General features: G+C 56.9%; 40 protein-coding genes and 2 pseudogenes. 33 read left to right on the forward strand and 9 right to left on the reverse strand.

All coding sequences use genetic code 11. The features are described from left to right. The 14 genes from CIC12_RS12795 to CIC12_RS12860 all read left to right on the forward strand — a co-directional run. Positions 1-591, forward strand: a 591-nt coding sequence (locus CIC12_RS12795) for an ABC transporter substrate-binding protein (protein ID WP_168664473.1), incomplete at its 5' end; no start/stop codon positions are given. 654 nt (positions 592-1245) lie between these two features. Continuing rightward, on the forward strand, positions 1246-1797 hold the full coding sequence (locus tag CIC12_RS12800) for a hypothetical protein (protein WP_168664474.1): 552 nt from the start codon (positions 1246-1248) through the stop codon (positions 1795-1797). Positions 1798-1821: 24 nt separating this feature from the next. Then, positions 1822-2775, forward strand: coding sequence for a patatin-like phospholipase family protein (locus CIC12_RS12805; protein WP_121318843.1), 954 nt, complete (start codon positions 1822-1824; stop codon positions 2773-2775). A gap of 280 nt (positions 2776-3055) precedes the next feature. After that, entirely contained in the window at positions 3056-3745 is a 690-nt protein-coding gene (locus CIC12_RS12810; protein WP_168664475.1) for a histidine ABC transporter permease HisQ, read from the forward strand. Positions 3746-3750: 5 nt separating this feature from the next. Beyond that, on the forward strand, positions 3751-4464 hold the full coding sequence (locus CIC12_RS12815) for an ABC transporter permease (RefSeq protein WP_121318839.1): 714 nt from the start codon (positions 3751-3753) through the stop codon (positions 4462-4464). A 75-nt stretch (positions 4465-4539) separates the two neighbouring features. After that, positions 4540-5331, forward strand: coding sequence for an ABC transporter ATP-binding protein (locus tag CIC12_RS12820; protein ID WP_168664476.1), 792 nt, complete (start codon positions 4540-4542; stop codon positions 5329-5331). A gap of 34 nt (positions 5332-5365) precedes the next feature. Next, on the forward strand, positions 5366-6415 hold the full coding sequence (locus tag CIC12_RS12825) for a GlxA family transcriptional regulator (protein ID WP_168664477.1): 1050 nt from the start codon (positions 5366-5368) through the stop codon (positions 6413-6415). Between the two features lie 98 nt (positions 6416-6513). Beyond that, positions 6514-7749 (forward strand): aspartate aminotransferase family protein, encoded by a 1236-nt coding sequence (locus CIC12_RS12830; RefSeq protein ID WP_168664478.1) that lies wholly within the window; start codon positions 6514-6516, stop codon positions 7747-7749. 67 nt (positions 7750-7816) lie between these two features. Further along, positions 7817-8878, forward strand: a complete 1062-nt coding sequence (gene aruF, locus CIC12_RS12835) for an arginine/ornithine succinyltransferase subunit alpha (RefSeq protein WP_168664479.1) — start codon at positions 7817-7819, stop codon at positions 8876-8878. Further along, positions 8875-9912: an arginine N-succinyltransferase gene (astA, locus tag CIC12_RS12840; protein ID WP_168664480.1), complete on the forward strand. Its 1038-nt coding sequence runs from the start codon at positions 8875-8877 to the stop codon at positions 9910-9912. The genes aruF and astA overlap by 4 nt, the downstream gene beginning before the upstream one ends. 2 nt (positions 9913-9914) lie before the next feature. Further along, a complete protein-coding gene (astD, locus tag CIC12_RS12845) occupies positions 9915-11378 on the forward strand; it encodes a succinylglutamate-semialdehyde dehydrogenase (protein ID WP_168664481.1) in 1464 nt (487 codons plus the stop codon). A gap of 9 nt (positions 11379-11387) precedes the next feature. Continuing rightward, on the forward strand, positions 11388-12728 hold the full coding sequence (astB, locus tag CIC12_RS12850) for an N-succinylarginine dihydrolase (protein ID WP_168664482.1): 1341 nt from the start codon (positions 11388-11390) through the stop codon (positions 12726-12728). Then, on the forward strand, positions 12712-13767 hold the full coding sequence (gene astE / locus CIC12_RS12855) for a succinylglutamate desuccinylase (RefSeq protein ID WP_174772036.1): 1056 nt from the start codon (positions 12712-12714) through the stop codon (positions 13765-13767). Before astB ends, astE begins: the two co-directional genes overlap by 17 nt. A 161-nt stretch (positions 13768-13928) precedes the next feature. Then, entirely contained in the window at positions 13929-14723 is a 795-nt protein-coding gene (locus CIC12_RS12860) for an ABC transporter substrate-binding protein (RefSeq protein WP_168664483.1), read from the forward strand. 106 nt (positions 14724-14829) lie between these two features. Here CIC12_RS12860 and CIC12_RS12865 read toward each other — a convergent pair. Beyond that, positions 14830-15261 (reverse strand): annotated as a pseudogene (locus tag CIC12_RS12865) (acetoacetate decarboxylase); the annotation flags it as partial. Between the two features lie 376 nt (positions 15262-15637). Between CIC12_RS12865 and CIC12_RS12870 the strand changes: the two are divergent. Genes CIC12_RS12870 through CIC12_RS12885 form a run of 4 tightly spaced genes read left to right on the forward strand, consistent with a single transcriptional unit; the run spans position 15638 to position 21982 of the window. After that, positions 15638-17665, forward strand: a complete 2028-nt coding sequence (locus tag CIC12_RS12870; RefSeq protein WP_168664484.1) for a hypothetical protein — start codon at positions 15638-15640, stop codon at positions 17663-17665. Positions 17666-17686: 21 nt separating this feature from the next. Continuing rightward, complete coding sequence (locus CIC12_RS12875) at positions 17687-19849, forward strand: hypothetical protein (RefSeq protein ID WP_238812563.1); 2163 nt, start codon at positions 17687-17689, stop codon at positions 19847-19849. Continuing rightward, the gene (locus CIC12_RS12880; protein WP_168664486.1) at positions 19833-20459 is read left to right on the forward strand and encodes a hypothetical protein; all 627 of its coding nucleotides are present in this window, start codon (positions 19833-19835) and stop codon (positions 20457-20459) included. The genes CIC12_RS12875 and CIC12_RS12880 overlap by 17 nt, the downstream gene beginning before the upstream one ends. After that, positions 20456-21982 (forward strand): phage integrase family protein, encoded by a 1527-nt coding sequence (locus CIC12_RS12885; RefSeq protein WP_168664487.1) that lies wholly within the window; start codon positions 20456-20458, stop codon positions 21980-21982. The genes CIC12_RS12880 and CIC12_RS12885 overlap by 4 nt, the downstream gene beginning before the upstream one ends. 191 nt (positions 21983-22173) lie before the next feature. Here CIC12_RS12885 and CIC12_RS12890 read toward each other — a convergent pair whose 3' ends face one another. Beyond that, entirely contained in the window at positions 22174-22653 is a 480-nt protein-coding gene (locus CIC12_RS12890) for a helix-turn-helix domain-containing protein (protein ID WP_168664488.1), read from the reverse strand. Between the two features lie 634 nt (positions 22654-23287). Here CIC12_RS12890 and CIC12_RS12895 point away from each other — a divergent pair. The 4 genes from CIC12_RS12895 (at position 23288) to CIC12_RS12910 (ending at position 25499) form a co-directional block, all read left to right on the forward strand. Next, positions 23288-23887 (forward strand): hypothetical protein, encoded by a 600-nt coding sequence (locus tag CIC12_RS12895; protein WP_168664489.1) that lies wholly within the window; start codon positions 23288-23290, stop codon positions 23885-23887. A gap of 88 nt (positions 23888-23975) precedes the next feature. Continuing rightward, on the forward strand, positions 23976-24446 hold the full coding sequence (locus CIC12_RS12900; protein ID WP_168664490.1) for a hypothetical protein: 471 nt from the start codon (positions 23976-23978) through the stop codon (positions 24444-24446). Between the two features lie 14 nt (positions 24447-24460). After that, positions 24461-24982 carry an HAD domain-containing protein gene (locus tag CIC12_RS12905; RefSeq protein WP_168664491.1) on the forward strand — a complete coding sequence of 174 codons (522 nt, stop codon included), beginning with the start codon at positions 24461-24463 and terminating at the stop codon, positions 24980-24982. A gap of 22 nt (positions 24983-25004) precedes the next feature. Then, positions 25005-25499 (forward strand): HAD domain-containing protein, encoded by a 495-nt coding sequence (locus CIC12_RS12910; protein ID WP_168664572.1) that lies wholly within the window; start codon positions 25005-25007, stop codon positions 25497-25499. Between the two features lie 1483 nt (positions 25500-26982). Here the strand turns inward: CIC12_RS12910 and CIC12_RS12915 are convergent. From CIC12_RS12915 to CIC12_RS33080, 3 genes are all read right to left on the reverse strand, one after another. Then, entirely contained in the window at positions 26983-31119 is a 4137-nt protein-coding gene (locus tag CIC12_RS12915; RefSeq protein ID WP_168664492.1) for a hypothetical protein, read from the reverse strand. A 191-nt stretch (positions 31120-31310) separates the two neighbouring features. Then, positions 31311-32270 (reverse strand): SOS response-associated peptidase family protein, encoded by a 960-nt coding sequence (locus CIC12_RS12920; protein WP_168664493.1) that lies wholly within the window; start codon positions 32268-32270, stop codon positions 31311-31313. Between the two features lie 37 nt (positions 32271-32307). Next, entirely contained in the window at positions 32308-32589 is a 282-nt protein-coding gene (locus CIC12_RS33080; protein WP_168664494.1) for a hypothetical protein, read from the reverse strand. 88 nt (positions 32590-32677) lie between these two features. On the opposite strand from CIC12_RS33080, the gene imuA reads away from it, so the two are divergent. Genes imuA through CIC12_RS12940 form a run of 3 tightly spaced genes read left to right on the forward strand, consistent with a single transcriptional unit; the run spans position 32678 to position 37940 of the window. Continuing rightward, positions 32678-33391, forward strand: a complete 714-nt coding sequence (gene imuA / locus CIC12_RS12930; RefSeq protein ID WP_168664495.1) for a translesion DNA synthesis-associated protein ImuA — start codon at positions 32678-32680, stop codon at positions 33389-33391. Further along, a complete protein-coding gene (locus CIC12_RS12935) occupies positions 33315-34778 on the forward strand; it encodes a Y-family DNA polymerase (RefSeq protein WP_168664496.1) in 1464 nt (487 codons plus the stop codon). Before imuA ends, CIC12_RS12935 begins: the two co-directional genes overlap by 77 nt. Before the next feature lie 12 nt (positions 34779-34790). Further along, positions 34791-37940: an error-prone DNA polymerase gene (locus CIC12_RS12940; RefSeq protein ID WP_168664573.1), complete on the forward strand. Its 3150-nt coding sequence runs from the start codon at positions 34791-34793 to the stop codon at positions 37938-37940. A gap of 473 nt (positions 37941-38413) precedes the next feature. Here CIC12_RS12940 and CIC12_RS12945 read toward each other — a convergent pair whose 3' ends face one another. Both CIC12_RS12945 and CIC12_RS12950 read right to left on the reverse strand, forming a co-directional pair. Next, positions 38414-39862 carry a hypothetical protein gene (locus tag CIC12_RS12945; RefSeq protein ID WP_168664497.1) on the reverse strand — a complete coding sequence of 483 codons (1449 nt, stop codon included), beginning with the start codon at positions 39860-39862 and terminating at the stop codon, positions 38414-38416. Between the two features lie 27 nt (positions 39863-39889). Next, positions 39890-40597: a hypothetical protein gene (locus tag CIC12_RS12950; protein ID WP_238812565.1), complete on the reverse strand. Its 708-nt coding sequence runs from the start codon at positions 40595-40597 to the stop codon at positions 39890-39892. Positions 40598-41622: 1025 nt separating this feature from the next. Here CIC12_RS12950 and CIC12_RS12955 point away from each other — a divergent pair. The 7 genes from CIC12_RS12955 (at position 41623) to CIC12_RS12985 (ending at position 54934) form a co-directional block, all read left to right on the forward strand. Continuing rightward, positions 41623-45825, forward strand: coding sequence for an NACHT domain-containing protein (locus CIC12_RS12955; RefSeq protein ID WP_168664499.1), 4203 nt, complete (start codon positions 41623-41625; stop codon positions 45823-45825). 475 nt (positions 45826-46300) lie between these two features. Next, positions 46301-47941 (forward strand): SIR2 family protein, encoded by a 1641-nt coding sequence (locus tag CIC12_RS12960; protein WP_168664500.1) that lies wholly within the window; start codon positions 46301-46303, stop codon positions 47939-47941. After that, positions 47938-48654, forward strand: a complete 717-nt coding sequence (locus CIC12_RS12965) for a hypothetical protein (protein ID WP_168664501.1) — start codon at positions 47938-47940, stop codon at positions 48652-48654. The genes CIC12_RS12960 and CIC12_RS12965 overlap by 4 nt, the downstream gene beginning before the upstream one ends. Before the next feature lie 2 nt (positions 48655-48656). Next, on the forward strand, positions 48657-50780 hold the full coding sequence (locus tag CIC12_RS12970; RefSeq protein WP_168664502.1) for an AAA family ATPase: 2124 nt from the start codon (positions 48657-48659) through the stop codon (positions 50778-50780). Positions 50781-50832: 52 nt separating this feature from the next. After that, on the forward strand, positions 50833-51084 hold the full coding sequence (locus CIC12_RS12975) for a hypothetical protein (RefSeq protein WP_168664503.1): 252 nt from the start codon (positions 50833-50835) through the stop codon (positions 51082-51084). Positions 51085-51408: 324 nt separating this feature from the next. Continuing rightward, positions 51409-52380 carry a HamA C-terminal domain-containing protein gene (locus CIC12_RS12980; protein WP_168664504.1) on the forward strand — a complete coding sequence of 324 codons (972 nt, stop codon included), beginning with the start codon at positions 51409-51411 and terminating at the stop codon, positions 52378-52380. Then, entirely contained in the window at positions 52373-54934 is a 2562-nt protein-coding gene (locus tag CIC12_RS12985) for a DEAD/DEAH box helicase (RefSeq protein WP_168664505.1), read from the forward strand. Before CIC12_RS12980 ends, CIC12_RS12985 begins: the two co-directional genes overlap by 8 nt. A gap of 218 nt (positions 54935-55152) precedes the next feature. Here CIC12_RS12985 and CIC12_RS12990 read toward each other — a convergent pair whose 3' ends face one another. Together CIC12_RS12990 and CIC12_RS12995 are read right to left on the reverse strand one after the other, a co-directional pair. Next, positions 55153-55428 carry a cryptic plasmid protein A gene (locus CIC12_RS12990; protein WP_238812567.1) on the reverse strand — a complete coding sequence of 92 codons (276 nt, stop codon included), beginning with the start codon at positions 55426-55428 and terminating at the stop codon, positions 55153-55155. Between the two features lie 182 nt (positions 55429-55610). Next, a pseudogene (locus CIC12_RS12995) lies at positions 55611-55952 on the reverse strand (acetoacetate decarboxylase); the annotation flags it as partial. 266 nt (positions 55953-56218) lie between these two features. On the opposite strand from CIC12_RS12995, the gene CIC12_RS13000 reads away from it, so the two are divergent. Beyond that, positions 56219-57583, forward strand: a complete 1365-nt coding sequence (locus CIC12_RS13000) for an EAL and HDOD domain-containing protein (protein WP_168664507.1) — start codon at positions 56219-56221, stop codon at positions 57581-57583. Positions 57584-57671: the final 88 nt, after the last annotated feature.

A 57671-nucleotide genomic window follows, 5' to 3' on the forward strand; every position in this document is an offset into this window, starting at 1 on the left:
TCGCCGCTCGACGATGCGGCAAGTTTGAAGGGCAAGCGCATCGCGACGACACGCGGCTCGATTGGCCACTATCTCGCGCTTGCCGCCTTGAAGAAGGCCAACGTGCCCGTGAGCGAGGTCACCTTCGTGTTCCTCGCGCCCGCCGATGCCAAGGCGGCGCTCGCGTCGGGCAGCGTCGACGCGTGGTCGGTGTGGGACCCGTACACGGCACTGGGCGAAGCGCGCGATCACGACCGCATCATCGCGAACGGCGTCGGTCTGTCCGAAGGGCTTAGCTACCAGGTCGCGACGGATCGCGCGATCGCCGACAAACGCGCGCAACTCGCCGATTTCCTGCGGCGCGTGGCGCTCGGCCAACGTTGGGCGCTGTCGCATCCCGGCGAAGTCGCGGCGATGCAGTCGCGCGTGACCGGCCTGCCGGTCGACGTGCTGAAGACGGTTTATCAGCGCGGCCAGGTGCATCCCGTGACGATCGACGACAGCGTCGTCAGCGCGCAGCAGCGCACCGCCGATACCTACGAAGCCGCCAACGTGATCCGCGCGCATCTGGACGTGCGCACGAGTTTCGATCGCAGCTTCCCGCTGCCTTGAGTGCGGCGGGCGGGCGCGTGAGCATGAAGGACACACGCTGGCGCCGCGCCAATCATCTGCCAATTCGGTGTAAACGTGCTCTCGTCTAAACCGTCCAATGCGATTAGATTATCTGCACTTGGAAGGCTTATCGAGGGACCAGGGCGGCCAAACAAGCAGCGGTTTGCCATTCCGGCGACGGCGCAAGGTGTGCAGCCAAGGTTGCTCACCGCTTCGACGGAACCGGACCGCTGCGCGTCGTCCACGGTGCTTCGTATCGGGCGGCCAGTGGCCGCTTTCACTTCCGGTTGACTGTATCGACCGACCTGGCGACGCTTCTTTTAGCGTCGCCTTTTTGCTTGTGGCGGCACTGTGTCGTGCTTCTCTGCGAGGAGACGGGCACGGCGGCCTTCAGTTCGCCACAGCGCCCACCACTCTCACGCCACGCCTGTGCCGAGCTTTCGTCGCGCTTTAGCGATGTGCCGCGCAGACTCACGCGAATTCCCGGATTTCAATCGACTTGCATACACGAGGGCCACGTGCCGTCGTGTCAACCTCGCTCGCGGTTTGCGCCGGGTGCGGTTATCCTGTAGCTCGCTCCGAAGGAAGCCCCCTTGGGAGGCACTACATACCGGAATGCGTGTTTTAACAGCGCATCCGCACAGGGAATTCGCCGTGAGCCTGAAACTGCTTACCGTCGCGATGTTGGTCACGTGCGTCGCACTCACCGGCTGCGACGACCGACAGAGCGACTACGCCGTGCAAAAACTCAAAGACTTTTTCAACGCCGTCAAACCCGATGCGTTGCTGCTCAGAAACCTGACGCCGGGCGTCACGACCGAGGCGCAAATTCGCGAGCAGATGGGCAAGCCGGAAACCGAGCGCACCTTCACCGATGGCTCGAAGCGCTTCGAATATCCGCGCGGCCCGCAAGGGCTGAACACGTACATGGTCGACATCGACCGTGACGGCAAGCTGCAAGCCATTACGCAGGTGCTGACGGCGGCCAGCTTCGCGAAGATCCGCATGGGCATGAGCGAGGACGAAGTGCGCCGATTGCTCGGCAAGCCCGGCGAGGTCGCGGTGTATCCGCTGAAGCCGGAGACCGTGTGGAGCTGGAAGTGGCGCGAGGGCGGCGTGACCGAGGAAGGGATTTTCAACGTGCACTTCGACCGGAATCTGAAGGTGTACACGACCTCGCGCTCGGACGTGATACGAGGGCGATAGAAAATAAGCAGCGGGGTGATGACAATGATTCGTCGACGTCGATACAGCCGGATCGGGCTGGTGTTGGGGGGCGGTGCCGCGCGCGGCTGGGCGCATATCGGGGCCATTCGCGCATTGCATGACGCGGGCATCAAGCCCGACGTGGTGTGCGGCACGTCGATCGGCGCGCTGGTGGGCGCGGTGTACGCGAACGGCGACCTCGACTGGCTCGAGGAATGGGTCGCACGGCTCACGTGGCAGACCGTGGTGCGCCTGCTCGATCTGCGCATCTCGGGCGGTCTGCTCGGCGGGCGCAAGGTGATCCAGCTATTCGCGGACAAATTCAACGGCCGTTCCATCGGGCAGTTGAACCTGCCGTTCGCCGCAGTCGCCACCGAACTCGATACAGGCCGCGAAATCTGGTTGCAGGAGGGCAGCACCATCGATTCGGTACGCGCGTCGATTGCGATTCCCGGCATCTTCACGCCGGTGTGGCACAACGGCGTGTGGCTCGTGGACGGCGGTCTGAGCAATCCGGTGCCGGTCTCGGTGGCGCGCGGCATGCGCGCGGACTGTGTGATCGCGATCGACCTGAACAACGACATTCTCAACGGCCGCGACTTCGGCGGCGGGGTGGTCGAAACGCCCTCGCTCGATCCCGGCGCGCCGCCGCCCGTCGCGCTGCGCCGCAACGGCAAGCCCTGGCCGCGTTGGCTCGCGCCCGCCGACGCCAGCGTCACCGACGACGTGCGCGTCGCGCCCGCGCCGAGCGCCCGCGTGCCGTCGATGCTGAGTTCGATCGCGCAGAGCATCGACATCATGCAGGTGCGAATTTCGCGCAGCCGCCTTGCCGGCGAACCGGCGGATATCCTGATTCAGCCGCGGCTGGGCGGAATGGGCATTTTCGATTTTCACCGCGCGGCGCCCGCGATCGAGGAAGGGCGCGCGGCGGTCGAATACATGCTGCCGGCGATTCGGGCGCGGCTGGGGATGGAATAAGCGGGCGCGGTCTATCGAAAAAGCGACCCGAAACTTGCTAAATCGCGGCGGCGCCGGCCGCCCGCGCCGCACCTTACAAACGCATATCTCCTGCAAAACCAAGCGCTACCGGCATGTCGCCACGCCCGAGCGCATTTTGTTGCGTCGCAACAAAACCCGTGCCCTCCATTTGAGAAATTGATTTTCGCTTGCGAGACTCCGCGCCATGCCGGACGAGTCGGGGAGGCTGCGAGCCCGACGCCGTCCGCGACATTTTCAATAAACCTGGATGGAGACACGCGTGTTCCTATACGGCTTTGGTCCGGTCTTGCTGGCCGGCACGATCCAGACGATCGAGCTGTCCGTCCTGTCGCTGGCGGCCGCCGTGCTGCTCGGCCTCGCGGGTGCGGCGGCGAAACTCTCGTTCAACCGCCCGCTGCGGGCGATCGCGACCGGCTACACGACGCTGATCCGCTCGGTGCCCGATCTCGTGCTGATGCTGCTGCTGTTCTACAGCATCCAGATCGCGGTCAACGATCTCACCGATGCGCTCAATCTGCAGCAGTTCGACATCGATCCGTTCGTGGCCGGCGTGTTGACGCTCGGCTTCATCTACGGCGCGTACTTCACCGAGACCTTTCGCGGCGCGTTTCTCGCGGTGCCGCGCGGCCAGCTCGAAGCGGGCAGCGCGTACGGCATGAGCGGCGTACGCGTGTTCACGCGCATCCTGTTCCCGCAGATGATGCGCTTCGCGCTGCCTGGCATCGGCAACAACTGGCAGGTGCTGGTCAAGGCGACGGCGCTGGTGTCGATCATCGGTCTCGCCGACGTGGTCAAGGCCGCGCAGGACGCGGGCAAAAGCACCTTCAACATGTTCTTCTTCATCCTGGTCGCCGCGCTCATCTATCTGGCGATCACCACGGTATCGAATCTCGTGCTGATCTGGCTGGGCCGGCGCTATTCGATCGGCGTGCGCCACGCGGAGCTCTGAGCGACATGATCGACATCATCAATCAATTCTGGCGCGCGTTCCTGTTCTGGGACGGCCAGCGCATCTCGGGTCTCGCGGTCACGCTGTGGCTGCTGGTGGCGTCGATCGGCATCGGCTTCGTCGTGTCGATTCCGCTCGCGGTCGCGCGGGTGTCGAAAAAGCGCTGGCTGTCGACGCCGGTGCGCATCTACACCTACGTGTTTCGCGGCACGCCGCTCTACGTGCAGCTGCTGCTGATCTACACCGGCATCTACAGCCTCGCGTTCGTGCGCTCGCACAGCCTGCTGGACGCGTTCTTCCGCAGCGGTTTTCACTGCGCGATTCTCGCGTTTGCGCTGAACACCTGCGCGTACACCACCGAGATTTTCGCCGGCGCGATCCGTTCGACCTCGCACGGCGAAGTGGAGGCGGCGCGCGCGTACGGCATGAGCTGGTTCACGATGTACCGGCGCATTGTGATACCGTCCGCGCTGCGCCGGGCGCTGCCGTTGTACAGTAACGAAGTGATCCTGATGCTGCACGCCACGACGGTCGCGTTCACCGCCACCGTGCCGGACATTCTGAAGGTGGCGCGCGATGCGAACTCGGCCACGTACCAGTCGTTCAACGCATTCGGCCTCGCGGCGCTGCTGTATCTGATCGTGTCGTTCGCGCTGGTGGCGCTGTTTCGCCGCGCCGAGCGGCACTGGCTGGCTTACCTGGCGGTGCGCACGCACTGAGCGCGCGCTGTTGGCACCGGCGGTGCCGCCTATGCGCCGTCACAGATCGATCCGTATTCTCACAGGGAGAGCATCTTGCTCCACACTACTCAGACCGAAGCTTGCAAGCTCGCCGTACAGGACATCCACAAGCGCTACGGCGATAACGAAGTGCTCAAGGGCGTGTCGCTCAACGCGAACAAGGGCGACGTGATCAGCATCATCGGCGCGAGCGGGTCGGGCAAGAGCACCTTTCTGCGTTGCATCAATTTTCTCGAGCGGCCGAATGCAGGGCAGATCGTCGTCGACGGCGAAGCGGTCAAGACCAAAACCGACCGTGCCGGCAATCTCGAAGTCGCCGATCACAAGCAGCTGCAACGCATCCGCACGAAGCTCGCGATGGTGTTCCAGCACTTCAACCTGTGGGCGCACATGAACGTGATCGAGAACATCGTCGAAGCGCCGATTCACGTGCTTGGCATGTCGCGTCGCGAAGCGGAGGAGCGGGCGCGCGAATATCTCGAGAAGGTCGGTCTCGCGCCGCGTCTGGAAAAACAGTATCCATCGCATCTGTCGGGCGGCCAGCAGCAGCGCGTGGCGATTGCGCGCGCGCTCGCGATGAACCCCGACGTGATGCTGTTCGACGAGCCCACTTCGGCACTCGACCCCGAACTGGTCGGCGAAGTGCTGAAGGTCATGCAGAAGCTCGCCGAGGAAGGCCGCACGATGATCGTCGTCACGCATGAGATGGGTTTCGCACGCAACGTGTCGAATCACGTGATGTTCCTGCATCAGGGCCGCACCGAAGAAGAGGGGCTGCCCGCCGAGGTGCTCACCGCGCCACGCAGCGAACGACTCAAGCAGTTCCTGTCCGGCAGCCTGAAATAACGCGCGGCCCGCGCTCGCGTTTTACTGATTAGCGATGGCCCGACCGTCCAGCCCGGCTCGCACCACGCAGGTCGCGATCGTCGCCTTGCCGCCCGTGTCCATGTCGGGAGTCGGGCCGATCATCGACGCGCTCAATCTTGCCAACGAAATCGACGGCCGCGCGCTTTACCGCGTGCAGGTGTGTTCGTGGGACGGCCGCGCGGTGCCGCTCGCGGGGGGCGCGCAATGGCCGGCCGATGCCGCGTTCGGCGACGCGATCGCGTGCGACTGGCTGATCATTGTCAGCGAACGGTTTCAGCAATTCGCCGACTATCGGCTCTTTCTCGCGAGCCTCTCGCGCGTCGGCCAGCGCACGCCGCTCGTCACCGGCATTCACCACGGCGTGTGGTGGCTCGCGATGGCCGGGCAGTTGTCCGGCTATCGCGTGAGCGTGAACTGGGAAACCTATCAGCAGTTCTCCGAGCAGTTCGAACGCTCGATCGTCACGCAGCAGATCTTCGAAATCGATCGCGATCGCGCCACCTGCGCGGGCGGTCAGGCGACCGTCGATTTCATGCTGGCGATGATCGGCCGCGAGCACGGCCCCGAACTCGCCGACCGGATCGCCGACGCGCTCGGCGTGGGCGTGTTGCGCGCGGGCGAAGAACGTCAGCGCATTCCGTTCGTGACCGCGCCGGGTGAGCGTCATCCGCGTCTGAACGACGCGCTGCTGCTGATGGAAGCGAATATCGAAGACCCCCTCACCACCGATGAAATCGCCACGCTCGTGGGCGTCTCGCGGCGGCAGCTGGAGCGGCTGTTTCGCCAGTATCTCGGCTCGATGCCGTCCAAATACTATCTGGGCCTGCGCCTGTCCAAAGCGCGCACGCAATTGCAGCGCACCAGCAAGTCGGTGGTGCAGATCAGCCTCGCGTGCGGGTTTTCGTCGGCGGCGCATTTTTCCAATGCCTATCGCGAACGCTTTGGTGTCACACCGCGAGAGGATCGTCGCAACTGGATCGACAAGCAGACCGGCGCGAGCGGCGCCGCGGCCAGCGAACCGCGCCCGGCCGCGCTGATCGAGCGGCCGGATCTGGCGGATTGAAGCGGAACCTCATAGAAAACGTCGCGTATGCGCAAGACGTATCGCGCGCGGTTTCCTACACTACCTGTATTACCTCTCACCTGTAACGAGGATTTGCCATGAACGACCTGACAGTGACACGCAAGACCTTCGACGAAGTCATGGTGCCGGTGTTTTCGCCCGCCGCCTTCGTACCGGATCGTGGTCTCGGCTCACGCGTTTGGGATACGCAAGGCCGCGACTATATCGACTTCGCCGGCGGGATCGCCGTCACCGCGCTCGGTCATGCGCATCCGGAGTTGCTCAAGGTATTGCACGAGCAGGGCGGCAAACTGTGGCACATCGGCAATGGCTATACCAACGAGCCGGTGCTGCGTCTGGCCAAACGTCTCGAAGACCTGACCTTCGCGGACCGCGCGTTCTTCGCCAACTCGGGCGCGGAAGCGAACGAGGCGGCGCTGAAGCTTGCGCGGCGCGTCGCGTTCGACCGTCATGGCGCAAAGAAGGCCGAGATCATCTCGTTCACACAGTCGTTTCATGGCCGCACGTTCTTCACGGTGAGCGTGGGCGGGCAGCCGAAGTATTCGGAAGGCTTCGGCCCGGTGCCGGCCGGCATCACCCATTTGCCGTACAACGACACCGAAGCGGCGAAGAAAGCGATCGGCGCGCAGACCTGCGCGGTGATCGTCGAGCCGATCCAGGGCGAGGGCGGCGTGATTCCCGCCGATCCGGGCTTCCTGAAGGCGCTGCGCGAAGCCTGCGATCAGCACGGCGCGCTGCTGATTTTCGACGAGGTGCAAACGGGCGTGGGCCGCAGCGGCTACTTCTACGCGTATCAGGACACGGGCGTCACGCCGGACATCCTGACCACGGCGAAGGCGCTCGGTAACGGTTTCCCGATCGGCGCGATGCTGACCACCACCGAACTGGCCGCGTATTTCAAGGTCGGCGTGCACGGCACGACCTATGGCGGCAATCCGCTCGGCTCGGCGATCGCGGAGAAAGTGGTCGAGCTCGTCAGTGACCCGAAGCTGCTCGAAGGCGTGCGTACACGCGGCGAAGCGCTAAAGGGTCACCTCGCAAAAATGCACGAGCGCTTTGGCCTCTTCACGCAAGTGCGCGGCAAGGGCCTGCTGATCGGCGCGGAACTGACCGACGCGTTCAAGGGCCGCGCGAAAGACTTTGTGACCGCGGCGGGCCAGCACGGCGTGATCATGCTGATGGCCGGTCCCGACGTGCTGCGTTTCGTGCCGTCGCTGATCATGCCGCTCGAAGACATGAACGAAGGCTTCGAACGCCTCACGAAGGCCTTCGGGGAAATCGTCGGTGCGAACGCGCAAGCGGCGACGCGTTGATTCACACCAACGCGCTCGTGATCCGGCTCCAGCACCGAACCATGCGCCACATTCAACAGGATCGATGATGCTCTTCGTACGTCCGGGCCGCCTGGCCGATCTCGATGCGCTCGAACATATGGCGCGCACCGCGCAACCGGTGCTGCATTCGTTGCCGCACGACCGGCGCGCGCTCGAAGCGCGTGTCGCCTTGTCGGAAGACTCGTTTCGCGCCGAGGTCGATTTTCCGGGCGAGGAATTCTATCTGTTCGTACTCGAAGACAGCGACAGCGGCAAGCTGATGGGCACCGCGAGCATCGTCGCCGCGGCCGGTTATTCGGACCCGTTCTACGCGTTTCGCAACGATGCGCTGATTCATGCGTCGCGCGAGTTGCACGTGAACCGCAAGATTCACGCGCTGACCATGTCGCATGAACTGACCGGCAAGAGCCGGCTCGCGGGCTACTACATCGACCCGTCGCTGCGCGGCGAGCCCGCCGCGCATCTGATGTCGCGCGCGCGGATGATGTACATCGCGGCCAATCGCCGGCGTTTTACGCCCGAGGTGTTCTCGCTGCTGCTCGGCGTCACCGACGAGAACGGCGTGTCGCCGTTCTGGGAAGCGGTGGGGCGCAAGTTCTTCGGCCGCGATTTCGCCGACATCGAAATCGAATCGGGCGGGCGCAGCCGCACTTTTATCGCCGAAGTAATGCCCACCTATCCCGTGTATGTGCCGCTGCTGCCGGCAGCAGCGCAGCGCGTGCTCGGCGAGCCGGATTCGAAGGCCCTGCTCGCCTATGAGATTCACCAGGAAGAAGGCTTCGAGACGGACCGCTTCATCGACATTTTCGACGCGGGGCCGGTCGTGACCGCGCAGGTGGATCGCAGCGTCTGCGTGACACGCAATGAAACGCGGGTGGTCCACGAGTCGGCTGCCGCCGCGGCGAACGCCGCGACGTATCTGATCGCGCATAACGGCGCCGACGGCGAATTCCGCTGCGTGCTCGGCGAACTGGCCGCGGGCAAGGACGTGGGCGCGCCGTTGCCGCACGCGGCGCGCGCGGCGCTCGGCGTGCAGGAGGGCGATGCGGTGCGTTGCGTGCCATTGCATCCGCCGCGTCAGGATGAACATTCGGGAGAGGCGCAATGATCGTCGTTCGCGTGGTGCAACGAGGCGATGTGGACGCGCTAATGCGGCTCGCGCAGGAAACCGGGCCTGGCCTCACCACGTTCAAGCCCGACCGTGATGCGCTGGCAGCGCGGGTCGAACGTGCGCGCCGCACGATGGAGGACAAGGCCGAACCGCACGAGGCCGGCTACTTCTTCGTGATGGAAGATACGGACACCGGCGACGTGGCGGGTGTTTGCGGCATCGAAACAGCGGTCGGCCTGCAGCAGCCGTTCTACAACTATCGCGTGAGCACGGTGGTGCACGCGAGCCAGGACCTCGGCATCTGGACGCGCATGAGCGCGCTGAACATCTCGCACGACCTGACCGGTTATGCCGAAGTGTGTTCGCTGTTCCTGAGCCCGCGCTATCGCACGAGCGGCGTAGGCGGCCTGTTGTCGCGCTCGCGCTTCATGTTTCTCGCGCAGTTTCGCGAGCGTTTTCCGCAGCGTCTGTGCGCGGAACTGCGCGGCCACTTCGACGCGGAAGGCACCTCGCCGTTCTGGCGCGCGGTCGGCTCGCATTTCTATCAGATCGATTTCAACGCGGCGGATTATCTGAGCTCGCATGGCCGCAAGGCATTTCTCGCCGAACTGATGCCACGCTATCCGGTGTATGTCGAGCTATTGCCGGAGGAAGCGCAGCAATGCGTCGGTCTCACACATAGCGACACGATACCCGCGCGCCGCATGCTCGAAGCGGAAGGCCTGCGTTACGAGAATCACGTCGATATCTTCGACGCGGGTCCAGTGCTCGAATGCCATATCGCCGACTTGCGCACGGTGCGCGAGAGCGTGCTGGTGCCGGCCGAGATCGCCGATGCGCCCGCCCACGCGCCGCAGGATGGGCCGAAATCGATGGTGTCGAATACCTCGCTGGGCGATTTTCGCGTCGGCGTGGTGGCGGGCGTGCCGCAGGAAGGCGTGTTCCGACTGAGCGCGACAGAGGCTGCCGCGCTCGACGTCAAGGCCGGCGACCTGGTGCGGGTGCTACCGCAGAAACACAAACAAGGATGATCATGAGCGAGCTTTTCATCGACGGCGAATGGGCCGCCGGCACAGGACCCGCATTCGCGTCGCGCAACCCGGGTACGGGTGCGACGGTGTGGGAAGGCAACAGCGCATCGGCGGACGACGTCGATCGGGCCGTGCGCAGCGCGCGCCGTGGCTTCGCGGCGTGGTCGGCGTTGAGCCTCGACGAACGGTGCGGCGTGGTGCGCCGCTTCGCCGCGCTCGTGACCGAACGCAAGGAAGCGCTTGCCGAAGCGATCGGCCGCGAAACCGGCAAGCCGCTGTGGGAAGCGCGCACCGAAGCGGCGTCGATGGCCGCGAAGGTCGAGATCTCGATTCAGTCGTACAGCGAGCGCACCGGCGAGAAGCGCTCGCCGATGGCCGACGGCACGGCCGTGTTGCGGCATCGTCCGCATGGCGTGGTGGCCGTGTTCGGACCGTATAACTTTCCGGGCCACTTGCCGAACGGGCATATCGTGCCGGCGCTGATCGCGGGTAACGCGGTCGTGTTCAAGCCGTCCGAACTCGCGCCCGGCGTGGCCGCGCTCACCGTGCAGACCTGGCGCGACGCGGGCTTGCCCGCCGGCGTGCTGAATCTCGTGCAGGGTGAGAAGGACACCGGCATTGCGCTCGCGAATCACCGGCAGATCGACGGGCTCTTCTTCACCGGTAGTTCGGATACCGGAACATTGCTGCACAAACAGTTCGGCGGGCGGCCGGAGATCGTGCTGGCGCTGGAGATGGGCGGCAACAATCCGCTCGTGATCGGACCGGTGGCCGATCTCGACGCCGCCGTGCATCACACCATTCAATCGGCGTTTCTGTCGGCGGGGCAGCGCTGCACGTGCGCGCGCCGTCTCTTCGTGCCGAACGACGCGTTCGGTGAGCGCTTCGTCGAACGCCTCGTGGAGGTCAGCTCGCGCATCAGCGTCGGCGAATATAACGCCGATCCGCAGCCGTTCATGGGCGCGGTGATTTCTGCGCGCGCCGCGTCGCGTCTGGTGGCGGCGCAAGAACGATTGCTCGCCGATGGCGCTCACGCGCTGCTGAAAATGGAGCAGCGCGATCCGCGACTCGGCTTCGTCACGCCGGCGATTCTCGATGTGACGAACGTGAAAGATTTGCCCGACGAGGAGCACTTCGGCCCGCTCGCGCAGATCGTCCGCTACGACGGGTTCGACGAAGCGCTGGACAAAGCCAACGACACCGAGTTCGGGCTCTCCGCGGGCCTCCTCGCCGACGACGAAGCGCTGTGGACGCACTTTCAGCGCACCATCCGCGCGGGCATCGTCAACTGGAACCGGCCGACCAATGGCGCGTCGTCGGGCGCGCCGTTCGGCGGGCCGGGCCGCTCGGGTAATCACCGGCCGAGCGCGTTCTATGCCGCCGACTACTGCGCGTACCCGATGGCGTCTGTCGAAAGCGCGCAACTGCAAATGCCCGCGAGCGTTTCGCCGGGCCTTCAATTCTAAGGATCGACGATGCAAGCCACTGAAGCCAATTTCGACGGCCTGGTCGGCCCGACCCACAACTACGCGGGGCTCTCGTTCGGCAACGTCGCGTCGCAGAACAACGAGAAGTCGATCGCGAATCCGAAGGCGGCCGCGCGCCAGGGTCTGCGCAAGATGAAGCAGCTGGCCGACCTCGGTTTTCACCAGGGCGTGCTGCCGCCGCAGGAGCGTCCGTCGATGCGCCTGTTGCGCGAACTCGGCTTCTCCGGCGACGAAGCGACGGTGATCACGCGCGTCGCGAAAGACGCGCCGGAGTTGCTCGCCGCCGCGAGTTCGGCCTCGGCGATGTGGACCGCGAACGCGGCGACCGTGAGCCCGTCCGCCGATACGCACGACGGCCGCGTGCATTTCACGCCGGCCAATCTGTGCAGCAAGCTGCATCGCGCGATCGAGCATGCCTCGACGCGCCGCACGTTGAGCGCAATATTCGCCGATAACGATCGCTTCGTGGTGCACGAGGCGTTGCCCGGCACGCCCGCGCTCGGCGACGAAGGCGCGGCGAATCACACGCGCTTTTGCGCGGACTATGCGGCACGCGGCGTCGAATTCTTCGTGTATGGCCGCAGCGAATATCGCCGCGGGCCGGAGCCGAAACGCTTTCCCGCGCGTCAGACCTTCGAGGCGAGCCGCGCGGTTGCGCATCGTCATGGTCTCGCGGACACGGCCACGGTGTTCGCGCAGCAGAACCCCGATGTGATCGATGCGGGCGTGTTTCATAACGACGTGATCGCGGTCGGCAATCGCAACACGCTGTTTTGCCATCAACTCGCGTTCGTCGAACAGAACGCCGTGTACGACGAACTGCGCACCAAACTCGCGGGGATGAGCGCCGGCTTTGACGTGATCGAAGTGCCGGCTGCGCAGGTGAGCGTGGCCGACGCCGTCACGTCGTATCTGTTCAACAGCCAGTTGCTCACGCGCCCGGACGGCAAGCAGGTGCTGGTGGTGCCGCAGGAATGCCGCGAAAATCCACGTGTCGCGGCCTACCTCGACGAACTGGGCTCGCATGCGGGCCCGATCGACGATGTGCTGGTGTTCGATCTGCGTGAGAGCATGAAGAACGGCGGCGGCCCCGCGTGTCTGCGTCTGCGTGTGGTGCTCGACGGTGCGGAACGCGCGGCGGTCACGCCGGGCGTGTGGATCGACGACAAGCTGTTCGGCCGTCTGGATACGTGGATCGAAAAGCATTATCGCGACCGTCTCGCACCGGCGGATCTGAGCGACCCGCAATTGCTGCGCGAGTCGCGCGCCGCGCTCGACGAACTGACGCAGATTCTCGGCCTTGGTTCGCTGTATGACTTCCAGCGCTGAGCAGGCCATGCCGGTGCCGATGATGCTCGACGATTTCCTCGCCTATACGCTGGCGGGCACGCGCCCGGCCGCGAACGAAACGCAGGGCGTATGCGCAAACGGCGTGCGCTGGTCGTGGCTCGACGATGGCGTGCTCGTACTGGAGCCCGCCGCGCTCGAGCCGGGCACGCGTAGCGTGCTGGTGTCGGCCGGTGTACACGGTGACGAAACCGCGCCGATCGAATTGCTGGCGTTTCTCGTGCGCGATATTGCGCACGGCAGCGCCGCGCTGACGTGCCGCCTGATGGTGATTCTCGGCAACGTCGATGCGATGCGCGACGCGCTCCGCTATCGCGACGACGATCTGAACCGGCTCTTCAGCGGCCGTCATCTGCAAGTGCCGCAGAGCCACGAAGCGCCGCGCGCCGCGGCGCTGGAGCAGGCCGCGGTGCAGTTCTTCACGGCGGCGCCGGATGCGCCCGGCGCGCGTTGGCATATCGACATGCACACGGCGATCCGCGCGTCCGCGTTCGAGCAATTCGCACTGTTGCCGCATACCGGCAAGCCGTGTTCGCGCGTGATGTTCGAATGGCTCCGGCAAGCGCGCATCAGCGCGGTGCTGTTGCACACGACCAGGGGCACCACGTATTCGCACTTCACCGCGCACGCGTGCGGCGCCGATGCCTGCACGCTGGAACTGGGCAAGGTGCGTCCCTTCGGCGAGAACGATCTGACGCGCTTCGCGGGCGCCGATCTCGCGTTGCGTCATCTGCTGGACGGCACGCAAGGTGAAGCCGACGCCGCGCTGCCGCGCGTGTTCACCGTGATCGATCAACTCACCAAACAGAGCGAAGCGTTCGAGTTGCTGTTCGCGGCGGACGTCGCGAATTTCACGCCGTTCACGAAAGACACCTTGCTCGCGCGCGACGGCGAGTATCGCTACACCGTGCGCCACGACGAAGAGCGCATCGTGTTTCCGAACGCGACGGTCAAACCTGGCTTGCGCGCAGGACTGCTCGTGATCGAGACCACGCAGCAGACGTTGGCGCAACTTGTCTAGACAGGTAGGGTAGGTCTTCTCGGAACCCTGTACAATCCCGGCGTCGCGGCTGGTGCACTGCACGACGCCGACCGCACGAGTCTGGATCGCATTCCGGCGCAGCAACCGTTGCCACCCTGGTCCGGCTCCGTTTTATTCAATACCGTAGAGGAACACCCGTAATGAAGATGAATTGGCGAAACATGGCTGCGCTCGCGCTGTTCGCGACGGCGGCGATAACGGCAGGCGCCGCGTCGGCCTCGGAGATCAAGGAAGTGCGTTTCGGCGTCGAGGCGTCGTATGCGCCGTTCGAATCGAAATCGCCGTCGGGCGAGTTGCAAGGGTTCGACATCGACGTCGGCAACGCCGTGTGCGCGAAGCTGAAAGCGAAATGCGTATGGGTCGAGAATTCGTTCGACGGCCTGATCCCGGCACTGCAGGCGCGTAAGTTCAACGCGATCAACTCGGACATGACGATCACCGATCAGCGCCGCCAGGCAGTCGAGTTCACCGACCCGATCTACACCATCCCGAACCAGATGATCGCGAAGAAGGGCAGCGGCCTGCTGCCGACACCGGCATCGCTGAAGGGCAAGCACGTCGGCGTGCTGCAGGGCACGATCCAGGAAACTTACGCGAAGGCGCGCTGGGCGCCGGCCGGTGTCGACGTCGTGCCATATCAGACGCAGGACCAGATCTACGCCGACCTCGCATCGGGCCGTCTCGATGCGTCGTTCCAGGACGCGGAAGCGGCCTCGAAAGGCTTTCTGAAGAAGCCGCAAGGCGCAGGCTTCGAATTCGCGGGTCCGGCCGTCACCGACGAGAAGCTGCTCGGCGCGGGCGTAGGCTACGGCATCCGCAAGGGTGACACCGCGCTCAAGGATGCGCTGAACCAGGCGCTGAAAGACCTGAAGGCAGACGGTACGATCGACCGCCTGGCCGCGAAGTACTTCGACGTGAAGGTCGTGCTGCGGTAAAGCGCGACGAAACTGTCGATGCAAACGGCCGCTATCGCGGCCGTTTGCATTTGGCCTGCGGCAAAAGAAGGCGCTCGTATCAGCCGACGCCCGCTGCCACAGTCTCTCAGCGCACATTCGCCTCGGGCTGATCGAGATAGTCGAACACCACTTCGCCGAGGCCCAGCGTCAGATCGGCGACGAGATGGCGCGCCTCGACGATCTCGAGCACTGGCAGCTCCGCGACCGGCGCGAGCGCGTGCGGCGCCAGTTCGAGCGCGGCCGGTCCGGTCCACGCGCCTTTCAGATCGATATCCTGCAGGTAGTAGCGCACCAGCTCGCAGATGCGCGGCGTGCCGTCCACGTGCGGAATCACCTTGAGCAGGAAGCTTGGCGCTTCGAGGCGTTTCTTCTGCTGCGCGAGATCGAGCTGCCGGTGCTTGTAGCCCATCGTGCCGGTGGCGATGCGCACCGGGCCGTAATCGAGCGTGCCCACCAGCGTGTCGGTGTGGACCGCCAGCACCGGGTTCGCGAGCTTCTTCGGAAAGCCCCAGATTTTCTAGACAGACCTTCTTTTCATTTTGGCAAAAAGTTACATTTAATCAACGACTTAGGCTCAAGATTTTGACGATTTTTGTTGACGATTGAGGGTCGTTAAGGGCATAGTTTGCCATGTGCATCAACGGGGGGACGGCGGAGCTGAGGTTTGGAACGTCGCGAGGAGGGGGCAGCGGTGTCAGAGAGATGCAGTAACACCATTCGCCCACGAAGTGCCAACTACCGTGTGTTTGCGCTAGCAACCGGAAGTACGCCATGACTTCGCCATGGGCATCAAAAAAAGTTGGGGGGCGGTAGTCGATTCATATGGGCGTTTGAATCGGTGAAATTTCAGATGGTTCGTTCGCTAGCTATTGATTAGTTATCTTGAGGATTCGATGATTAGTTTAGAACTGCTATCTAATGGTCGTCTTGTTGCATGTGTGCTTTACGAAAGCGGCAAGTCGCGAAATGTGAACATTGGGAAGCTGTTCGACAATCCGGAAGAGACACTCCGTCTCCTGACGCCTATCGTAGACGCGGCGAACTCATTAGCAGTTGAGACCCAGAGGCAACGGATGAAGGGGATGGCTACGCTTGCTCGGTGTTTCCGAAACGAGAAGATTAGAGTGCTACCCGATTCGGAAGACAAGTGGCAGAACGCATTGAACCTGAGCTACTCTCAATATCTGTTGAGAGATGATTCGAAGGCTACCCTCGAGACGCGAACGACAATCTGGAGTAAGTCCGTTGTCCAGCCACTAAAAGACATCCAGGAAAGAGGGCTGGTCATTCCAATTGGCGTACAGTTTCCTGAGCGCAAGAAGATACCGCCTTCCGGTTGGAACACGGACAACACAACAATTACGGGGGCAGGGCGAGCGCTGCCGGTCAGGGCTCCGCTACAGAAGATTTTAATCGACATCGGATTTGGCATTCCAAATGCCGCTTACCTTGAAACATGCCGAGACGACTTGATAAGGGCAGTTGCATTGCTCAATGATGGAGTGCTGATGTGGTGGGAGACTATTGAGGCCGCCTACGACTACGGTCAGCGAGTGATGCGTGAATATGCTCGGCACGAAGGCTTGGATTCAGATATTGAACGCTTTAAACGCGGCGAAATGGGCTCAAAGAGGGCTTTCATCGGTGGCAGAAATGAACGCTCTCTTGGCCGTCTACTTTGTTATGCACAACGGCATGAGGATGGTTTTTCACTCACAGCGCTGCAAGAGAAAGAGGATTCTTTAATGGTCGGGCCGGGCGAGCTGGAAATTCCAGATGGCGCTCCGAAGCATCCACGGCTTGGACTCAGCCCACTTACGTACCTGAACTGGATGTTGGGTCGTCTTGGTCCAATCGATATTGCAATGGCGTTGGCACTGCTGCAAGGACGACTGCCGAAGTTCAGTCCGATGAAGTTAGGCGACGCTTGCATCCGGAGCGAGCGAGGGAAGGACCTATTGGAGATTAGCGATGCGGGTACGGTATTTCGGCTCGAAAAGCCTCGGATTCACGGAATAAAGTCTGAATTGCTCGACAAAGAATCTGCCTACGTCATACGAACAATTTTGCGCATTACGGAAGTAGGTCGCGCCATCATGTTCGAAGCTCGAGCGCCCGGAGCTAATCGGTTATTCATTGTTCACGAAAAGGGGCAATATCAGTGCTGCCCTTATGAATCCGCAACCTATCATTTGACGAAAAAACAGACTGTTTGGCTACTGGATTTTCTGCCAAAACTTAAAGAATCGGGTCTCGTCAAAGGTTCGTTGGCTCTCAGGAAAATTAAAGCCAGTGAATGCGTCATTGAGTGGTTCAGGACTGGTTCAGTGCTGCTGGCCAGTCAAAAAATAGGGAATAGCACTCGTATTGCTGTCAAACACTATATACCGGAACCCTTACTCAACGCCTGGAACGTACGTCAAATCCGTCGATTCCAGAACTTGTATATTTGTATGGCGGCGGCGAGCAAACCGTTCGTTCTGGAGGCAACAGACTTTAAGTCGATGGATGACCTGCATAGATTTGTTACCGAGATGCTTGAGCAGCATGAGCAATCATCAAGTCACTTTGCAGCAGAACTCCACAAGCGTTTTCAGAACTTGCCCGCTGCAGTTCCCGAGCAAGAGGAAGCTGACAGTTTGATGATAGGCGTTGATGCTGAAACGCTTTCGTACCTCTATCTGTATCGTGACTCGGTCTACGCGTCAGGGCTAGACCCACTTCAAATGGACCAGGTTGATGAATCCAGCGGTCTTTCACCTCGTACTTTGATTGACCTTGCAGACGTCCTGCATGCTCATTTGACTGAGCACGCTGACCCCGCGATGAAAGCTGCACATCAGCAGGCGCTTCAACGTGTGCAAACACTTGGGGAAGTCATCAGCTTTCGGGATGTTAGGTTCTTCCGAACAGATGCATAACAGAAACGTCATGGTGCTGCAATGAAAAATATCGCAGATAAGATAGAAACAATCGCATATATAGAGCGAACTATAGCATCGACGCGTCGGTACCAAGGGAATTGGACAGCACCATTTTTGATATCGGACATACACGCGGTAACGTGGGTGCTACGAACCCCACACTCTAAGAATTACGAAGGTCGTTGGGTCAAAACAAAAGAGTTTTCGTGGGACATTCCGCTGGGAGGAGGCTTAAGGCTTACCCAGGCAAGATTTGACCAATTAAGGAAGCTAATTCAAGAAATCTGCTTCCTAATGCGCTCACTTCCTCAATCTGGGATTGAGTCCACGAACAGCCATATCGCGGTCATACGAGTGTTGCTAATTTTCGTGCGCTGGTGCATTCGTCAAGGTAAGCAATTAGCTGTCGAGACAGAGGGCTTCTCCAGAATCGACACGAGTGTGATTCAACGATTTTTGAAAGCTTACTCGGAGGAGGGAGTGCTCGGCGTTATGCAGTTTCACAAGAAGATTATCCATGAGGCGGGCGAGGCAGCGTTCCTTGACAGCTCGGAGAGTAATCTGAAGAAACAGCTTTATGCGTTACCAGAAGAGGTAAAAAATCGTGTTTGTGGGTGGTTGGAATCGAAAAAACTTTATTCAAGTAACGGTTACGGTAGGGCTGGCCGGGCCGTTAATCGAAGAAAATTAGCAGAGATTCTCCAGACCGACACTTCGTACCTGCAAGGTGACCGGTTCATGAGCTTCTTAAGACAATTTGAACCTCAACTTGAGGAAGCATTCCCGGGCTTATGTGTCACCAGTGAGCTTCGAACCGAGTATCCGTCACATAGGACTTTAAGCATTGAGGACGCGAAGGAAGCGAAACCGACAGCTTCAAGAATGACAGCTATACTCAATGCTCTTAGAAGTCTCTTTGCCCTGCATAAGCATTTTCCGGAACAATTACCACCCAGTGAAGCTATCAATTTCTCGTTCAGCCGGTTCGTACGTCAGGCTACCGCAAACAAACATACGCCGTGGATGCCTCTTGAGCAGGCATTGAATTTCCTCTGCGAGGCTGTGCACTGGGTGCTCGACCTGGGTCACACGGTCATACGGTTTTTCCTGGTGGCACTGCAGGAATTCAGAGAGCGTGGATGGCTTGAGATAACCGGAACGGACGGAGAGGTGTATTACGAGAAGCGCAATCAGTGGATTACGGCTAATCTCCCCGAGCAACTGAGTTCGTTAAACATTTGTGGTTGGTCGAATCGCAGGTGGGAAATAACTGATTATTCTCAGCTGCGCAATTCACCGACGTTGGTCGACGTTGTGCGAGTGCTGATTGGTGCATGTACGACTGTTGCCGCCGCTCTCAAGCCAATTCGAATCGATGAGCTTGAAAATCTGCCTCGCTCTTGTATTTCGCACGCGGAAGGAGATGGGTATTGGATTACCCATCATCGCGGGAAGGACACGGAAGAATTGGTGTACTCGAAAACAGATGCGCCCATCCCTTTGGTGCTTGCCAGAGCAATCGATTTGCTCGGCCAACTCGGGGAGGGGGCTTATCGGCTGTGTGAGACCTCCGAACCGTGGGACGCGAATTCCCTCTACTTCCTCCCAGATTTCTCGTGCGTCGAGATTCGCATTAAAAAGATGGGCAGCCGGTATGTCCATAGTTCGATGGACTTGTTTGCAGACTACATCAATCTACCTGTTGATTCGATGGGTCGGCGGTGGTATCCGAGAATTCATGAGCATCGGAAGAGTTTCTTGATTACATTTGTATGGAGCTTCAGATTTGCAGCAATTGACGCGGCGAGGCAGCTCGTTGGCCATTCCGACGAGAAATACATGCGCGCGTACTTGGAGTCGAACTTCCCGGACGAGTCCATGCCGAGTTCGCAGGCTCAGTATCTCGCTAGCTTGCTCTGGAACTTCCAGGCTAGCCATGGCCGTGAGTCGGGTGCGACTGACCTCGACCAACTTTATAAATCCGTACGTCGCCGCTTCAAGGTCAAGGATATTAGTGAGCTGAAGGAAAATGACCTCGAACAATGGATTGAGCTTCAGCTACTCAAGAAGCGTATCGAGATGGTTCCGTACTTCATTTCTGTCGGTGACAACTTCAACAAGCGCTTCGCAGTTACGGTAGTGATGCGGCCGAAGGGAGGGTTGGATGAGCAAGGACCATAAGCCACGAAAGCAGCACGTCGAGAGTGCGAGGGCGCGGTGGACCCTTTTGCTAGCGATTCTCAATGGAAAGATAAAACGCAATGAACAAACTAGCGTAGAAGCGGCCGTTCAAACCCAGCAAGCTTTTGCTGATTTCAGTCTCGATGAGAAAGGAATCGGTCAGCTATCTCTTAATTCGTTAAAAGTGAGCGCTGAGGTAGCTGTTGTTCCGGGAGGATGGAGACAACTCAATCGTTTGCGAGAGGAATGTAGGACATTGCTTTCGGAGGTAGATGTCAAGCCCAATAAACCGCTTTCGAGAGCTGACAAAGCGGAAAAAAAGATTAATGAGCTCCAGCTCCGGAGAAATGAGGCAGACCGTGGGCAAGCCATCACCCTCCGTGCATACCAAGACCTACTCAACGCGTTAAGGAAGCTCAGTTCCGAAAGCCCGGCGGCTTATGAGAATTTGAGGAAGCATGAAGCCATCTATGACATTCGAGCGCTTTATCCGGTTGTAGATTCATTTACGACCCTGCCATCGGCCTTTAAAGACCTATCGGGAGATACGAAGCAGAAGACTGTTTCCGGCAAGGCGAAGGGTAAGGGAGATGGGAAGGGTGTGCCATGAAGAGGCAACTCTACAGTGTTATATCTGAGGTCCGTATTCCCGAGGAGCCTCGTTATGACCCGAAATCAGATATATATGTCGCAGACGGCTGGCGTGACCCGCTTACTACCGTTTTAATGATGTGGCCAAACGGTTTCCCATGCATTGAGATAAATCTGTATCTTATGTCGCTGGTAGAAAACCTTAGAGTTGATTCTACGGGAGGGTCGCTGAAGGAGATTGCGTCACAGCTTAGTCACATCGTCCGATTCTGCTGGGAGCACGATGGGATACGCAGAAATTTTTGGGACCTCGATAGCGCAAGTTATGAGACGTTTCTTCGAAAGCTTCAGTTTGAGGAGCACAAGTATCATATTGGGGAGCGCGCAAGACAGGGTAATAGGATTCGGGAAATATCTTTAGTTACGCTGACGTTTCTTGAATGGCTGCAAGACCACGTCTTGGTCGAGAGAAAATTGGTTGGATTGAGCTCAGAGGGGTATCGGATTGGTCTAGTATGGGTTCAAGAAAACAACCGATATGGAGGAAAATCGTATAAGAAGCGCTTTCCGTTTAAGATTCCCGTATCTGCACGAGACCCCAAGCCGCCAATGGCGATGGAGAGCATCCAAAGGTTACGGGAGGTAGTGCGGGAAAAATATGACATCAATAATCTGCATCCAAACTATATTGCTCAGTTTGAAAACCGTGACGAACTGAGCATAACCGTAGAGTTCTTTTTTCGTCGTCGAGAGTGCATGCTTCATATCCTGCAGCATTCTGGTTCGAGGCCTTACGAACTCGAATTATGCTCATACAAAAAGAATCTCGACCCAACTATCAGCAAGAAATTGGTTATGCCGACCGTCAAAAGAGAGGAGGGGTTTGTGCGAGAACTCCCGATTCAGTTCGCAACGTCGGTGATTATTGAGCTATATATCGATTGTCGATACCGATATCTACAGTTTTTGAAGATAAAGGGAGCTAATCCTAATCCGGGAGACGCTCTTTTCATCAATGAAAAAGGGGCTGGTATGAGTCGACGCGCTCTGACGACAGAGTTTAAGCGACTTTGTGCCCGAGCCGGGTTGGTTTCCCGTCAATGTCTAAGCATGTTACGACATCGATTCATTACGCTTGCGGTCGCAGTTGAATTGAAGCAGGTAATCAAGGACGACCCCTCATTTCCTGTTCATTCAAGGCTGTTTGCTGACTATCGGACCATCCTTACCCGAGTAGCGAAATTGACAGGACACACTAATCCCGAGAGTCTGATGCCGTATATCCACCTGGCGTGGGATGAACTCCATTTGTTTGGAGGCGCAGATGACCTTCGCGAACTTGTGATGGTCATCGAGGAAGTACGCGCGCTGCGGAAAGTCTATGCTTCTGACACGAGCGCGACAGTCGGGGAAACGTCACAAGAGCTAGACGGCAAGCTGCGCTTGTTCGACGCGATGATGCAGGTTTTGACTGAAAGCGTGGAAAAGCTCGTCGCTCGACAGCAACCCGGGTTGGAAGCTCGTACAGTGCGGCTGTCGTAAGAAAACCGGCTAGACCGTATGGGAAAGGATGAGTAGGCACACATCCGACTGGTTGACAGACTCAGCTTCATTGCAAGCTGTTTCGGTAACTAACGACCAATTCCGTGTGAATGAGGGTCACTGTTGACGTGCATCTATCTCGTGAGTGATTTCAGACAAACTGCGGCTGGTCGAAGCGAGTGGGTGGATTTTTAACGGGTCTCTTTCGGCTGCGCGGGCTGCAGCAAATCCGGAATCGCGACACCTAGCGCCTTTGCAAGGTCCTGCAAATCAACCACCAAGGGATTTGCCTTTCGATTCTCCAGTCGCCCGACATACGTACGGAACCTGCTCGCTTCAACTGACAGCGATTCTTGGCTAAGGCCTCGTGCCGCCCGGAACGCTTTTACATTAGCAATAATCCGCGTGAGTGGCTCCTGACTCTCAGGACGCTGCTCTTTTTCCGGCCGGTCAGACAGAAAATCCAAAACATCGACCTCCAGTTGTGCCGCGAAGCGGACCAGAGTGGTCAGGCGAAGGTTGGCGTGCCGATTCTGCTCAAGCGCTGTCAAATTCGCTCTGGACACCGACGCCTTCGCAACCAAGTCGTCCTGCGAAAAGCCCCTGCGTTTTCGAATTTTTTGAAGTCTCTCGGAAATCCCGAGCGCGACTGCGTCATCTAATGTTGGCATGCCGGCACTTTGGCGTGCCTCGGCATACTTATCTACTATTCAAGATAAGTACGCGTGAAATTAGCACGCATATAAATATACAATGAGGTCGCTTGGCGTCTCTGCAGTCCGAGATGTGGGCTGTGGCTTCCCCGAGCTATTCGCGACTGACAACGTCGCCTTACGGTTTCGAAGGCAATTGAAAACTCGTACTGCTCTCACGTTCGACGGGAGGCGGCCGTGTCATGGCGACGGTTTGCGGGCCGTCACGGCGCGTGCGTTGAGCGGGACCAGTATGGCTTCCGAAGCTGTATGCGCGAGGAGGGTATTCGTCGGTGCATGTTTTCTCAGGCCGGGGAGCGTGGCGACCGTTCGTGCGTCGCGCACTTGACTTAATTCTGCTCACTTGTGTTTGGGGCATGGTGTCGTGCGCAAATTCATCCGGTTACCGACGACCGCCATATGGGCGCAAGGGGAAGATGCAATAGATATGGACTGCGTGGGACGCACAAACAGGAGCGCCTCAGCGGAGTCGAGCAGTCCGTCATCCAGCAATCGGAGGGTCGATTGCGAATTGCCGAAAATGAAAGCTTCGTTCGGAAGCGGTTGGTGGCCACCTCGCAAATTCATGGGGGAGGCTGGGAGATGGAAGAAAGTGGTCTACGTGTTCTTTTGCATGAGCGGCGCTCTCGGTCCGCTGCGCCCGTATTGCATCGTGCCGAAATCTCACGGCGAGAAGGCAAACATGCGTTCGCTCGAAGGCGATGTTTTGCGGTTAGAAGCATCGCTCAGTGATTTTCCAGGAGCGGTCATCGTGGCTGGCAATGCGTGGCCCCTTTATTACGACCTCGAATCCATACGGCAGGCGTTCGCCCGGTTGGGTAGTCGCGTGGTGAATGTCGTTAGTACGCTAGCAGATAGGAAAGAGGAGGCGGTGTTGGACTACATGTCGAATCGCTCGGAGCCATACGTGGTATTAGCGTCGCCAGAGTTCGAGTTCTCGTCGCGTACCGATGAACGAAGAATTGACGTCGACGGCCAGCGCGGATTTGACCAAGACGCGCAGTCAGCTTTGCGTGCCCGTCTGCGTTCAATCGGTGACCCGGCAGCTCGCCCGTTAACCAAGGACGACATTCTGCAGGCAACGGCGTCAGCGCTTGCTCTTCGGCGGGCCAGTCGAATTCTCTCCCGTGTGCGTGCAAGTGAGGATTCGCAGTTTCAAAGAAGTCTTCGAGCATTATTAGGTGAACGGTGACGGAGAAGTTACCGGATGTTGGTTCTATCGCGACTTCATGCGGAGCTGCGAATTAACTGCTTATCCTCGACAAGGTAGGAATTCATTGATGGAAGAACATGTCGTTGCTTGGCAGCGCGCGACCGTAACACAGCATGCACTATTGCCCGTGCGAGTCTCGCATGACGCATTTTTCCATGTGCGCTACGGTGGACCGAAAGATGGTGCCGTTGAGAATGCATTTATCGCACACACTTACGCGAGCGTTCGAACGCTGCTGGCGAAAGCAAACTCGGCTACACCCATTGTGTACTTCTGTTCTAAGGCGGTGGGCCGAGATATGTCGGTTCGGCGAGTAACAGCCGTTAGAGAAGTGCCAGACACGAACATGTACATCCTTGATTTCGAGGATGGGCGCGGGGTTTTGTGGGATGAGAGCGAGTATCTCGGGTCAATTAGCGCTTACGTCGAGATAGACACGCCGCTGACCGTGAGCCAACTCGGGAACATATCCGTACGTATTGCAAGCGTGACCAATGCCGAACAGGGACTGAATGATGCGGCTCAAGACAGAGTCTGAATTCAGCCAATGCTATGAATGGCAACAACGGCAGCATCTGCAAACTGGAGCTGGGTCGACAGGTGTTATTTCTCGACTTCGACGGTGTACTGCACAGACTCAGTGCTATCCGAACACGGCGAGGCATTACTGCTAACTCTCCATCGATTCAACTTTTCGAATTTGCGCCAATTCTTGCAGATGTTCTCGACCCGTACGGCAATGTGCAAATAGTACTTTCGACATCCTGGGTACCCATTTTGGGTTACCAGCGAGCGAGAGATGCGTTGCCTACCGGGCTCAGGGCGCGCGTTGTTGGGGCGACCTATCACTCGCAGTATGCCGACGCTGGAACTTGGGCATTGAGGCCACGAGGTGAGCAAATACTGCGCTATGTTTGGACTAACCGCCTGACGAATTGGCTCGCGATAGACGATGACATTAACGGCCTTGGCCAACATCTCTCTCATGTTGTCAGATGCGACGAAAGGTTTGGTCTGGGCGAGGTCGAAACTCAAAAAGTCTTGAGGGTTCGCCTCGCAGAGCAGTTCCGATAAACGGGCAATGACGGGTGGTCTAATGCGGGATGTTCTGTTTCTTGATATCGACGGCGTGCTCCATCGTGGCATCGCGCGTCGCGCCGGCAACCAGGTTATGAGCAGTTCGCCCTACATAAAGCTGTTCGAATATGTGCCGATTCTCGACGACCTTTTATCTCCGTATCCCGACATCGAAATCGTGCTTTCTAGCGACTGGTCGCTCGTTTTTGGAACTGAAGCGACATGCAAGGTAATGCCGTCTTCGAGTGTACAGGAGCGCGTTGTCGGTGCGACTTACGACGGTTGCGATTTTGACTCGCGACTGTGGCCGGTGCTGACTCGCGGTGAACAGGTTCTCGACTACGTTCGAAGAAACAGACCGCTGCGATGGTTGGCTGTTGACGACAGGGCCGACGGGTTCGAGGCGGTGCGAGATAGGCTCGTTCACTGTCAAACAGACGTTGGTCTAGGCGACCTGGCAGTTGTCGAGCAATTCCGAGAGCGGCTACAACGCTATTTCAAGGACGCCTCTTAATATGATGCGGAAGGCCGGCGGGCACAAGAAAACCAGGGTGCGTGGAGAGGGCATAGCCTCGAGAGGCACGAGTAGACCACGCAAACGGTTTGAAAGACAAGTGTACGAAGCAATTGACCTCGTCCTTGCTCCGTTCGTAGCAGAGATGACCCCTCGTCGCTATGTGGACCTGATGACGACGGCGAACGCAGTGATTGGTCGTGCGCTCAAGGAGGCCATTCGAGACGAGCTATATCAGCAGCAAAACGCGAGGTCAGCGGCTGAGTCGTAGTAGGACGGAGGGATGATGGAGGAAAGGTGTCTATCTAGCTCGATTCTGCGGATGTCTCGGACATCGTCTGGCTCGAACGCTAGTCGATTCGCCAGTTCGCCAATGGTGGACAACACCTCGTCGGCTACCATCGTAAGACGCGTGATGGCCGTGTGAGCTCAGAGCTAAGGGAACTGAATTGTCTGACCCGCACCGCGCGTACACAGAGCGGTCGAGTGTATCAGCTAGTCGGACCATGCGGATGGGAAAGCAACGCAGAGTATGTATTCAATAAGGTCGAATCGGTCTTGGGCGATGGTCAAGCGTGGACGGATGTAACGGCCGAACTGATTCCAAACTGTTGCGACAGAAATGCGGTAACAGCCACACGCGAAGAGGTGACGCTCCCCGCCGCAGCGTCTCTTATTAGTCTCACGCCCATATTTGCGTGGCATCGTCGCGAACGGCACGCTAACAGCTCGAGTTGACGTTGATGGACTCAATGGATTCCCGCTGCAGCGGTGCAGGCGTATCGTGCTAAACGCGTGCGGCCCAGCAGCAGGGCCTCGACGCGATGATGAGCGCGACCGACCGCCTTGGTCGCTATGAAGACGAGTTCCAAAACCTCCCGTCTTGTCGAAATTTCGATGACGACGGGAACGAATAGCCCGGACGCTCACGCGAAACATTGGTCAACCACTGCGGCCCTCGAAGGGTCGTTGGTCTGCTGCGGGTTCCACGAAAGACAGGGGGAATCCGATGAACGATTTCAAGCCGAATGCGAGACAAAAAAAGCTGATTGGGCGAGCGCTGGGGTCACATCGTCAGGCGCAGGCGACAGTCATTATGCGCCGGACGGGCTGGTCGAATGTTGGAGCAGAGAGGCTGGGATTGAACATCCTCGGAACAACGGGAAGCCGAAGGTCAGCGCGGACTCGCGCCCGCGTAGTGTCAGGAGACGGAAAAAGAATGATTCTGACTAGCCTCCAAAGAGAATTCGCGCACTGATACGGAAAATAGCTCTTACTCGACTGATGGAAGCAAACGGTCCTCTCGTGAAAGGCAGTGACCGAATGGACTTCCGCTGATAGTCGTTCGCGAGTCATACGCGTGCTCCTTGTATCTGGGCGGCTCTGTAACCGCGCCGTATTCCGAAACGGAGAATTGGACCGTCGTCCGAGCACCTGTAATGGCGTTCGGTTAGGAATGCGCGATTGCCCCGAGTCGCACCAGCTAAGCGGCTTTCGGCTTTCTCGGCTTGCGAGGCTTTGCTCCTTTACTTCTGGGGTCGGAAACATCAAAGACTATAACTTCTGTCTTTATCGAGATGTCGGCGGGCAAATCTGCCTTCAGCATCTTTTCCATTTCCGTCGCCGTCATAGGTCCGTCAGAGCCGTCTGGACGCGATGTAGTCTTGTTCGGTGAGTTCCCAAACCAGAAAACTAGATAAACTCCATGTCCATCGGCTCCGACTGAACTTGCGTAGCCCTGCAGTTGTGTTGCGGCTGCGGTCCAGACATCCTCATGGTTGTTCCGTTTGGCCTCGATTGGTACTGTGTGGCCACTCGCGGTGAGGGAAATGATGTCTGCTCGTGTTTCATCGGCACGCCTCGCCTCGGGCATCGGCGGGACAATTTTATAGGGTCTCAGGCGGTCGCGAATACGCTCCAGAAGTCTGTCCCGACATTCGTTCTCGATTAGTGGGCTGGTTGGCTTCCCATTTGAATCAACATTCCAGTAGCGTTTCCAAGGGGTTACGTCGTCGGACCGGAGTTCGGAAGATAGTCTTCGGAGTTCCTCCACGACCACTGCAAAAAGGTCTGAGCTATTCACGGGTGCGCCACCAGCGAGCGCTGACCTGATACTACTTGGTGCAGGATGCAGAAAACCAATGTCACGCTTCCTTCGATTGAAGTTGGCAAGCGCATGTATTATGAATCCACGCCAATCTTCCAGAGATGGCTCATCGGCCAAGCTCCTGAGAACCTCGCCCGCTGTGTTGTCACCAGTCGTCGAAAGCCATTGCATGGACCGGTGCACTATCTGTCTTGCGCGTCCTTGAGCGGAGTTTTCGTCGAATTCAGCGGTAGGTGATACGAGGGCACCGAACATACGAATGGCGATGTTCTCTTTAACAATACGTTCGGAAACGTCAGCATGCGGCAGCACACTTGCTAGGTCGCTCGCAGAGTACGAGTCAAGCAGCGCGGTAAGGTCCTTGCTTTCGTTGTCGCGCACGAATTGCTCACCGTATTCTTTGGGTTTGAGAAAGAAGAGTACATATCTCCACATTTCACGATTTATACGTGGGACTGATTGGTCGTTCGATATCTCTTTCGCAAGTTCAAGAATCCGAGTCGTGGGCAACAGATGTGACGCTGCATACATTAGTTGTTTTAGTACAGTTGCGTGGGTGTTCTTATGCTCCACCAGCAAAATTTCAATAACACTACCAACCACCTGCGACGCCTCGTTGACGTCTGTCATCAGTTGAGAAATCAGAGCCAAGTCAGTTACGCCGGCAGCGAGAGCAGTCCGCCAGAAGTCTGTTAGAGCGCGAGTGCCCACATCTGTAGAACGGAAAATTCGAAAGCGGGCCCATCTCTCAAGACGTTGACGCTTCTCTGTGGACTGTACGAAGTGGCTCATCCGTAGCGCCGAAATTGCAATTTCGACGCAAATGGAATCAAGCGTGGAAAGCTCTTTGGCATCGAGCAGTATGTCGATGCCCGCAACAGCAGCCAACTCAATGGCTCGAAACTGATTTGCTGCCGTCAGCATTCCGAGTTCTGTCGCGGTAAATTTTCCGACGTTGTCGTAAGCGACGGAGCGGAAGCCTGTCACTATTGCGGCGGCAACTAACTCGTTTGTATGGTAGGCGACACGATTGACACCGCTGGAAGGTTCGGGTGTCGCGTGGTTAGCGAAATACAACTGTGCTGCCCAGCCCAATATGTTTGCCTGATGGCCCGCCGCGATTTCGGACAGCACAGGCATGAACTTGTCGACGTATGAGGCAGCGACGCGCGCATCTTCTGAAGACCTGCCGGTTCGTTTCACTGAACTTCGGGGATGGTCTTTGCTCCATTCATCTTGAATCAACCTGCTTAGAAGCTCGGGGAACTCGTTATTCTTTGAGAGTGCCTCGTAGACGCTCCAAAAAGACAAATCACTCTCACATACATGGGTACGAGAACTCTCAACAGCGGCAGAAAGGTATCGACGACGGATGCTGGACAAAGACGCCTTATCGGCCTTCTGCAAAAGCTCCTGTATCAGTGCTGGAGAAGGGTGTCGTCGCCCAACGTGCGTGTAAATGTTTACCGAAAGCCATGGAGTGTCTGGGTTCGGGTTCGATGACAGTATCGCATCAAACAGTTCGATTCCATACTTTTCATCTTTTGCGAGCCAATCCGTGAGTGCCTTGCTGCTTTCTTGTTTCAAGGCGGACCAGATATTTTTGTCCACATTGCATATCCATTTCCAGATTGTTGCGCCATCGAGATTCGTGCTTTGACGGATAGCGGCGGCTAACACGCGGTCCAAGATTTGGTCTACCTCTCCTGACCTAGGTCGTGCTTCCGCTTGGCTCCGCCATGAAGAGAATGGCTCGTCAAATAGGCCAAGAGTTGGCTCCCTTTCCATTCGCAATTGCAAATCGGTCAAATGGCCAATGGTGTTGTCTTCTGAGCATTCCTCGAAGCTCGATAGAATCGACTTGACGATTTTCGGATTAAGCGGACCAGCGGCTTTCGCTAAAGCCAGCTGAACCCGGACCTTTTCCCGTGCTATCGAAGAAGGTTCTTTCTTAAGTTCCGCGAGCAAGTCCTCGCTCTCTTGGGAAATGTCGGAACGGTTTAACCATGCGCGAACGGCTCGAATACGTTGCCAGGCTGGTCGACTCGTATCGAGCACAATGTTTCGTAGCAGCGGGCGAAGTGAGGTAACGGGCCTGCCTGCGGATAGCACTTCAAATACGGTAACGAGAACGTGTCCCTCGTTTTGCCCGGCCTGTAAAATCTGAGAAAAATCGCTCGCCAATTCTTCGGTGGCCAGTCCGCCAAGTGCAATAGTCTCGGTGCCCTGCCAGTCACTCGAAGCACGAAAATATGGGTCGTTTTTTCCCAAATTTTCAAGTATCGCCCGCTTCAATTCGACTGGGAGGGCGGCTGCATCTCCGTACGCTAGTACTGAAAAGGCGTCTGACTCAATTAAACGACGGGCTCCATCGACGTCTCCGGAACCTGCGAGATGAGTCGCAAACCAGGCGTACAGTCCGCGTAGTTCGGTAGGCGGACAACCGTCAAATCCGCTTATCAACGCGATGGCTCTAGAGAGTGGATAGGCAGCCTTGTTGTCTTCTCCCAAAACTGTTTGCGCCAGAGCTTTTCCGGCAAGAAACTCCGCTATCGTTCGATGCTGAGGCTCAAATCGCCTGCCTTCTCCCTTGAATAGCGAGCAGTCGAGCATATCGGAGAGTTCAATGTTTTCTAATCCCAAGTCAGTGGCATCCAGCAGCAGGCACTGTTCGGTTTGTGCATTCGCCTTGCTTGTATTGGACCGCCAGATGTGGTCGGCACCGGACAGCAGCAGTATGAGACACGCTTGGCTCGCAAGAGCAATCCGTTGCTGTGTCGAGAGGCGTGACTGTCCCTCATAGTCGACGTTGTCTTCTTCTGCCGACGCATTGGTTGCTGCGCGAAACAAATCGTATCTGCCTGACGGCCACACGCCCACGTTTCGGCTTACTGCTTTATGGAGAAGCTTTACGCTGAGTGGGGTCTGCAGGAATCCATGGGCACCGAAACTATTTGCGGTTTCTACGAATTGTTCCGGTGACCGCTCGCCGAGATGACGCAGTATGGCCAGCACTTCCTCGCCGAGCAATGGTTGTAATTGAACGACCAAAGGTGGTTCGTTATTGCTTAATTGGAGAAAGGGTTTGATATCCGCTTCGCTTCGCCAATCCTCAGAGCGGCATGCAATGCGCCATCGAGTCGCATTGAGGTCGCGCATCGCAGCCGTGAGGTCCCAAGCTTTGTCAGTGGGATTACCATCGCTTCGGTACTCATCAATGCCATCAACGTAGAGAATTTTCGTCTTGTCGACTGTGAGCGTGTGTTGCTTGGCGGCCTTGAATATCAATTCCCGGGCCGTATAAACAACGGAGCCATCTCTTGCTGCTTCTGCCCTTAAGGTTGACGTCTTGCCGCTCCCAGGCTCGCCAAGTAGGACGACAAAAGGGAAGTTGACGAGGTCACTAACAAATCGGACTTCTTGCTCATCTTGCGCGCGTGCGCCAATGACCCGAATACGACGATTTAAAACAGGAAAATCGGGTGACAAATCCAATTGGGTTTCTAAGCTCATAGTATTTTCGGTTTGGTCCCTAAGTTTGGAGTATATCGTTCGACCAATTTCCAACCGAGCAATGACAATGCGTGTGACTGCATTGCGGTATCTAGTTCCACACAGATGCACAAGGCAACAAGCAGCGCTACTAAATTGGTTGTGAAGGCCTTTATCCTAATTTAGCGTGCCTCTGGAATTGTGTCAGAGCCTCAAGCTGCTAGCCTGTGCTCATAATAAGGTCGGTCTCTGTCATCAAGAATGGCATACATCGCTTGTAGGTTGGATACTTTAGGGTTCAGCCATGCTTCGATATTTTCCCTTTTGATGGGGACGATGCATCGGTCGTGACCAGCGGCCGCAATTTCCGGCGGGGGCTCATCGGTGATAGCGGCGAACGAGAGCAGGTCCGGCTCTCCCGGTGCGCTCCATCGAGACCACAGGCAGGCGACGTGCATTACTTGACCGTTGCTTGGGCGAAACTCCAAGACGACGTTCTCGTCCTTCTGGTGCGTCTCCAGCAATGTCCCCTCCATCTTCGCTTTGCTGACGTTTTCGTAGAATACGTCCACGAGCATCACTCCGTGCATGTGTCCAAAGCACGGCTTCCAGAATCCTTCGAGATTGTCGCGGCGCGCGTTGTACGTGCCGGGATATTTCACGTCGTAATTGGCAGGCTTACCAACAATCCGACACTGGTATCGCATCGGCTTGACAACGTACTCGCCATTGTTCATCACGAGGACCGGCGCGTAGTGTCCGGGAAAGATACGAGAGTCACGAGGTTTTGACTCGGTTCGGTTTATATCTTCAATGCGACGCAGCGACGCTTCGATTTTGTCCGTAGCGATGCGCTTGCTTTCGGTTGCAGCTCTCGTCACCTTCGACTGAAGCGTACGCTCGGCGTCTGCGAGCCGGGCGCGTTGCTTGAAGAGTTCCTGCTCCAGTTTCGTCGCCTGCTCGGCGTTGAATCCGGTGATGAGCTGCCTTATCTCTCGCTCGCCATCCGTCTGCGGGTCGCGGAAAAAGTCGTCGAGTGCTTTCGGAATCTTTGCCTTGCTGCCTTCTGCGCGTTCGAAGTAGAGCCGTGCGAATTCCGCGATGTCCATGTGTGCACCGAAGGTGCGTACGTACCGTCGATAGTCAGCGTGAATCTGAGCCGAGTAGCACATGCGTCCTCCTCATCTGTTTCACCATTAGCTGACTAAATCATCTGCGTTGACTGCATCGGGTCTCTGTCCCGATGCAGGACCCGTCGCAATTCCGACAGAAGTGTCGGTCCCGTACGCTGTCGTCAACTCGCCAGTTGTTCACCGTCTCCGTTGCCTTCGTGCCCACTGTCCGGCCGTTTTCGCAGGCGAAGAAGGTCTGCTCGCCAGCCTTGCCACGGGCGACAGCCTCGTCAATGGTCGCATCCCCGAACGCTCGGCGCAATTCAGTCACAAACGCCGCAATTTCAGGCATCGGGTGCTTGCGTACAGGCATGTCCATCAGTGTCTTCCGTCGCAAATAAAAAGGGTCCCTTCACGGGCCGAGTTTTTGATATACGATACTGTACATCCATACAGTATTCCGTGCCATGGCCACCTTGCTCCAAAACGTCGAGTCGATTCACCCCGCGCTTTGGCGCGGTTCGCAACTCGCGCGTACCCACGGCAGGACGGTCGATACCGGCTACGCGGCCCTGTCGGCCGAGCTGCCCGGTGGGGGTTGGCCGTTGGGTGCGCTGGTGGAACTGCTGGTCCAGCAGCCAGGGATTGGCGAAATGCGGCTCCTGAATCCGGCGCTTGCAGAGTTGGGCAAGCGACCAATAGCGCTGCTGCAGCCTCCGCATGTCCCAAATTCGCTGGGGTTCTCGTATCTCGGGCTTCCGATGGAGCGGCTCATCAGGTTGCGGGCACCGAAGATGGCCGACGCGCTGTGGTGCGCAGAGCGCGTGCTTCAGGCGAGGAGCTGCGGCGCGCTTATCTTGTGGCAGCAGCACATCCGGACCGAAGCGCTGCGGCGGTTACATCTCGCGGCGCAGGCGTCAGAAACGCTCCTTGTTGTCATCCGGCCTTTGGCCAGTGCGCAGGACGCGTCGCCCGCCACGCTGCGGCTGGGTGTCAAACCGGCTGACGGCGGCCTCGTCGTCGACGTCGTCAAGCGACGGGGCCCAATACAAAGCGAAGCACTGTCCATCACCCTGCAACCATCACCGATTCTTCTGAGCCCCTATGGCCGTGTTCGTCGCCATCTTCCTGCCCCGGCTTTCGCTGGAGGTGTTCCGTCCGAGGTGGTCGCCTCGCACTGAGCACGGCTGCGTCGTGCTGGAGCGCGACAAGGTAGTGGTGATGGATTCGATGGCACGGCAAGCTGGTGTGTTGCCGGGAATGAAGCGGGGCGGCGTAATTACGCTATCGCCCGACGCGTTGATGTACGACCGGAGCGTCGAGCGGGAGCATGAAATGCAGCGCGAGGTTGCATTCGGTCTGTTGCGTTTCTCGCCGCAAGTGGCGGTGTGCGACGAAGAAACTATCGTCATGGACGTAACGGCCAGCTTGCGCCTCTTCGGTGGTATCCGGCGCGTCTGCGCACTGACGTATGACGTCGTGAAGTCCATCGGCGTGACCATCCGCATGAGCGTTGCGCCCACTGGTCAAGGGGCATGGCTGCTAGCAAAGCGAGGCCGGTGCCGCGTGCTCAAGATGTCGTCACTTGAGCGGAACCTGAGCGCGCTGCCGTTCACGGTCGTGCAGGAACTTCGCTCGTTCGCGGACTGGTTTCAGGGGTTGGGCTGCCGGGTGCTGGGCGACATCCGCCGCTTGCCGCGCGCCGGGCTGAAGAAACGTTGCGGCGTGGATTTGCTCGATGCGCTTGACCGGGCCTATGGTTTGTCGCCCGAGTTGTATCAATGGCTCGAAATACCGCCCACATTCAGTGCGCGAAATGAGCTCCCCGACCGCGTCGAGCATGCCGAAGCCATACTTTTTTCAGCGAAACGCCTTATCGTTCAGATGTGCGGCTGGCTCAGCGCGCAGCAGCTTGCGCTGACCCACGCCACACTATTGCTCGAACACGAGCGTGGACGCGAAGCCGTTGAACCGACCATCCTCGAAATCGCGCTCGCAGAGCCCACATGGCACGAGGAGCACCTCGTTCGTTTGTTGAAGGAGCGCCTCGGGCGCACCGAGCTGTCCGCTGCGGTGCTCGCAGTTCGCCTGACCGCATCCAGTGTGCAACCCGCCGAGCCGCCGAGCGACGCACTGTTTCCTGACCCCGGGGGCTCGGCAGAAGACCACAACCGGTTGATTGAGCTGCTGGTCGCCCGACTAGGCTCGGAAAACGTTGAACGCGCGGCACCAACGTCCGACCACAGGCCGGAAATGGCGAACCGCTGGGTGCCCATTCAGAACAATGCGAAGGTGCATCGACCTCCAGCTGGTTTGCCACGACCGACCTGGCTGCTTGAAGAGCCCATCAAGCTTATGATGAAAGGCCATCGTCCTTTCTATGGCTCGCCGCTCAGGCTCGTATCGACCGGGGAGCGTATTGAGGCGGGATGGCATGACAGCGAAGCGGTCACGCGCGATTACTACGTCGCCGAAGCCGCCGACAAAAGCTGCTACTGGATTTACCGCGAACGGCCCGTCGTCAAGACAGACGAAGTGCGGTGGTTTTTGCACGGTCTCTTTGGATAAGACGGTGTGCCCGTGGACTTCCCATCATCAACGCTTCCGAACTATGCGGAGCTTTTCGCCTTCACAAACTTCTCGTTCCTCCGTGGCGCATCCCACGGGGAGGAACTGGTGCAGCGCGCCGCACAGCTTGGCTACTCGGGCCTCGCAATAACTGACGAGTGCTCGCTCGCCGGCGTGGTCCGCGCTCATGTCCAAGCAAAGAAAGACATGCTGCCGCTGGTCATCGGTTCGTACTTCCAGCTCGTGCATGCAGACAGGACACCGGCCTTCGGCCTTATTCTGTTAGCGCAGAATCGCGAGGGCTACGGCAACCTCTCTGAGCTCATCACACTGGGCCGTATGCGGGCGACAAAGGGCGAATACCTGCTCACCCCGTACGACATCTCTAAGCCCGAGAAGGGCTACGTGCATCTGAGGGGTATGCCGAACTGCCTGGCCATTCTCGTACCTGATTTTCCCGCGAAAGAAGATGTGCTAGCGGCTCAACTCGAGTGGATGAACGATGTGTTCGCAGGACGGGGATGGGTTGGACTCGTCATGCACCAGCGCGCGATGGACGACATACATCGCGGTATCGTCGAACACGTGGCTGACCAGTATCGCGTGCCGGTGGTAGCGACCGGCAATGTAGTCATGCATGTCCGTTCGCGCAAGCCGCTACAGGACACAATGACGGCAATCCGGCTGCGGACGACCGTCGCTGAATGTGGGTACGACCTCGCGCCCAATGCAGAAGGTCATCTGCGCTCGCGGTTCCGGCTGGGCAACCTGTACCCGGCCCGAGCGTTATATGAAACGCTCAACATTCTCGAGCGATGCAACTTCTCGCTCGACGAGCTTCGGTATGAATATCCGGACGAGCTCGTTCCGGACGGCTTTACCCATGAAGAGTATCTACGCCGGGAGACGTACATTGGTGCGCACCGGCGCTATCCCGATGGCATTCCGCACACCGTGCAGGAACAGATTGAGCACGAGCTCCAGCTTATCCGTGAACTGGAATATGAAGCCTACTTCCTCACGGTCTACGACATCGTTCGCTTCGCACGCAGCCAGCACATCCTGTGTCAGGGGCGCGGGTCTGCTGCAAATAGCGCGGTCTGCTACTGCCTTGGGGTGACCGAGGTGGACCCGGCGCGGGGCAACATGCTCTTCGAGCGATTCATTTCGAAAGAACGCGGCGAGCCTCCCGACATCGACGTGGACTTCGAACACCAGCGTCGCGAAGAAGTAATCCAGTACATCTACCGGAAGTACGGACGGGACCGTGCGGCCATCGCAGCGGCAGTATCGACCTACCGGCCGCGCGGCGCGTTGCGCGAAAGCGGCAAGGCGCTCGGCATCGACCCACAGATTGTGGATAAGGTCGCGAAGTCGCACCAGTGGTTTGACCATTCGGCAGACCTGCTTCAACGCTTCGCTGAGACTGGCCTCGACCCAGAGAATCCGCTCATTGGTCTATGGGCGAAGCTGGCCGCGCAGATTCTCAACTTCCCGCGACACCTGTCACAGCACTCGGGCGGCTTCGTCATCAGTCGCGGCAAGCTCACGCGACTCGTGCCGGTCGAGAACGCTGCAATGGCCGACCGGTCCGCGATTCAGTGGGACAAGGACGACCTTGAGGCGCTCGGCCTGCTGAAGATAGACGTTCTCGCGCTCGGCATGCTATCGGCGATTCGGCGCACGCTCGACATCGTGTCGGAGCAGCGCGGCGAGCGCTTCGAGATGCAGGACATACCCGCTGAAGACGCGGCAACGTACGAGATGATTTCTCGTGCCGATACCGTAGGCGTGTTCCAGATTGAGTCGCGCGCTCAGATGAGCATGCTGCCGCGCATGAAGCCTCGTGAGTTCTACGACCTCGTCATCGAGGTCGCCATCGTGAGACCTGGTCCGATTCAGGGTGGCGCAGTGCATCCGTACCTGCGTCGGCGTCAGGGGGTGGAACCGGTGACGTATCCGAGCGAAGCGCTCGAGGTCGCGCTCGGCCGAACGCTGGGTGTACCAATTTTCCAGGAGCAGGTGATGCAGGTCGCCATCCTGGCTGCCGGTTTTACACCTGGCGAAGCGGACCAGCTCCGTCGAGCTATGGCCGCCTGGAAGCGCAAGGGTGGCCTCGACAAATATTACGACCGCATCGTCAACGGGATGATGGAGCGTGGCTACAAAAAGGAATTTGCCGAATCCATCTTCCAGCAGATTCATGGTTTCGGCGAATACGGGTTTCCGGAAAGTCACGCAGCGTCGTTTGCCTTGCTCGTGTACGCAAGCAGCTGGTTGAAGTGCCACGAGCCGGAGGCGTTTCTTGCTGCGATGCTGAACAGCCTGCCGCTCGGCTTTTACTCTGCGTCGCAGCTGATACAGGACGCGCAGCGTCACGGTGTGAAGGTGTTGCCGGCCGATGTCACTATCAGCAACTGGGATTCAGTCCTCGACCACCACGAATCCTCCTCAAGACCGGCGGTACGCCTAGGCTTGTCACTGTTGAAGGGCATGAAGGACGGCGCGGCAGAGCGGATTGAAGCGGCGAGGGCGGTCAGGCAGTTCGCTAGTGTCGGTGACCTCGCCAAACGTGCGCAGCTCGACCGGAAAGACCTTCAGGTTCTTGCGGCAGCAAACTCCTTGTCGTCACTGGCCGGCAACCGGCGGGAAGCACTCTGGGCGTCGGTGGCTGCAGTGCCCGACCGCGATATCCTCGCTGATGCGCGGGTGGATGATGAAACGCCGGCGCTCGGTGCGCCTTCGGAAGGTGAAGACGTCGTTGCCGACTACAACTCGATGAGCCTCACACTTGGCCGGCATCCGCTTTCGCTGCTGAGGCCGGTGCTTCTCGAACAGCGTCTTGTGCCGGCGGCTACGCTCATGACATACCGCAATGGGAGGCTTGCGCGCGGATGTGGCTTGGTCACAGTACGTCAGCGCCCAGGGACGGCAAAGGGTGTAATGTTCGTGACCATCGAGGACGAGACCGGCAACGTCAACGTCATTATCTGGCCGTCGCTGCAGGAGAAGTTTCGACAGGAGGCACTGGGGGCATCACTGCTTGCCGTGTACGGAACGTGGCAATGCGAGGGTGAAGTCCGCCACCTGGTGGCACAACGGCTCGTCGATTTGTCGCACTTGCTCGGCGGGCTCACAGCCGTCAGTCGAAATTTCTGCTGACCAGCTACCGCTGGTTGTCGCGGGGAGGAGTATTGTTGTAGTGGGTGTTGAGTGCGAGGCGCAATTCGACTCATCGCAGGAGGATGGTTTTGCTTTTTCTGTTTAGCGGAGGCTACGATGAGCAAAGGAACAGTTAGCGGCCAAAGCGGTGCTCGAGGCACTTCGAGCGGCGCATCGAAGGGCTCGCCCAGTGGGGCCAAATCGAGCGGAAGTGGCGGCCGGTCGCCGAACAGCTTTTCCGGGGCAGTTGGCCGAGTACGACCGGAAATCCGTCAGGAAGTGGGCGCGGCAACGCTACACCGCGAGGAAGCCGGTGACAAGTTGACCAATAGGGGGCTCCGAAAGCAACACGCATCGACGACGTTTGGTCGATTCAATTCCCTCGAGCTATCGAGCGAACACCGACTTGGGCGGCGTCTCCGCTGAGACAGATGGATGGATTGAGTAGCTCAAATCGCAATTTCCGCTCAGCATCAAATCTCCAGTTGAAAACTTGCGGCAGCTTCGGGACCAACGCCAAACCTCTCGGTCAGTCGATAAATAAATCGGCCGAACATTTCTGCGAGATGACGTGGATGCCGTGCAAGTTTGAACGGCTCAATATCAAGCAGTTGCGAGGGAGAAAAGAGTCGTTCGGCAGCTATGCCTCGTCGCCGCCTAAACTCTCCGAAGAAGTCATCGAAAGAGCATTGACCTAGGCGGACGGCTTCGACCAAGCGGTCCAGATGGTCGATGCTCAAGATATGTGGCAGGTCGTCTTCATCCTTATCGTCAAACAGAAATTTTCCTGAGCCAAGGAACAAGTCCCCATAAGTGATAGTGACCTTGTGGACGGGGAGCGGGTTACCGTCAAGTTGTCCATGAACGTGCTTCTCGACATTATCGAGCTGCATCGCTGCCTTTAAGACTGTAGCGCGCAATTTGGAACGGTAAGTTCCTGCCTGTCCTGTGGCCGGTAGTGTGTGCACCAGAGCCTTATTTTTCACTTCCAGCAGAATGATGGCCTCCGGTGTGATAACCGCAAAGTCGCAACATTGTCCGATGACCGAAAAGCGCTTTCTGACCTCTTGTTCCCCGAGCACAATGTCGGCCGCGCGACGCAATGACCTTCCAACATATTCTTCGAACCAACGTTCGAACGAGTCTCTCGCACGCGCATCATCGCTACGAACCACGATATCGCTGAATGCATATTCGAAATGCCGGCGCATCCCGGGGGTTCCCCAAAAGAATCGCTGTCGGTTATAGGTAACAAATGGATAGCGGTACATCAAGTTGGGTTGAAACCATTCGTCGTCTGTGACCGCTGCCATTTCCTTCGATACTGTTTCCCTCTTGAATACAATCGTTCTTAAAAAATCTTTGAGAATTGGAGCACCAAACACGTTTTGTAATTCGCTCAAGAACTCGGGCGTGAAGACGTCTCCGATGCATTCCTCGGTACGAAGCCAGAACGGGAGGGCGAGAAACAGATAGTCCTCTGCCGACACCGACAGCCCCTCGTCAAGCACCTGCCGGAGTTTTGAAGCGGGGTCGATATGGTTTAAAAGGTCAATCTGTCTCGCAAAATCGCCCATGCCGTGGTTAGTCTGATGTGGCACCTGCGCAATGAGAAGCGAACGTATCATCAGGTCCAGACTGTTTGCTTGCTTTAGAGCAGCAAGAGTATCTGAACTTTTCCACGCGTCGTTCATGCATATCATCAGGTCAGTTTGCTGCATGCGAGTCCGACCGTACATTCTCGGATTGTCACGAAGAGTCCAGAGGGCGAGCCTTTCGGCAATCCAGGGCATGCGAGCAGCTCGGGTCGCCCCCGTCCGGTCGTCGATAAGGAGATACGCTGAAATTTGCTGAAGAACGGAGCTGTACTCGAATCGGCGCATCTTGTTGCGAATTGGCCGAATTGAATCTGCATATCCCATGTCTGCTCGAAACGTGTATTTTGCTTGTTAGGTGGGCATTCCGTCGGTGTGAATCGTGTTGTCGTCGGCAGTACATCGCTCTACTACGCCCTCGATGTTTGAAAGCTGATTGAGTCGAAGCAGCAAACGCGTCGGGCGGTAGATGAAGCCACTGCCTTGCCCCCCATAGTTCGCGGGTGGGACGTTCGCGATAAGGAGTCCAGTCCTCAGTAGCGCTCCGGCTGTTGCCATGAGGTCTTCCGCGTCGTCGAATACGCTGGGAACAAGTTCTTCGATAGTCTGCAATTGCAAGTCGCGCATAGATTTACTTTGCTCGTTCGGTTGAGCATGGAGCCTGACAATAGTGCCGAGCAAAATCACCTCGTCTCGCTTCAGAGGCGCAAGAATGTCAGCAAGGTATAGAAAGTCGTCTGCTGCGACCGAGCGATGCACAACTTGTCCCGCGAAGACCGCTGCCAGCAATCGGAGATTCAGTTTTGCCGCACCTTCTTCTGCAGCGCGCTGATAACGAAAGAGAATCGCGGCGGCTTCTGGCAGGTCCGACTCGTCGAGCCTCCGCGCTCCTGATTTCAGTTCGTCGAGCAAAATCCTCGCGGCCAACGTTTGGCGATGTTGAATGATGTTTTTGAGTATCTCCGATGCACTGGTTGCTATGGTGTTCGCGGCAGCGAACTTTTCAGCGCTTAGCCCATCGCTCAAGACCGAGTTAAAGAGACTCAACAATAGCTGACTCATGATTTTTTCGTGTGTGACTTTACCGGTTAAAAGTAGCTTGCCTTCCCGCCGATTTTGGCCGCTGACAGCGGCCTCTTTCCTCCCAACCTGAGACGCTGTCGCAGCCAGTTCCTGCAAGTACGCTGTCCGAGGCACCACCATCCCAACCTGCGCAGTGGGGGCAGTTTCGTATCTCCGCGTTGAAGTGCCACGCATTGTCGTCTGTCGGTCGGGCCGTGCCAACTGTTTTCCCGTCTCCACGTGCGCAAACTGTCCCTTCGCTGGCTTCGCCGACGTGTTTGTCTGAAGGCAGTGAAACGCTTTGCTGTAAGTGCAGACATCTCGGCCGCTGGGCGGCTAGTCGTACTACCCTTCATCGCGTCCACTATCCGAAACCGCATGTTTGTCCGTAGGAAATCCCGTGTAGACGTCCTGTACGTACATGCCGTAGTCGCTTTTTAGCGCACATGGATAGTGCTCAAGCCCCGTTTCCGGAAGCGATTCGCCTCTTCGCTATGCCGGGCATCACGACTCGGGCGCGCTCGGGTGAGCGCGATAGGCATGGAATCCGGTCATTGTCTCAGGAGTTCTCGAGTGGGGAAAACCTACTGGCGCTCATCAAAATCCTGCTGCGAGAGCACTTGTTGACCGGCGTTTGGGCGACGCATGGGCGACGCATGGGCGAAATCGTGGCCACATCGTATTCCGGTCGTGTAGGGATGGCTGCGATTCGGAGCCGTCAAGGGTGAGCCTGGGACGGATGAGGCTATCTTGACATCGAGGAGGCAGAGCAGTGTTTCGATGCGAATTGCATATTCGGTGCGGGGGGAACGGAGGGCTTAAAACTCCGACAGCACTCTGACCACAGATTCCTAGTTTTCCAATGGGATGGCCACGTTCTGTATTGCGGGAGGCATCGCGAATGGGCCAAAATTCGCGCTTGGGTCAATCGGCAGGTGCTTCAGCTTATCACCAAAAGCGTTGAGCAAACCGTCGTCGATTATAGTTGAACGCCGCAGCGAATTCAGACCAGACGCGAGTAAAAAATGGCTACAAATGTAGACTTGAAAGAATGGGGACGATTCTGGACCCCTCGGGGTGTTCCGATTCACGTCGACGAACAGGGATTTACAGCACACTCGAGAAATGAGTGGGGAGCGTTCGCAAATCCTCAGCTTCGAATTACATCCGAACTGGTCGCTGCGTCATCAGTAACCGTCCTGCTCGGTGAGCCCGGCTCAGGAAAGTCTTTCGAACTTGGTCTGCTTAAAACGCAATTTGAGGCATCGGACCCCCGTGAGGTACAGTTCTTGGACTTGGGAAGTCATGCCCATCCGACAACGTTGGAGGCGGCGCTTCGCCGTTCGTTGAAAGGTTGCATTAACGATAGCACGCCGACAGTTCTTTTTCTCGACGCGCTTGATGAATGTCGCGTTAACATCAAACGCGCTGAGAATGTAATCGAACATGTGCTGTGTGACGTAACGCCCTCTTTATTGCATATTTTTATTGCTTGTCGCACACCTGCATGGCCTGCAACTTTCGAGGAGATGTTGCGAGGATGGTGGAATGGGCGCGAGGATGTCAATGTCTTCGAAATTGCTCCTCACTCTCGCGAACAAGTTCGAACACGGCTACGTCAAAAGAACATTAGCGAAGACGATTTCTTCAGGGCGCTGATACGGTCCCGTGCTTATGGGCTGGCACTGCAGCCGCTGGGCCTGCAGTTCCTGATATCACAGTTCAAAGACGAATCCGAGTTTTCTACAACGAGATGGGACCTCTACGAGAAGGGCTGCAGTGCATTGCTTCGGGAGAGCAAGCGTCGTCTCGAAGACAGTGTTGTAGCACTCCCAAATGTGCAACAGCGGTTGCAGCTTTCGGGTCTGATGGCCGCATGCGCGTTACTGACCAACTGTACGGATTTCGTGCTGGATGGCAACGACGAGGCATTTCAAGGAGCTGGGGCCTGTTTAAGCGCGGAACAACTAAACGGAGTTCCTCTTAACTTTCACGAGGGGCACTGGCACGCCAGCCGGCAACAGTGCCATGAAATTTTTCAGTCAGGTCTTTTCGTCACAAAATCTAATGGCGTGTTCGCATTTGCGCATCGGACATACGCTGAGTTTATGGCTGCTCGATTCGTCGAGTCGCTTGGCTTTTCGTTGGAGAAAATAACAAGGTTGATAACGCTCCCAGACGGCACGGGGCGTCTCGTCCAGCAGTTGCGCGAGTTTGCCGGTTGGATGACGCATGGAAACCGTAAGATGCTTAAGTTTCTGCTTGGTTGCGACCCCGCCTTCATCTTCGATAGCAGCATTCCATTGACCGATGAAGATGGCGTTGCCAACGCGTTTGACGAACTGGTACAACTTGTGAAGCGCTACAAGTTTCCGATTTATGATTCGAGCCTCATACGCTTATATGGGAGGCTGGCCCATCCCGGACTGTGTCGCAAACTTGGCGCAATCCTTAAAGGCCAATCTGAAGCGCCTGCGCTAAGGCAGTTTGCTGCAGACGTTGCTGCAGCGGTGGGGCACGTGAATGAGATTCCAGAACTGCTCGACATAGCATTGGACGGGTCGGAGAACTACGATGTCCGACAGCATGCAGCGAATGCAATTCGAGATGCGGGAACTGCGGAGTTGAAGTTCCGCTTGCGGCCGCTCATGGAGGGACGTTGCCTGGGTGATGCAGACGATGAGCTTAAGGGAATTGCATTACATTGCGCCCTAGATGCAGAAGCTGCCATTGGTTCACTAATCGTACATCTTGAGCGCGAAAAGAATCCACACTACGCAGGAGCCTATTCAAGTGGAATGCGGCGCGTGAAAAATGCGGATTTTGTGCAATCCGATATCAACCCTTTGATTGGGTGGTTACAGCAACAACTCACGAATGAGCGCCTCGACTATTCATGGGAAGAGTTCGTCTTTCACATGTTCAGTAAGACAGCATTGGCCGTAATTCAATTTAACGATGGGTGGGTCGAATTTGGAGGGGTTGCATGGCTCGCTGTGTCGAAACATCATCGATTGTCTGGCGACCGTCAGAACAGGTGGTTTGATTCTGGTCTTCAGTTGAGCAGCTACCCTGAACGTCGATTCCAGTTGTTCGAGGCAATGCTCGCTGCTGCATCCGGAAACGAGAGTTTCGCAGCGTGGACGCTTCGTTCTGAGACCGGGCTATTGAGCAATGCAGATGGCGGGTACCTCGTAAGTCTATATAAGCGCAAAACCTGGACCGAACGCATCCAAAAGATACTCGCGAATCTGATGCTCGGATACCTGTTTGAGAGTAATGGAATCGTGAGGGAATGGGCGTTAAATGTGGCGGGTCCCGCATCAGAGGCGCGCGACTCAGTGCTCACGGAGGTGTTAGGTGGTAGCTTCGCTGCAATTCCCCTAGATTCGCCAATGGCTGACTCGCTTCGAACAACACATTTGATGGTGAAGCAAGTTCCGAAACAGGCCGCTTCTCAGCCAGTGAAGACGTCGTCTGAAATACTTCATAAGGCGTTGGAGGGCGCAGAAAGAGGAGAAACTTGGCAATGGATGAATATACTGTCCTGTCTTCACTATGAAGATAATTTCGGCGGCTACCGTCAATTTTTTGACGAGGTGACGAAGCTTCCATTATGGCGAAAACTGGATTCCGAAACACAACAGCGACTTGTCTCTGTCGCACGTCGATTCCTCCAAGACTGCGGACCACCAGCCAGTAAGCTTGGCCCAAATCAGGCGAACAGCTTCGAGGATGGCGGGATTGCCGCGCTCGTTTTGCTGTACAGCCAAGGCGACAACTCGAATGAATATATTGACCTCGTTATCAAATGGTCGCTTGGTCTAGCTAGGTACAACAGAGACGGTCAACCTCAGACTACTATCAATATGCTCCTGACGGAGGGAGTCAAAACAAGTCCCGATTCCGTTTTGCCAATCCTGTTCAGCATATGTGTCCGAGACGTTACATACGAACTTCCGAGGATGCCGGGATTCACTGATGAGTTGATGCCGGCAGAACTGGTTAGGTTGCTTGATGAATTTTTAGTATCGCTTCCCGATGATGATAGTTTCTTTACGCTATGTTCGTATCTCGTCAAGCGAAAAAGCTTTCGAGCAATCGAAACGCTGGTTTCAAGGTTGAGTGTTATTCCGGATTTCGCGACGAACTTTGCGTCAAAGTGCCTTGACTTGCTTGCGAGATGGGACCCTGCCAAATTGGTTGCGCTAATTTGGCCGCGTCTCCGTGACGATGTAGAAGCTGTTGCCTCTTTCGCGGCGCAAGTTCAACTTGTGGCGTCGACGCACGTACACCCCTTCCTGGTTGAGCGCGCCGAGACCACTGAGGAGCTTTTTGAGATTCTTGAGAAGCATTTTCCGACTTCGGACGACCTTCCATTTAACGGGCCTGTCACCCGACGTCATCATATCCAGGAATTCAGGAAGGGTTGCATCACAGCGCTTCGCGAGAAGGCAGATGTTCGTAGCATCGCGGCCTTGAACAGAATCTTTTCGCGTCACCCCGAGCTCCCCTGGATTGCGTCGTCAGCGCATCAGGCCGAGCAAAAGGCTGCACGCGATGCCTGGATTCCGTACGAGTTCGAAGAGGTGACCGCAGTGTTTAGCCTTTCCGCCTCAAGGGTAGTCCGGACCGACGCGGAGCTTCACTCGACCTTGATGGCAGAATTGCGGTCAATAGAGAAAGAAATTTCGGCGCAATCCGCGCAGCCGCTCGTCTATTTTCTATGGGACGAAAAATCCAATGAACCAAAGCACGAACCGCGTCTGTGCGATTGGTTGGCGTCGGAGTTGCGTAGACGACTTGGCCATCGCGGCGCAGTGGTAAATCGCGAGGTCCAGGTCAGAGCACACAATCCAAAAGGGGTCGGCGAGCGAACCGACATCTTGATTGAAGTGTCGCAAGCACACTCTCGAACGAGCAGTGCCGACGTTCTGAGACTGGTAATCGAAGTAAAAGGATGCTGGAACGAGGAACTTCTGACTGCTCCAGCCTCCCAACTACGCGACAATTACATGAAAGCTGTTGGCGCTTTGACGGGTATCTACCTCGTCATGTGGTTCTACTGTGAGAGGTGGGCCGATGGCGATAGTAGGAAACGACGCACGCGAAAACTCGTTCGCGAGGCAACCTCCAGCGCTTGCTTAGCAGCAGTCGCTGTTCCGTGTGAGGAAGCATCCAACTCAACGTGGAAAATTAGCCCGTTTGTTATCGATTGCGCTTACTAGAGTAAGTTTGTGCGCCGGGGGCAGGGAACACAGATATTCGTGCGCGTTGGCTATGAGGTCGCGGACCTATGCTATTCGATGTCAGACTCAAGGCACATACAGCGCGGACACAAGAGTAGGTTATGTAAATATGAAATCAAAAGCTACCAGCTCGTTCGGCTACCTTGTCGACCGAATTCTTCATCGCCGCGCAGTACCCCTTGTCGGCGCGGGAATATCGGCCCAGTCAACAAGGGATGGGCAACCATGGAATGGCCATAAGATATGGGAGTTGATTGACAGAGCTTTACGGCCAACCCTCAGCGCGCGCCTAACACGGTTCAGAAAGAACCCGACGAAGTTCCGGACGTGTGTCCTTTGTGATAGCTGTTTCGCGAGTGAGGTCTCGTACCAAAGAGCTTTTCGCGACTTTGGAATTTCGACTTCCTCGAACTGCTGTCTCTGTGATTTGCGAATTGCAAAGGAGCAAAACGCATTGACAAAGGCGTGCGAGGCGTTTCTTTGGGAGCATGGGGGAGCCACAGACGCCAGTTATAAGGCGCTCGTAAGCGCGCTGCAGATTGAAAAGTTTGTGAATCTCGACCCTCGGCCAGCTCATTTCTATCTCTCTTATCTAGCACGTGAAGGTCTCATCACCGAGGTGGTGACAACGAATTACGACTGCAACCTGGAACGTGCCTACGCGAAGACTTGGCGCAATGAAGTTGCCCTTGCTGAAAAATTGACCTACGCGGTGTTCGACCTGGACACGTTTGCGGCATATGCGGCTATTAGTTCAGAAGGGCGGTCGGGAGAGGATACGGCGCACGTTCTGCGCGTCTATAAAATTAATGGTTGTGCAGCACAACTAAGTAAAAATCCAGAACACGCGAAAAATATATTGTTGACAGCGTCCCAGCTACAAGACTGGCGGAGGCGTAAATGGGCTGGGGATTATTTTCGGACGAAGGTGCGCACGGCTTCACTTGTGACAATAGGGTTCGGAAGTGACGAACCGCAGGTAGTGCATACCTTGCAACAGGTTCTCGAAGAGTTCTCCGAATTTCCCGACAGGCAGCCTCGTCCAATATTCGAGGCCGAGAATGCTCCAATTGTGACGACATACGAGCACTACCCAAGCTTTCAGCAACTCCAGTTAGTAAATGGTTTTGCAGCGTGGTGGACCGGGGTTGCTACTGATGGCAACGCGCTTGTTATCGGACCATACGAACGTGCCGGGTCCGCCCTCGCTTCACATACCCCGCTCAATGCTCCAGAGTGCTTGGCAGCGGACCGCTTGTGGGCAGATGTCTTTCAAATGGTCTTTGCACGACTGCTTTGCACGAAACTACGCGACGCCGCTGTAAGCGAAAACTCTGCGTTTACCGCGACTATCCCCCACGCAGACAAATTGCTTTTGGCGTTAGCCGCAGAACTCGACGCCTGCACAACGCAACAACTCCGCGATTCAAGCGCACCCGCCCACTGGCTCGCAGAGACGCAGGAGTTCCTAAATACATCTGGACCGCTCCGTCCAGCGCTTAGTCGTTGCTTATCCCACATTCGTGATGCGGGAGCGCACCCGGACTACTATTGCGCAGTTGGCGACCATCCCAGCCTTGCCGCTGAACTCGCCTTGCTGTTCGCGCTTCTCCAAGCCGAGCGATTCGCAGGTACCAAGCCTCTGTCAGTCTCTGTCGAACACAAATGGTGGGGCCGTGTATCCTTACTGCCGGGCGGCCCGATTGAGATACGGTTGCCCACTGCTATAGGCCACGAAGACATGGACGCAGCCTTGTACGTTTCCGGACGGCATCAAGTCGAGGATGGAGCGACAATGACAATTCCTGTGCGTGCTGGACCGGCACAAAGGGTTGAACTTATTGTCGGTATGTCGGGCAGTTCAAGAAGGCTGTTCGACCGCCGTGCCTATGTTGTGGATGGAGTTACGCGTAAGCCAATCGTGATTGTGCGAGTCGATTGGCGAACATTGTTTCCAGCGTCAATGGCCGAAGCGTCGCCCTCTGAGGTTTCGGAGCGGCTACAGCAAATTGTTAGATTCCCCAGTAAATTTAGACGTCGGCTGGACCCTAGTATTCGCTCTAATCCCCTTCTTCAGCGTCGAGCCAACTCATGAGCGCCATTCAATCCAATATAGCCTTCGCATTGTCAGACGACGTGAGGGATACAGACGCTGGGCGCGTCTACCTCCGAGCCCATCCTTGGATTTCATGGAATCGACTGTTTATTTCGTCGGTTATGAATGTCGTGGATGCAACGTCGCAGATAATAGAACCGGGAGCAAGTGATGACTTGAACGAGGCGTCAAAGTTGCGCGATGAAATCTGTGACCTCGTCGACAGCCTCTCTGCTGCCGGTATTACTTCGCCCGTAACTTTGGTTATCCGCTGTGGTGCAGATGCGTTCGCACACTGGCATCGCTTGGCGGGTGACCAAGATTGGTTGCGGGGAACGTTCTCGATTTATCCGTATGAGCCGGAGCGTTACGCTGCAGCAGGATTTCCCGATGCCAGTCGATTTACGTCTTTCGTCACCGATTCATCGGGCGGTAATGTCACTCGATACACGCTCCGCTCATTAACGGAGCAAGAATACCTTGACGCGGTATGGGAAAGGGTCGTTTCCGAATTACGGGATGATTCGCTGACGTATAAGCTTGCGAGTCGTGTGCGCGATGCATATGCCGAAGTCGGCATCGCCGTTGCTGGACAACCCTTGGGACAGTCGAAAGCCAAACGCGGCGTTGCCCGTTGGCTTAGAGAAGATGTGCTGGCGCGGGTTTCGCAGTTTTTGCAGGCCGATGTGACAGACTCTGCAGGAGGGGCGTAGACGTGAGGTCAATAAAGTCACTAAAGCTGCAGAATTTTCGAGGATTTGCGGGTGAGCGCACCCTAGACCTGGACGCTGACCTCATCTTGGTTACAGGGAAGAACGGAGCGGGAAAGACCAGCTTGCTTCTCGCAATCGATTTGCTCCTGAACGGACAAACTAGTCTCATCGAAAGCACAGGCGATTGCAAAAACACAAGAGCGAGCAGCGGGCGCTTGGAATTGTTCGGAAAGAACCCATTGCAAGTTGACTTGGTAAACTTGCCAGCAAGGCGAGAGTATGCTGATTTACTTGAGAGAGCTCAGTTTTTTTTCCCGGAAGGGCTGGTTTCGCCGGAAAACTCACAGGACATTTTAAGTATCGTTGCGCCGACAGCGATGGCTTGGCAAAGCATTCGGGGCGCTTTGGAAGAAACTCAAGCGGAGCTAACGACGGCTAAGTCAGCAATCTTCGTTCAGAAATTTGATGTTGAGAGGGAGAGAAAAACGGTCGCTTTGCGCTTCGAAGAAGCAAAATCGAAGATTTCATCGGACGAGGCACTCGTCTCTCCTTGGGTTTCAGTGCTCCATGACTCGGGAAGCCTGCTCATTCAGAACGGCAACCTCGCCAACTATTGGCAGAGCCAGCTTAAGAATTTGCTCGACCGATTGGCTCATGCGATGGGGATGGACACGTCTGCCTCCGTTGGGACAGACGGAGTTTTGAATGCGATTGCGGGGATATGCGAGGGGCTTCGTTCACAGATTGATTTGTCAAAGACTGACGCTTCCCGCCACGCCCCTGCAGATGCATTGAGCAGGGAATTGCGTGGCTTCGACCAGGAAATGGAAATAAACCTGTCTGAGATATTTGGGGACGAGACGCATAGCAAGATATCTTCGTTAAACGAGATAGAAAAGAAGTTTGTTGAGAGTCAAGCTCGGCTTTCTCTTATACGCGAACAACGAAAGCGGCTTGCAATCAACTCAGACGCGCTCGCTCCATCGCTAGAGCAGATGGCGGGGCAAGCGGGCGATTGGCTTGGTTTGTTGCGAGAGTTACCCAAGGCTTTGCGGGACGAGACAGTGCAGCTAGATTCGTGGCTCAGTGAGCTTTTGATTGCAGCTCCGGAGCTCGCTGCTCGGGTGAGAACAATCGACGAGAAGCTTCGGAAATCGGAGCTTGAGATGTTGACACAAGCCACCCTCGCCGAAGCTGATATGGAGGAGTTGCGTGCAAAGCAAACTCTCCGTAGATGCATTTCTCCGCTAAAAGATGAGGAATGGGCCTATTCGGCGTCGACTATAGGTGAACTTTTGGAGCGCGCTGAGATACGTGCAACGGTGCATCAGCAAACGCTGTCCTCACTTGACCGAATGGCAGTAGCGCTCAGGGAACTTGCTGCGGCTGCGCTGGCGTGGGCCAATCTGGAGCGGGAGATTGAGCGCCAAAACTTGGTGATTGGGAACAAGGATAGGCGAGTTGCCGCCGAAAAGCTGGTTGTTGAAGCCGAGCGCACACTCAAACGGGCAACGGGGAAGGACAGCATTTTTAGCGTAACTTCAGCTATCGACGAGGGGCAGGTGCGAGAGTTGCTGCGTTCATTGAATCGCCTCTTAGCGCGCTTCCACTTTCCTCCTGATTTCCTGCCAATTCAACTGCAGATTGTTTCGAAGTCGGCAAAGGTACCGAACTATCGTTTCGTGTCGGAGCGCGGGCCGGAGTATGCGGGGCTTTCTACCGGCCAGAAGACTCAACTGGCGGTGTGTTGGACTGTCTGCTTAGGCTATGCGTTACGAGACAGGATTACGCACCCGATAGTTGCTTTTGACGACTTCACTACTGCGCTGGATTTAGGGCAACTGATACCTGCTTCAGGAATTCTGCGCCAACTTGCATATTGCGAATCGGACGAATTTCGCCGACAAGTAATTGTGACGAGCCACCATGAAGACTTGACTAATCGGCTTCTCGACTATCTTCTGCCGCCGGAGGGCCGAACCATGAAGGTAATTGAGATGCTAGAGTGGACGCCGGAAAACGGCCCGGAAATGCGGATGTACGACGTAAAGCCTAGCGTACTGCAAGCCTCTCCAGACGAGCTTGCCGTTTGGTTAAACGCTCAAATGCAAGGCCGTCCAGCTTAGTGACGTCTTAGGTGGCTTTGGGGGCTGTTAGAAAATGATGTAGCGACTTGATATGCAACGTCTGGCCGCGTGTAGCTCGAATAAGGGCGAGAAGTGGCTCTACCATACGGGCACGCTGGGAGCTTCCCGCCATGGTTCCGATGCACGTCAATCTAACAAGCGTCCGGAAACCTTTCCCGATGCCCCCATGACGTCGAAAATCGAGTTGGTCGAAGGCGAAGTGTGGAGATTCACGCAAGCCGAATGCTTCTATCTCCCAATGGTCAATCTTGCACCGTCTCAGTTCAGCATCGTGGCAACCTAACCTTAGCCAACGCTCACTTGGCCGAAATAGTGAGCGAATTATGCAAAAAACATAATTATGCTTCGATTTGAGACGTTAGCAAAAAAAACGCTTCTGAAAAAAACTGCCCAGAGCTGCTTGGCGTTATCATATTGAAAAATTTCGCGGCGGCATAGAGCCCTCCGGTTATGCAGCTGCGAATTTTAAAAAGCTCACAGTACTTTTGACGACCATGCAGGCGGTCTTAATCCGACTCCCAATCGCATCGGCCATCAAAGAGGCGGGCTGATAATGTGACGCTTAAAATTAAAATCAATGAGTAAGAGAATGCGGGGAATATTTTGAATGTCAGCAGCCGTTGAAGATGTAAATCCGGGCCCACATTTCAATCGGATTCTTGGCCGTCATTATGTAGACGCGCGGATTCGAAAAATGAGCGTACACGAAGAAGGCTTGCCACCGGTTGTAGCGCATTTTCTGTATCCGGCGTTCAAGTCCGGACAACCATCCGTCGCTGAACTCGTCAAGATGCTAATGGGCGAGATAACCGGATTTTGCGCGACGAAAAAACAGCGTCGTAACGCGAAAGCGATTGATGCGGCAGACCCATACGATGCCAGAGAAACTGAAGAGTTGGGCCGATGGGCCAAAGCGCTATTCATTAAAGCGAAAGAGTCAGGCAGTCGCTCAGGAGAAGGAGGGGAACTCCTCCTTTACGTCTTTATAGAGCACTTTCTGAAGGCCCCATTGGTGCTTTCGAAGATGCGGTTGAAGACTAGTCCAGAAATGCCGGTGCATGGGGCCGACGGCGTTCACGCCATGTGGGAAACCGAGGGGAATCGGTTGGCGATGATTTTCGGTGAATCGAAACTACATCAAACATTCGCGAGCGGTATGTCAGAGGCTGCCGAATCGATAGGGTTGCTTGCTAAAGACGCGGACGGTCGGATGGAGAACGAGTTACAACTGACCACTGGCCACATCGACCTCGATGGGTTTCCTGCAGCGATGCAAGAACATCTTCTGAAGTTCTTGCATCCGTACGCAACGGAGGAGTCAAATTCACGTGTGGACCGATATGCGATATTGGTTGGATTTGACTTCCATGCCTACCAGAAGATAGCTGAAAAACCCGTGGCCGAGGCCGAAGCCGAATTCGTGAAGCTTTATCAGAGAAATCTAAAAACGAGCCTCACCACCGCTAAGTCGCACCTGAATGCGCATTCAATCTCACTCGCATCGGTGGATTTATTTCTCTTCCCGCTTCCCGACGTGCAAGCGTTTCGTGACGCCTTTGATAAGGCTTTATATGGCTGAACTCCAAATCCGACTCGCGCAAAGCATAGCTGAGCACGCGCAATTTAAGGCGGCGTACGAGTATCTCCAGCAGGAGAGTCTCGCCTCGCTCAGCGGCAAGATTCCTTCTCTGTCACGCACAGAGTCGCGAAGGCTCCTTCGCTCTGCTCTCATTTTCGCTCAATCGAAAGTTGAGCAGTTCGCGGTTTTGTCACAGGACATCGTTTATTCACTTGCGTCCCTGCCGATTGCCGACGAGGAGCGCCTGGTATGTCGACATGTGTTGGCAATGTTGGGAAATTTTCCCGCAAGCGATTTTGTTAAACGAAACGTCGAGAGTCAATATCGCTTGCCTTGGCAGTTGGGATTGACCGAAGAGGTTCGACGGGAGGGTAACTCAATTCAAGTTTTGGGTAAGCCGCTCCTTCTCACTGATTTCCAAGCCAATGTATGGGAGGAACTCACTGAAAGACAGTTCCTGAGCATCGCGGCACCGACGTCGGCTGGAAAGTCCTTTTTGATTCAAACATATCTGAAATCGCTTATCGGCGAAGGCGAGCAGCTTCTCGATGTCGCTTATGTCGTGCCGTCGAGGTCGCTAATTCACGAAGTCCAAGCAACGCTAAGCGCAGCGTTTGCTAATTTTCTCAATGCGCCGATTATCAGTAGTGTTCCGCGTGCCGACGACAGACTTGCAGTCAACCAGCCGAGAATCTTTGTTTTTACTCAGGAGCGTTTGCGAACGGCCATGGATGATGCCGGCCTTACCCTTGATGTTCTGATTGTGGACGAGGCGCAGCAAATTTCAGATGGTTCTCGGGGAATGCTGCTGCTTTCGTGTCTTGAAGACATGCATCACAGGGCACCTTTAGCCAAAATCTTGTTTATAACGCCCGGTTCACGAAGCGGCGGCCCTATAGGTTCATTACTGGGACTCGGCGAGCTGCCAACGGTGGAAACGGCACTGCGCCCCGTTCGGCAAAATCTTATATACGTAGACTTCGCGTCAAAAAATAAGAAAAGACACCTCAACCTGTCGCTTCACAGGGATGAAAACTTACCGCTGGCGCTTGGCACGGTCGAAGTGAACAAGGAAAGGACCTCGACTGCACAGCAGCGTTTTCTCTCAGCTGTCGTTACGTTAGGTGACGAGGGTCAAAATTTGGTGTATGCATCAGGTAAAGCTTCGGCTGAAAAGTTAGCACTCGGTATAGTTGACTTGAACCGGCATACTCCTCAAGAGTCCAGCTCACTGAGTGAACTTTCTGAATTTATCCGCCGACATGTTCATCCGGAATATTCACTGGCTAAATGTGTTGAAAACGGCGTGGCCTTCCATTATGGAAACATGCCGACCAATATAACGAAGGCCATTGAAGATTATTTTTCGGATGGAAAGATAAAGTATCTCGTATGTACTTCCACGTTGTTGCAAGGGGTGAATCTCCCGGCGCGCAATATTTTTATTAGTAACCCTCGGAAGGGGCAGGGTAACCCCATGGGTCCGGACGATTTTTGGAACTTGGCGGGTCGTGCTGGTAGGCTTGCGAAAGATACCCACGGGAATGTCTTCTTGGTAGATTATTCAAAGTGGGACAGGAAGCCGATAGAGGAGCCACGACAGAGGGAGGTTATTCCTTCGTTGACGAAAGCTTTCACAACCGCGCACTCCGTGGTTATGGAGTATGTCGAAGATGCTGGTCACCTGTCCGGGCAAAAGGAAACAAATTTTGCGGAAAGTGTCTTCACGCGCCTGTTTATAGATGCGCAAGAGGGGGTTCTTGAGCGCACCGTTGAGCGAGCAACTCGCGGAGATTTTTTGGGTGAAGCGCAGGCGCTGACGGTAGCTGTCACTCAACACATACAAAAGGTTAGTCTTCCCGCAGAAATGCTGAAGAAAAATGCCAGCATTTCGCCACTTAGACAGCAAGCTATGTTCGATATCCTTTTAGCCGAATTCAAAAGTGGTCGACTAAGAGGGTACATACCTTTACACCCTTTGCAGCCGCACGCTGCTGTTAAGAAACGGCTTGAATTCGTGATGTCGCTTATCCACGAATACCTGGAGGGAAAACCAAGTCAAGCCGGAAAATATTTTTCCTGGTTTTCCCTTAGCTGGATGCGCGGAAACTCACTGAAAGACATGATTGATTTTCAACTGCGAACAGCGCGGGAGAAGGCATCAGCAGACGGTGATGAACCACCCGATGCAGGAAAAATAATAAAAGTGCTTTCAGAGGTGGAGAAAAAGTTGAGGTTTCACTACGTGAGGTATTTCAGCTGCTATATCGATTTGCTGAAATACGCTGCGAAGGCTATCTCTCCAGACCACGAGATTGAAGTTCCAGCAATTCCCCTATATCTCGAACTCGGAGCAAGTAGCAAGACGATGATTGGCTGCATGGAACTGGGACTTTCTCGAATCGCTGCCCGAGAGGTGACTGAATTTTTAGGAGCGCAAGATTTAGATGCGGTTGCTGTAAAAAGGCGACTTCGGAATGCGAGCATCTCTGCATCCGGATTGTCACGCATAGTCATCGCCGAGCTGGGCCGTATCGGCTTACACAATACGTAAAGATTGCAGATAACCTCTGAAGTCTAGTGCGAGCATCGGGCTAGACTTCGTAAGGTAGTTATTCAGCTTGACCAAAGAATCAGGCAACGCATCTTCGGTTTGGTGTCGCAGGCTAGGCGGATGCGCATGAGCAATGCAGATTAACGGTTGCTATGCCGCGTTCGTGATGTCGGCCGATGGCTGGGTTGTACTGGGTTGAGAGTACGACAAGCGGCCTCTCACTCCGGGATGCGCCCGTTGCGAAGCATCGCTTTCAATTGTGAAAGGTGTTGCTGAGCATCTTCGCGGCTGGTGAGGGAAAGCTCATCAGGAAGGTGTACGCCTAGAACCTTCGCGAGGTTCGAGACATATGGTCGGCGCTGACCAAGGAGGTCCGCTCGGGCTCGTTTTACTCGGTCCGTGCCGCAAATCTTGACCAGATAATCCAGAGTACGCTGGTCGCGAGGCGACTCGATAACAACGTCAATCCCATATTTCGATGTTTCGAGCATCATCTCCACCATCAAGGATGTCCCCTCAACAGTTATAGAAGGCGGCCGATATGCTGTCTAGCACATCTTCGCAACCACAAAAATCCTCCCCGTGCCCCTCCTTTCCTCGGGCGTGCTCGCCCTCGGAATCTCGCCGTCGTGCTCGACGGCTCGAACAGATTGACGAATAAAACAGAGACAGTCTAGAAAACCCACAATTCGCGGCCGCCGGCGATTGGCGGGTGATCGTCCAGATACATCGCCAGCGTGTAGCCGCCCGCAACGCCGTTGAGCGACACCGGAATCACCTGGCCGCTTTCCGTGTAGTCACCGAAGCCGGTGGAGTCCGGCATGCGGATGAACTCGTAATGCACCAGCGGTTCGCCGATCTCGAGCGGCTCGGGCACCACGGCGCGCAGTTTGTCCGGGTCGGTGCGGTAAGTGATGATCAGGAATTCGCGGTCGATGAACCGGTACGGACCCATCGGAAATGCCGGGCTCGTGATCGGCATTGCGAAGGCATGTGACAGCACGCTTTTGACGTCCATGTTTTTCCTTGCTGGTTAAAGGCGGTCGGAACGCTTTTGCACTGCACCCGAGTATCGTCGAATTCCTTGACCGGCATTCACGCCGGCCATTCGTCAATTATTTCGAGATATTGCGTCGTTGACATGTCCGGGGCTGACGGCCTGCGCTAAAATCGGCCGGACATCGTCGGCGCCACGGGTTTCGCGCGTGGTCGACGAACGCGCGCCACGGCGCGGCTAAAACCAAAATACAACGGGAAGCGCCAAGGCGCTGCGCGGGGACCGCCATGACCACCATCGCCATCGAGACTCTGAGCCAGACCAGCGCGACCGACGAAGCGCCTCTGCTTGCCAGCTTCGCCCGTCAGCCGATTCTCACGCGGGAGGGCATGCTGTGCGGCTACGAAATCAAGGTGCGGGCGCCGGCGCTGCCGGTGGACGAAGCCGACCAGGCCGAAGCCAGCCACGAAGCCAATCCCGATGCATTGCCGGGCCAGCCGCCCACGCCGGCGCAACGCGTGGCGCGCGCCGTCGTCCGCGGTCTGCTGCAAAGCGACGTGCGCGGTGCGCTCACCGGACATCCGGCCTATGTCGACGTCAGCCGCGAGATGCTGCTGGACGATTCCATTCTGCGGTTACCGCCCGAGCGATTCATGCTCGAACTGTCGCCGGTGCTCGAGGTCGACGACGCACTGATCGCCAGGCTCGTGCAATTGCATACGCGGCGCTATCGCTTCGTGCTCGACGAAGTGACGCAGCCCAACGAGACCTTTGCCAAATTGCTGCCCTACGTCGACGTGGTCAAGATCGACGTCGCGCGCGCGCCGCGTGCGCTGCTGCCCAAGCTCGCGAGCGTGCTGAAGTCGGCGGGCAAGCTGCTACTCGCCTGCGGGATCGACGCGCAGGCCGACTTCGAAGCGATGCACGGTCTCGGCTTCGACCGTTTTCAGGGCTACTTCTTCGCACGTGCGCAAAGCTCTGCGACGCGGCGTGTCAGCGCGCCGCGCCATGCGCTGCTGAATCTGCTGCAATTGCTGGCTGGCGATCCGACCGTTGCGCAACTCGAAGCGGAGCTGAAGCTCAATCCCGTGCTGGTGATGCACCTGATGAAGCTGGCGAATTCGAGTGGCCTCGCCGTCGGTCACAAAGTCACGACGCTGCGCGATGCGATCAACGCGACCGGCACCGACCGCATCGCGCGCTGGACGCAGTTGCTGCTCTATGCCGACGGCCGCAAGGTCGCGCTCGAGGACGATCCGCTGCTGCAACTCGCGGCGACCCGCGCACGCTTCATGGAACTGGCGATCGAGCGCTTGCCCGAAGCCGGCCGCGACGAGGCCGATGCAGCGTTTCTGACCGGCGTGTTCTCATTTGTCGACGCGGTGTTCGGCGGCTCGCTCGAAAGCACGTTGAACGTGCTGACGCTGTCGCGCCCCATTCAGGCGGCGATCCTGCGTCGCGAGGGCATGCTGGGGGGCGTGCTGAGTACGGTCGAGGCGCTGGAGCGCGGCGAGTGGGAGCGGGTGGCCGCACTGTGCGAACACTTGCCGCCGCTGACGGTGGAGGAGGCCGCGCAAATGGGACTCGCGGCCGGCGCGTGGGCCGGTGTCGCGGATCGCAGCGCGCAAGGGTTGGAAAGGATCGAGGATTGAGGGCGAGGCCGGTGCAGCGGTGAGCCTCAGTTCAAGACCAGAACCGAGGCCGCGGTGTGCGGTGCACGCGGCGGACCTGGCGCCCGCG

Origin of the sequence: Paraburkholderia sp. SG-MS1, from assembly GCF_012275575.1 — a bacterium.
In the GTDB taxonomy this organism is placed as follows: Bacteria; Pseudomonadota; Gammaproteobacteria; order Burkholderiales; family Burkholderiaceae; genus Paraburkholderia.

Bases quoted from the DNA above. Each gene is read 5' to 3' on its own strand.
- CIC12_RS12805 (WP_121318843.1), top strand. From the start codon at position 1,822: ATGATTCGTCGACGTCGATACAGCCGGATCGGGCTGGTGTTGGGGGGC.
- CIC12_RS12815 (WP_121318839.1), top strand. From the start codon at position 3,751: ATGATCGACATCATCAATCAATTCTGGCGCGCGTTCCTGTTCTGGGAC.
- CIC12_RS12825 (WP_168664477.1), top strand. From the start codon at position 5,366: ATGGCCCGACCGTCCAGCCCGGCTCGCACCACGCAGGTCGCGATCGTC.
- CIC12_RS12830 (WP_168664478.1), top strand. From the start codon at position 6,514: ATGAACGACCTGACAGTGACACGCAAGACCTTCGACGAAGTCATGGTG.
- aruF (WP_168664479.1), top strand. From the start codon at position 7,817: ATGCTCTTCGTACGTCCGGGCCGCCTGGCCGATCTCGATGCGCTCGAA.
- astA (WP_168664480.1), top strand. From the start codon at position 8,875: ATGATCGTCGTTCGCGTGGTGCAACGAGGCGATGTGGACGCGCTAATG.
- astD (WP_168664481.1), top strand. From the start codon at position 9,915: ATGAGCGAGCTTTTCATCGACGGCGAATGGGCCGCCGGCACAGGACCC.
- astB (WP_168664482.1), top strand. From the start codon at position 11,388: ATGCAAGCCACTGAAGCCAATTTCGACGGCCTGGTCGGCCCGACCCAC.
- astE (WP_174772036.1), top strand. From the start codon at position 12,712: ATGACTTCCAGCGCTGAGCAGGCCATGCCGGTGCCGATGATGCTCGAC.
- CIC12_RS12860 (WP_168664483.1), top strand. From the start codon at position 13,929: ATGAAGATGAATTGGCGAAACATGGCTGCGCTCGCGCTGTTCGCGACG.
- CIC12_RS12870 (WP_168664484.1), top strand. From the start codon at position 15,638: ATGATTAGTTTAGAACTGCTATCTAATGGTCGTCTTGTTGCATGTGTG.
- CIC12_RS12875 (WP_238812563.1), top strand. From the start codon at position 17,687: ATGAAAAATATCGCAGATAAGATAGAAACAATCGCATATATAGAGCGA.
- CIC12_RS12880 (WP_168664486.1), top strand. From the start codon at position 19,833: ATGAGCAAGGACCATAAGCCACGAAAGCAGCACGTCGAGAGTGCGAGG.
- CIC12_RS12885 (WP_168664487.1), top strand. From the start codon at position 20,456: ATGAAGAGGCAACTCTACAGTGTTATATCTGAGGTCCGTATTCCCGAG.
- CIC12_RS12890 (WP_168664488.1), bottom strand. From the start codon at position 22,653: ATGCCAACATTAGATGACGCAGTCGCGCTCGGGATTTCCGAGAGACTT.
- CIC12_RS12900 (WP_168664490.1), top strand. From the start codon at position 23,976: ATGGAAGAACATGTCGTTGCTTGGCAGCGCGCGACCGTAACACAGCAT.
- CIC12_RS12905 (WP_168664491.1), top strand. From the start codon at position 24,461: ATGAATGGCAACAACGGCAGCATCTGCAAACTGGAGCTGGGTCGACAG.
- CIC12_RS12910 (WP_168664572.1), top strand. From the start codon at position 25,005: ATGCGGGATGTTCTGTTTCTTGATATCGACGGCGTGCTCCATCGTGGC.
- CIC12_RS12915 (WP_168664492.1), bottom strand. From the start codon at position 31,119: ATGAGCTTAGAAACCCAATTGGATTTGTCACCCGATTTTCCTGTTTTA.
- CIC12_RS12920 (WP_168664493.1), bottom strand. From the start codon at position 32,270: ATGTGCTACTCGGCTCAGATTCACGCTGACTATCGACGGTACGTACGC.
- CIC12_RS33080 (WP_168664494.1), bottom strand. From the start codon at position 32,589: ATGGACATGCCTGTACGCAAGCACCCGATGCCTGAAATTGCGGCGTTT.
- imuA (WP_168664495.1), top strand. From the start codon at position 32,678: ATGGCCACCTTGCTCCAAAACGTCGAGTCGATTCACCCCGCGCTTTGG.
- CIC12_RS12935 (WP_168664496.1), top strand. From the start codon at position 33,315: ATGGCCGTGTTCGTCGCCATCTTCCTGCCCCGGCTTTCGCTGGAGGTG.
- CIC12_RS12945 (WP_168664497.1), bottom strand. From the start codon at position 39,862: ATGGGATATGCAGATTCAATTCGGCCAATTCGCAACAAGATGCGCCGA.
- CIC12_RS12950 (WP_238812565.1), bottom strand. From the start codon at position 40,597: ATGAGTCAGCTATTGTTGAGTCTCTTTAACTCGGTCTTGAGCGATGGG.
- CIC12_RS12955 (WP_168664499.1), top strand. From the start codon at position 41,623: ATGGCTACAAATGTAGACTTGAAAGAATGGGGACGATTCTGGACCCCT.
- CIC12_RS12965 (WP_168664501.1), top strand. From the start codon at position 47,938: ATGAGCGCCATTCAATCCAATATAGCCTTCGCATTGTCAGACGACGTG.
- CIC12_RS12975 (WP_168664503.1), top strand. From the start codon at position 50,833: ATGCAACGTCTGGCCGCGTGTAGCTCGAATAAGGGCGAGAAGTGGCTC.
- CIC12_RS12980 (WP_168664504.1), top strand. From the start codon at position 51,409: ATGTCAGCAGCCGTTGAAGATGTAAATCCGGGCCCACATTTCAATCGG.
- CIC12_RS12985 (WP_168664505.1), top strand. From the start codon at position 52,373: ATGGCTGAACTCCAAATCCGACTCGCGCAAAGCATAGCTGAGCACGCG.
- CIC12_RS12990 (WP_238812567.1), bottom strand. From the start codon at position 55,428: ATGATGCTCGAAACATCGAAATATGGGATTGACGTTGTTATCGAGTCG.
- CIC12_RS13000 (WP_168664507.1), top strand. From the start codon at position 56,219: ATGACCACCATCGCCATCGAGACTCTGAGCCAGACCAGCGCGACCGAC.